Origin of the sequence: Pseudomonas sp. P42 (assembly GCF_017973755.1) — a bacterium.
Lineage (GTDB): Bacteria > Pseudomonadota > Gammaproteobacteria > Pseudomonadales > Pseudomonadaceae > Aquipseudomonas > Aquipseudomonas iridis.
In genome coordinates, this window is sequence record NZ_JACOPU010000002.1 from 795,372 (window position 1) to 848,140 (window position 52,769).

A 52,769-nucleotide genomic window follows, 5' to 3' on the forward strand; every position below is an offset into this window, starting at 1 on the left:
ACAAGCCGTACAAGAAATCTGCCCGTGTTGTCGGTGACGTGATCGGTAAGTATCACCCGCACGGTGATACTGCGGTGTACGACACCATCGTCCGCATGGCTCAGCCTTTCTCCCTGCGCTACCTGCTGGTCGACGGTCAGGGCAACTTCGGTTCTGTGGACGGCGACAACGCCGCGGCCATGCGATACACCGAAGTGCGCATGACCAAGCTGGCGCACGAGCTGCTGGCCGACCTGCACAAGGAAACCGTGGACTGGGTGCCGAACTACGACGGCACCGAGATGATCCCGGCGGTCATGCCGACGCGGATTCCCAACCTGCTGGTCAACGGCTCCAGCGGTATCGCCGTGGGCATGGCGACCAACATTCCGCCGCACAACCTCGGTGAAGTCATCGACGGTTGCCTGGCGCTCATCGACAACCCTGAGCTGACCGTCGATGAACTGATGCAATACATCCCCGGTCCGGACTTCCCGACCGCCGCGATCATCAACGGTCGCGCCGGCATCATCGAAGCCTACCGCACCGGTCGCGGGCGCATTTACATGCGTGCCCGCTCGATCATCGAGGACATCGACAAGGTCGGTGGCCGTCAGCAGATCGTCATCACCGAACTTCCTTACCAGTTGAACAAGGCGCGTCTGATCGAGAAGATCGCCGAGCTGGTTAAAGAGAAGAAACTCGAAGGCATCACCGAACTGCGCGATGAGTCCGACAAGGACGGTATGCGCGTCGTGATCGAGCTGCGTCGCGGTGAAGTGCCTGAGGTGATCCTCAACAACCTCTACGCCCAGACCCAGCTGCAAGCGGTGTTCGGCATCAACATCGTCGCGCTGATCGACGGCCGTCCGCGGATCCTTAACCTCAAGGATCTGCTGGAAGCCTTCGTCCGTCACCGCCGCGAAGTCGTCACCCGCCGTACCGTGTTCGAACTGCGTAAAGCCCGTGAACGTGGCCACATCCTTGAAGGTCAAGCGGTTGCCCTGTCGAACATCGATCCGGTGATCGCCCTGATCAAGGCTTCGCCGACCCCGTCGGAAGCCAAGGAAGCGCTGATCAAGACCGCGTGGGAATCCTCCGCCGTGGTCGCGATGGTTGAGCGCGCTGGTGCTGATTCGTGCCGTCCTGAGACACTCGATCCGCAATACGGTCTGCGTGAAGGCAAATACTTCCTGTCGCCAGAGCAGGCGCAAGCCATTCTGGAACTGCGTCTGCACCGTCTGACCGGTCTGGAACACGAGAAACTGCTGGCCGAGTATCAAGAGATCCTCAACCAGATCGGCGAGCTGATCCGCATCCTCAACAGCGCCGTGCGCTTGATGGAAGTGATTCGCGAAGAGCTGGAAGTGATCCGTGCCGAATACGGCGATGTGCGTCGCACCGAAATTCTCGATGCACGCCTCGATCTGACCTTGGGTGACATGATCCCGGAAGAAGAGCGCGTCGTGACCATTTCCCACGGTGGCTACGCCAAGACCCAGCCATTGGCTGCGTACCAGGCTCAGCGTCGTGGCGGTAAAGGCAAATCGGCGACTGGCGTGAAGGATGAGGACTACATCGCTCACCTGCTGGTTGCCAACAGCCACACCACGCTGCTGCTGTTCTCCAGCAAGGGCAAGGTGTACTGGCTCAAGACCTACGAGATCCCGGAAGCGTCCCGCGCTGCCCGTGGTCGTCCGCTGGTCAACCTCTTGCCATTGAGCGAGGGTGAATACATCACCACCATGCTGCCGGTCGATCTCGAAGCCATGAAGCGTCAGGCTGACGAAGAAGAAGCGGAAGGCGCCGAGGCTGATGTAGAAGAAATCGAAAACAGCAACGAGACCGACGAAGAGCGCCGCGCGCGCATCAAGGCGGCCGATCGCAAGAAGGCGCCGTTCATCTTCATGTCGACCGCCAACGGTACCGTCAAGAAGACCCCGCTGGTGGCCTTCAGCCGTCAGCGTAGCGTTGGTCTGATCGCGCTGGAGCTGGACGAAGGCGACATCCTGATTTCCGCGGCCGTCACCGACGGCGAGCAGGAGATCATGCTGTTCTCCGACGGCGGCAAGGTCACTCGCTTCAAGGAATCCGAAGTTCGCGCCATGGGCCGTACCGCGCGCGGTGTGCGTGGTATGCGTCTGCCGGAAGGTCAGAAGCTGATTTCCATGCTGATCCCGGAAGAAGGCAGCGAGATTCTCACCGCTTCCGAGCGCGGTTATGGCAAGCGTACCGCCATCACCGAGTTCCCTGAGTACAAGCGTGGCGGTCAGGGCGTTATCGCCATGGTCAGCAACGAACGTAACGGCCGTCTGGTCGGTGCGGTTCAGGTGCAGGACGGCGAAGAGATCATGCTGATTTCCGATCAGGGCACGCTGGTGCGTACCCGTGTCGACGAAGTGTCGAGCCTGGGTCGTAACACTCAAGGTGTCACGCTGATCAAACTGGCCAAGGATGAAACCCTGGTCGGCCTGGAGCGGGTTCAGGAGCCTTCGGAAGTCGAAGGTGAAGAGCTCGAAGGTGAAGAGGGCGAGGAGTTCGAAGGCAATGTCGTGATCGACGATGCAGTCGAAGACCAGCAGCTCGACGCCGCAGCAGACGAAGAACCGCAAGAATAAGCGGACAAGCGAGGGGGCGGATGAGAATTCGCCCCCTTGTTATTTGTCCGGTATGAATTTTCGACATCATGGAGATCCCCTGTAGGAGCGAGCCTGCTCGCGAAAGCAGGCGCTGCGGTACCTTCGAAGCCGCGGTGATGCGTTCGCGAGCAGGCTCGCTCCCACAGGGCCGTGTTGATCAATAGTGCGATTTATTGCGTGATACCACCAAATCAGAGCGAGATTGGATGTGAGCAAGCGAGCCTATAACTTCTGCGCCGGTCCTGCGGCGCTTCCTGAAGCTGTCCTGCAGCGCGCCCAGGGTGAACTCCTTGATTGGCATGGCAAGGGCTTGTCGGTCATGGAAATGAGCCATCGCAGCGATGAGTTCGTGTCCATCGCCACCCAGGCCGAGCAGGATCTGCGTGACCTGCTGAATATCCCGTCGAACTATAAAGTGCTGTTTCTGCAAGGTGGCGCCAGCCAGCAATTTGCACAGATTCCACTGAACCTGCTGCCTGAGGGCGGCTCGGCCGACTATATCGACACCGGTATCTGGTCGCAGAAAGCCATCGAAGAAGCCTCGCGTTACGGCCATGTCAACGTTGCCGCCACCGCCAAGCCTTACGACTATTTCGCCATCCCCGGCCAGAACGAGTGGAACCTGTCGAAAGACGCCGCTTACGTTCATTACGCCCCGAACGAAACCATTGGCGGTCTGGAATTCCAGTGGATTCCGGAAGTCGGCGACGTGCCGCTGGTTGCTGACATGTCTTCGGACATTCTGTCGCGTCCAGTCGATGTCTCGCGTTTCGGCATGATCTACGCCGGTGCACAAAAGAACATTGGTCCAAGCGGCATCGTCGTCAACATCATTCGTGAAGACCTGCTGGGCAAGGCTCGTGCGCTGTGCCCGACCATGCTTGACTACAAGGTCGCGGCCGACAACGGCTCGATGTACAACACGCCGCCGACGCTGGCCTGGTATCTGTCCGGTCTGGTGTTCCAGTGGCTCAAAGAGCAGGGTGGTGTCGAAGCCATCGCCAAGCTGAACGATGCCAAGCAGCGCACGCTGTACGACTTCATCGACGCCAGCGGTCTCTACAGCAACCCGATCAACAAGTCGGATCGCTCGTGGATGAACGTGCCGTTCCGTCTGGCCGATGATCGTCTCGACATGCCGTTCCTGGTCGGTGCCGAAGAGCGTGGTCTGCTCAACCTCAAGGGCCACCGCTCTGTGGGCGGCATGCGCGCCTCCATCTATAACGCCGTCGACATCACCGCCGTTAACGCGCTGGTGGCGTACATGGCTGAATTCGAGAAGGAACACGGCTGATGTCCGAGCAAGAACTCAAGGCACTGCGCGTTCGCATTGACGCTCTGGACACCAAAGTCATGGAGCTGATCAGTGAGCGTGCGCGTTGCGCCCAAGAAGTTGCGCGAGTAAAGATGGCCTCGCTGGCCGAAGGCGAAGTGCCGGTGTTCTATCGTCCTGAGCGCGAAGCCCAGGTGCTCAAGCGAGTGATGGAGCGCAATCAGGGGCCGTTGGGCAACGAAGAAATGGCGCGGTTGTTCCGCGAAATCATGTCTTCGTGCCTCGCGCTGGAGCAGCCGCTGAAAGTGGCTTACCTCGGCCCTGAAGGCACCTTCACTCAGGCTGCGGCCATGAAGCACTTCGGTCACGCGGTGATCAGCAAGCCGATGGCGGCGATCGACGAAGTGTTCCGTGAAGTGGCGGCCGGTGCGGTGAATTTTGGCGTGGTGCCGGTGGAAAACTCCACCGAAGGCGCGGTCAATCACACCCTCGACAGCTTCCTCGAGCACGACATGGTGATCTGTGGCGAAGTCGAGTTGCGCATTCACCATCACCTGTTGGTCGGTGAAAACACCAAGACCGACAGCATCAGCCGCATCTATTCCCATGCTCAGTCGCTGGCCCAGTGCCGCAAGTGGCTGGATGCGCATTACCCGAATGTCGAGCGCGTGGCGGTGTCCAGCAACGCCGAGGCGGCCAAGCGGGTCAAGGGTGAGTGGAATTCGGCGGCGATTGCCGGCGACATGGCCGCCGGTCTGTATGGCCTGACGCGTCTGGCCGAGAAGATCGAAGATCGTCCGGACAACTCCACGCGCTTCCTGATGATCGGTAACCAGGAAGTACCACCAACCGGCGACGACAAGACCTCGATCATCGTGTCCATGAGCAACAAGCCCGGCGCGCTCCACGAGCTGCTGGTGCCGTTCCATGACAACGGGATCGACCTGACCCGCATCGAAACCCGGCCGTCGCGCAGCGGCAAATGGACCTACGTATTCTTCATCGACTTCGTCGGTCACCACCGTGATCCGTTGATCAAAGGTGTGCTGGAAAAGATCAGTCAGGAAGCCGTAGCACTCAAAGTGCTGGGTTCCTACCCGAAAGCAGTTCTGTAAGGGGCGGTAGTAATGAGTGGCAATTTCCTCGCTCTGGCACAGCCGGGCGTGCAACAACTTTCGCCTTACGTTCCGGGTAAGCCTGTGGATGAGCTGGCGCGCGAGCTGGGTCTGGACCCGGCAAAAATCGTCAAGCTGGCGAGCAACGAAAACCCGCTGGGTGCCAGTCCCAAAGCCTTGGCGGCGATCCGCGAAGAGCTGGCAGAGCTGACTCGTTATCCCGATGGCAACGGCTTTGCGCTGAAGTCCTTGCTGGCCGAGCAGTGCCGCGTCGAGCTGAACCAGGTCACCCTGGGCAACGGCTCCAACGACATTCTTGAGCTGGTGGCGCGTGCCTATCTGGCGCCAGGCCTCAACGCCGTGTTCAGCGAGCATGCGTTCGCGGTGTATCCGATCGCGACTCAAGCGGTCGGCGCTCAAGCCAAAGTGGTGCCGGCCAAGGATTGGGGGCATGACCTGCCTGCGATGCTGGCGGCCATCGATGCCAACACTCGAGTGGTGTTTATCGCCAATCCGAACAACCCGACCGGCACCTGGTTCGGCGCTGAAGCGCTGGACGAGTTCCTGCAGGATGTTCCGGAGCATGTGCTGGTGGTCCTGGATGAGGCCTACATCGAGTACGCCGAAAGCAGCGACTTGCCGGATGGTCTGGATTTCCTCGCGGCGTATCCGAACCTGCTGGTTTCGCGCACCTTCTCCAAGGCTTATGGCCTGGCTGCATTGCGCGTTGGTTATGGTTTGTCGACTCCGGTAGTGGCGGACGTGCTGAACCGTGTTCGCCAGCCATTCAACGTCAACAGCCTGGCCCTTGCGGCTGCCTGTGCGGCGTTGAAAGACGAGGAGTATCTGGCACAAAGCCGTCAGCTCAACGCGTCCGGCATGCAGCAGTTGCAAGCGGGTTTCCGTGAGCTGGGTCTGGGCTGGATCGAGTCCAAAGGCAACTTTATCTGCGTCGATCTCGCTCAGGTGGCGGCTCCGGTGTTCCAGGGGTTGCTGGCTGAAGGTGTGATCGTGCGTCCGGTGGCCAATTACGGCATGCCGAATCACCTGCGGATCACCATTGGTCTGCCGGCCGAAAACAGCCGTTTCCTTGAAGCGCTGCGCAAGGTTCTGGCTCGTGGGTGATGTCACTGCGCTGCAATCTGCTGCACCTATGATCGGTCGCCTTGTGGTGGTTGGTCTGGGGTTGATCGGTGGTTCGTTTGCCAAAGGCTTGCGTGAAAGTGGCGTTTGCCGTGAAGTGGTCGGGGTCGATCTCGATCCGCAATCGCGCAAGTTGGCGGTCGAGTTGGGTGTGGTGGATCGCTGTGAAGACGATCTGATGGCCGCGTGTCAGGGCGCTGACGTGATTCAGTTGGCAGTGCCTATTCTGGCCATGGAAAAAGTCCTCGCGCGTTTGGCGAGCATGGACCTGGGTCGGGCGATTCTGACTGATGTCGGCAGCGCCAAGGGCAATGTGGTGCGCGCGGCGACCGAGGCGTTTGGCGGCATGCCTGCGCGGTTCGTGCCGGGCCATCCGATAGCCGGCTCCGAGCAGAGCGGGGTGGAAGCCTCCAATGCCGAACTGTTCCGTCGTCATAAAGTGATCCTGACGCCGCTTGAGCAAACCGATCCGGCTGCGCTGGCGATCGTTGATCGGTTGTGGCGCGAATTGGGGGCTGACGTCGAGCACATGCAGGTCGAGCGTCACGATGAGGTGCTGGCCGCAACCAGTCATTTGCCGCATCTGCTGGCCTTCGGTCTGGTCGACTCGTTGGCCAAGCGCAATGAAAACCTTGAGATCTTCCGTTACGCTGCCGGTGGTTTTCGCGATTTCACAAGAATCGCCGGAAGCGACCCGGTGATGTGGCACGACATCTTTCTCGCCAACCGCGAGGCTGTTCTGCGCACACTCGATACATTTCGCAGCGACCTCGACGCCTTGCGCGACGCGGTCGATACAGGGGATGGGCACCAATTGTTGGGCGTTTTCACTCGCGCCCGGGTTGCCCGTGAGCATTTCAGTAAAATCCTGGCCCGCAGGGCCTATGTGGACGCTATGAATTCCAACGATCTGATCTTCCTGGCTCAACCTGGTGGCCGCCTGTCCGGTCGGATTCGCGTACCGGGCGATAAATCCATTTCCCACCGCTCGATCATGCTCGGTTCGCTGGCCGAAGGCGTCACCGAAGTCGAAGGTTTCCTTGAGGGCGAAGACGCCCTGGCAACCTTGCAGGCGTTCCGCGACATGGGCGTGGTCATCGAAGGCCCGCATCATGGTCGCGTGACCATTCACGGTGTCGGCCTGCATGGCCTGAAGCCTGCGCCGGGCCCCATCTATCTGGGCAACTCCGGTACATCGATGCGTCTGCTGTCCGGCCTGTTGGCGGCGCAGAATTTCGACAGCACCCTGACGGGCGATGCTTCGCTGTCCAAGCGTCCGATGAATCGCGTGGCTAATCCGCTGCGTGAAATGGGCGCCGTGATCGAAACCGCTGCTGAAGGTCGTCCACCGATGACCATTCGTGGCGGTCACAAACTCAAAGGCCTGACCTACACCATGCCGATGGCCAGCGCTCAGGTGAAATCCTGCCTGCTGCTGGCGGGTCTGTACGCTGAAGGCAAGACCACTGTCACCGAGCCTGCGCCAACCCGCGACCATACCGAGCGCATGCTGCGTGGCTTCGGGTACCCGGTGAGCGTTGAAGGCGCGACGGCTTCGGTCGAGTCCGGCGGCAAGTTGACCGCAACTCATATCGAAGTGCCGGGCGACATCTCGTCATCAGCGTTTTTCCTGGTGGCCGCTTCGATCGCCGAAGGCTCCGAGCTGGTGCTTGAGCACGTCGGTATCAATCCGACCCGTACCGGTGTCATCGACATCCTGCGCCTGATGGGCGCGGACATCACGCTGGAAAACCAGCGTGAAGTCGGCGGCGAGCCAGTGGCTGACTTGCGCGTTCGAGCAGCTAAGCTCAAGGGTATCGAGATTCCGGAGGAGCTGGTTCCGCTGGCTATCGACGAGTTCCCGGTGCTGTTCGTGGCCGCTGCCTGTGCCGAAGGGCGTACCGTGCTGACCGGCGCCGAAGAACTGCGGGTCAAGGAGTCGGATCGTATCCAGGTCATGGCGGACGGTTTGCTGGCACTGGGCGTCAAGTGCGAACCGACCCCGGATGGCATCATCATCGACGGCGGCCAGATCGGCGGCGGCGAAGTGCATGGCCACGGCGATCACCGCATTGCCATGGCTTTCAGTGTTGCGTCATTGCGCGCTACCGCGCCGATTCGCATCCATGATTGCGCCAACGTCGCGACATCGTTCCCGAACTTCCTCGCGCTGTGCGCTCAGGTCGGCATTCGTGTGGCACAAGAGGCTCAGTCGTGAAAAACATTGCACCGGTCATCACCATTGATGGGCCAAGCGGCTCGGGCAAAGGCACTGTAGCCGGGATCCTGGCCAAGCGTCTGGGCTGGAATCTGCTGGATTCCGGTGCGCTTTACCGCTTGCTGGCGTTTGCTGCGCACAATCACGGTGTCGACCTGACCAATGAAGAGCTGCTGAAGAAACTTGCCGCTCATCTGGATGTGCAGTTCATTGCGGCGACCGACGGTCAGCTGCAGCGCATCATTCTGGAAGGTGACGAAGTCAGCGATGTCATTCGCACTGAAAGCGTCGGTTCCGGCGCCTCTCAAGTGGCTGCATTGCCCGCCGTACGCGAGGCGCTGCTGCAGCGTCAACGCGCGTTTCAGGAGGCGCCGGGTCTGGTGGCCGATGGTCGCGACATGGGTACGGTGGTTTTTCCGACCGCACCGCTGAAGATTTTCCTGACCGCCAGTGCCGAGGAGAGGGCGCGCCGTCGATATTTGCAGTTGAAGGGCAAAGTCGAGGGTGTTAGTCTGTCGAGTCTGCTAGATGAGATCCGTGCACGCGATGAGCGTGACACCCAGCGCGCAGTAGCCCCGCTCAAACCGGCGGCTGATGCCATACAGCTGGATTCCACGGAGTTGTCCATCGATCAGGTGCTTGAACGCATCATGAGCGAGATCGCCATTCGCGATATCGCCGGGTGACCAAGAAGGTCGCAGGGGACCAGTCATAGTCCTGCGGCGCTTCTTCTATATGAAACTAACCCACACCGTCTGGGGTGTGGAGATGGGCGTATCCTTCGCCCTCATTTACAGGAATTAAAATGAGCGAAAGCTTTGCGGAACTCTTTGAAGAAAGCCTAAAAACCCTGAACCTTCAGGCAGGCTCCATCATCACCGGTGTTATCGTTGATATCGATTACCAAGCTCGCTGGGTAACCGTTCACGCTGGCCTGAAGTCTGAAGCACTCATCCCGCTTGAGCAGTTCTACAACGACGCTGGCGATCTGACTATCAATGTCGGTGACGAAGTTCACGTTGCTCTGGACTCGGTTGAAGACGGTTTCGGTGAAACCAAGCTGTCCCGTGAAAAAGCCAAGCGCGCTGAATGCTGGATCGTTCTGGAAGCTGCCTTCGCAGCCGAGGAAGTGGTCAAGGGCGTTATCAACGGTAAGGTTAAAGGCGGCTTCACTGTCGACGTTAACGGCATCCGTGCGTTCCTGCCAGGTTCCCTGGTTGACGTCCGTCCAGTGCGCGACACCACGCACCTGGAAGGCAAAGAGCTGGAATTCAAGGTCATCAAGCTGGACCAGAAGCGCAACAACGTTGTCGTTTCCCGTCGCAGCGTCCTGGAAGCCGAGAACTCCGCCGAGCGTGAAGCTCTGCTGGAATCCCTGCAGGAAGGCCAGCAAGTCAAAGGTATCGTCAAAAACCTCACCGATTACGGCGCATTCGTCGATCTGGGTGGCGTGGACGGCCTGCTGCACATCACCGACATGGCCTGGAAGCGCATCAAGCATCCTTCCGAGATCGTCAACGTTGGTGACGAAATCGACGTTAAGGTTCTGAAGTACGATCGCGAACGCAATCGTGTTTCCCTGGGCTTGAAGCAGCTGGGCGAAGATCCATGGGTTGCTATCAAAGCCCGTTACCCAGAAAGCACTCGCGTTACCGCTCGTGTAACCAACCTGACCGACTACGGCTGCTTCGCTGAGCTGGAAGAAGGCGTTGAAGGTCTGGTACACGTTTCCGAAATGGACTGGACCAACAAGAACATCCACCCTTCGAAAGTCGTACAAGTCGGCGACGAAGTGGAAGTTATGGTTCTGGACATCGACGAAGAGCGTCGTCGTATCTCCCTGGGCATCAAACAGTGCAAATCTAACCCATGGGAAGATTTCTCTGGCCAGTTCAACAAGGGCGATAAAATCTCCGGCACCATCAAGTCGATCACCGATTTCGGTATCTTCATTGGTCTGGACGGCGGCATCGACGGCCTGGTTCACCTGTCCGACATCTCCTGGAACGAAGTTGGCGAAGAAGCTGTTCGTCGTTTCAAGAAGGGCGACGAGCTGGACACCGTTATCCTGTCGGTTGACCCAGAGCGCGAGCGTATCTCCCTGGGTATCAAGCAACTGGAAAGCGACCCGTTCTCTGAGTACGTTCAAGAGAACGACAAAGGCGCCATCGTTAAAGGCACTGTGAAAGAAGTTGACGCCAAAGGCGCCATCATCGTTCTGGCCGACGATATCGAAGCGACTCTGAAAGCCTCCGAAATCAGCCGTGACCGCGTTGAAGACGCGCGCAACGTTCTGAAAGAAGGCCAGGAAGTAGAAGCCAAGATCATCAGCGTTGATCGCAAGAGCCGCGTAATCCAGCTCTCCATCAAGTCGAAAGACGATGCTGAAGAGAAAGAAGCTATCCAAAGCCTGAAGGCTGAAGAAGCTCCTGCTGGCGACACCACCATGGCGGCACTGCTGCGCCAGGCAATGGCCAAACAGAACTAAGTTCTGTTTGATCATTAAAAAGGGCGACTTCGGTCGCCCTTTTTTGTGCCTGCAATTTGATGCGACGCTTCAGCGCGTGAAACCATTTCCTTTGCTTATGGGTCTGTTTCTTTAATCGGATCAATCGTCTATTCACGACTAAGCTGGTCTTAAGCGTGTAGTCGTCAGGCATGGCCTGGCATAAGGAAGTGGATGAACAAGTTTATTGTCGTTGCAGCGGTGTTGGCGCTGGCGGGTTGCACCACAAGTGCGAAGACCCATGCTGTGCGCGGCGTCAGTGGTATCGAGGTCGACTGCTCCGGGCTGGGCTCTGGCTGGGAGAAGTGCCAAAAGCGTGCGGCGAAGGAATGCAAGGGAGCAGGTTACAAAGTGATTACGCGATCTGATGATGCCAAGGATGAGGATGATTACCCGTTCGGCTTCAACCCTGCGGGTCTCGTTACTCGAACCATGCTGGTGATCTGTCGCTAATCTCGCATGATCCGGTCGGGTGTTGATCTCCTGAAAATGCGCGTATCGACGCGTAGGGAGATATGTCAATCCCTGGGCTGTTCAAAATCTTCCGGGCGTGCTAAAACCTTTCAAGCGCTGATCTAGCTGCTTGAAAAAGAAGGGAAAAATATGACGAAGTCGGAGTTGATCGAACGAATTGTCACCCATCAAGGGCTACTCTCATCCAAGGATGTGGAGCTGGCCATCAAGACCATGCTTGAACAAATGTCCCAATGCCTGGCCACCGGTGATCGCATCGAGATCCGTGGGTTCGGCAGCTTCTCCCTGCACTATCGCGCGCCGCGCGTTGGTCGCAATCCTAAAACCGGCCAGTCCGTCAGCCTGGATGGCAAATTCGTTCCGCACTTCAAGCCGGGCAAAGAACTGCGCGATCGGGTGAACGAGGAAGAGGAGGAGGGGGTTTGACAGTCGCTATCTCTCAGGGAGCTATTCATGCGTAACCTCAAGCGCATACTTCTTGGCGTTTTTATTCTTTTGCTGGTGTTGGCGATTCTGGCGTTTGTGCTTGAAAATCAGCAGACAGTGTCCTTGTTGTTTCTTGGTTTGTCCGGGCCGCGCATGCCAGTTTCGCTGGCGGTGGTTTTGGCGTTGCTTGTAGGAATGCTGATTGGTCCGATGTTGAGCTGGTTTCTGGGGCGATCGTCCAGAGCGGCACGAAAACGTCTTGTCTGAAAGCGTCATGAGCAGAGCGTCTGTCGAAATTGCGCTTCAACCTGTTTATATCCATTAGTAAAACGTTCATTAAGCTGTAAAATGCTCCGCTTGTTCGATATCGGCACATTCCACATCGATTCAGACTGACTCTGACAAAAGCCGCCTGGATGAGGGTTTTTGCATTTATGGATTAGACCGCGCACGTTGGTGGCGCCGTCCGCAGCTCAAGGGTATGTTTTCGCGTGAAAATTTTAGTAACCGGCGGCGCCGGGTTTATCGGCTCGGCAGTCATCCGTCACATCATTTCCAACACTACCGACGCAGTAGTTAACGTCGATAAGCTGACTTATGCCGGTAACCTCGAATCGTTGGCTGATGTCAGCCTGAATTCGCGTTATGCATTTGAGCGCGTTGATATCTGTGATCGTGATCAAATCGACCGCGTCCTTCGTGACCATCAGCCGGATGCGATCATGCACCTGGCTGCGGAATCCCACGTTGATCGCTCGATTACTGGTCCGTCCGAGTTCATCCAGACCAACATCATCGGCACCTACACGTTGCTTGAGGCTGCGCGCCACTATTGGGCTGCGCTGGATGATGCACGGAAGGCGAGCTTCCGTTTTCACCATATTTCGACTGATGAAGTTTATGGTGATCTCGAAGGCCCGGAGGATCTCTTCACCGAAACCACTCCGTATCAGCCAAGCTCGCCTTACTCGGCCAGCAAGGCCAGTTCCGACCATCTGGTTCGCGCCTGGGCCCGTACTTATGGCCTGCCGACCTTGGTCACCAATTGCTCGAATAACTATGGCCCGTGCCATTTCCCCGAGAAACTGATTCCGCTGATCATTCTCAATGCGCTGGAAGGCAAGCCGCTGCCTGTGTATGGCAAAGGCAATCAGGTTCGTGATTGGCTTTATGTCGAGGATCATGCTCGAGCGCTGTACAAAGTCGTCACCGAAGGTGTCATCGGTGAGACTTACAACATCGGTGGTCATAACGAAAAGCAGAATATCGAAGTCGTGAATACCCTTTGCGCACTTCTCGACGAGCTTCGTCCGGACTCTGCGCATCGCCCACACGCAAACCTGATCACTTATGTTCAGGATCGTCCTGGCCATGACCAGCGTTATGCCATTGATGCGAGCAAAATCCAGCGCGAGCTGGGCTGGACCCCGGAAGAAACCTTTGAATCCGGTATCCGCAAGACTGTTGAATGGTATCTGAACAATTCTGAGTGGGTCGAACACGTCAAGAGTGGCGCCTATCAGCAGTGGATCGATCAGAACTACGCGGATCGTGCTAACAAGGCATGAAAATCCTGCTGCTGGGTAAGAACGGGCAGGTGGGTTGGGAGCTTCAGCGCTCCCTTGCTCCGCTTGGCGAGTTGATTGCGTTAGATCGGCAGACGGTTGACGGCTTATGCGGCGACTTGGCTGATCTGTCGGCTTTGCGTGACGCGATAGCCCGGCTCAAGCCGGACGTTATTGTCAACGCAGCCGCCTATAACGCTGTGGACAAAGCCGAGTCGGAACCCGAGCTCGCCATGCAGGTCAATGCACTGGCGGTAAAGATGATGGCCGAGCAGGCGTTGCAAATGGACGCCTGGCTAATTCATTACTCGACTGATTACGTTTTTGACGGTCAAGGCAATATGCCTTGGCGGGAAACCGACATCGCCGCGCCGTTGAATCACTATGGCGAAAGCAAACTGGCGGGAGAGCAGGCTATCCAGGCGTCAGGTTGCAAGCATCTGATCTTTCGCACTAGTTGGGTGTTCGCGGAGCGCGGGCAAAATTTTGCCAAGACCATGTTGCGTCTGGCCAAGGACCGTGAGGAACTGAGCGTCATTGCTGATCAGATTGGGGCGCCCACAGGGGCTGACCTGATCGCGGATATCACTGCGCTCGCGTTGCAGAAGTCTCTGTCTCGACCTGAGTTGGCTGGCTTGTATCACTTGGCCGCCAGTGGTGAGGTATCTTGGTACGGTTATGCCTGCCATGTGCTCGGTTTCGCAAAGGCCAATGGCGAAGAGCTTGCCGTGCAGACTATCAGTCCGATCAAGGCGGTTGCTTACCCGTCACCCGCTCGTCGCCCGCTTAATTCGCGATTGAATACTCAGAAGCTGCGCGACAATTTTTCTCTACACTTGCCGGATTGGCAAAGTGGTGTAACTCGAATGCTTAGGGAAGTTCTTAACAAATGACCACCATAAATCGTAAAGGCATCATTCTCGCCGGCGGCTCGGGCACTCGTCTGCATCCGCTTACCCTCGGTGTGTCCAAGCAGATGCTGCCGATTTACGACAAGCCGATGATCTTTTATCCGCTGTCGGTACTGATGCTCGCCGGGATGCGCGAAATCCTGATCATCTCTACACCGGAAGATCTGCCATGCTTCAAAAAGTTGTTGGGTGATGGCAGTGTTTATGGCATCAAGCTGACTTATGCTGAACAGCCTAGCCCGGACGGTCTTGCTCAAGCCTTCATCATCGGTGAAGAATTCATCGGTAAAGACCCTTGCTGCCTCATCCTAGGTGACAACATTTTCTACGGTCAGCACTTCTCGGATAACCTGCGCTCCGCCAGTTCGCAGCAGCATGGTGCCACTGTGTTTGGCTATCACGTCTCCGATCCCGAGCGTTTCGGCGTGGTCGAGTTCGACGCTACCGGCCGTGCCCTGAGCATCGAAGAAAAACCGCTGAAGCCAAAATCCAACTATGCGGTAACCGGTCTGTACTTCTACGACAACAATGTTGTGGAAATTGCCAAGAACATCAAGCCGTCCGAGCGGGGTGAGCTTGAAATTACCGATGTGAACAGCGCCTACCTTGATCAGAAGTCTCTCAGTGTCGAGATGCTCGGTCGAGGCTTCGCTTGGCTGGACACCGGCACGCACGACTCGCTATTGGAAGCTAGTCATTTTGTGCACACAATTGAGCAGCGTCAGGGCTTGAAGGTCGCGTGCCTCGAAGAAATTGCCTACAACAATGGCTGGATCACTACCGAGCAACTCGCGTCTCAGGCGCAAGCCTTGAAGAAAACCGGTTACGGTCAGTATCTGCAAAAGTTGCTGGACACGCCTTCTCGCTGATTCGAAAGTACAGCGTCCCAATCGGTGCGTTCAACCGCTGTTAGCAGGAATGGCATGCCAGTAAAACATCCCAAGATTGCAGTTTTGCTGGCTGCCTATAACGGCATGCAGTGGATCGAAGAGCAAGTAGCTTCGATCCTTGGACAGCAAGCCGTCGATGTCACCATTCATATCAGCGTTGACTTGTCTGACGACGGTACTGAGGAGTGGTGCGAGGAGCTTGCCGCCGCCAATGGTCGCGTGATTCTCTTGGCACGCGCAGGTCGTTTTGGCGGTGCGGCTCGCAATTTTTTCAGGTTGATCCGAGACGTTGATCTGCATGGCTATGATGCTGTGGCGTTTGCAGATCAGGATGATATCTGGCATTGCGATAAATTGGCGCGCGCTATGGATGTGATCGCCGTGCGCGGTGTTGATGCCTATTCGAGTAATGTCACAGCGTTTTGGCCCGACGGTAGAACCATTCTGCTCGACAAGAGTCAAGCACAAGTCGACTGGGACTTCCTGTTCGAAGCGGCGGGCCCAGGTTGCACTTATGTGTTGAGTGCTGTGCTTGCCAAATCGCTGCGTCAAGAAGTTATCCGGGTTTGGGAGCAGTTACAGCACGTCACTTTGCATGACTGGTATTGCTATGCGTTTGCCCGCTCCCATGGGTTCAAGTGGTTCATTGATTCACGGTCCAGCATGCTTTATCGGCAGCATGAGAATAATCAGGTGGGAGCCAATATCGGGCTTTCATCGTTGTTGCAGCGTTACGCGTCCATCCGGGAAGGCTGGTGGTTCAGGCAGGTAAGGATCATTGCATTGCTTGTTGGTGTGGATAACCTGCCTTTTGTCAGAAGCTGGCTGATGTTGAGGCGGCGGGATTTTCTGCTGCTTTCCCTGCGATGCTCACAGTGCCGCCGTCGATTGCGAGACAAATTTTTATTTTTCTTCGTTTGTTGTATGACGGCTATCGTTGGAACGAAAACCTGATCGGGTGTTGAAATGAGTTGTGTTTTTTATGGCCGCTCGAAGCCTAACTATCGGCAATAAAATTTCTCTATAATCGCTCGCTTCGTAAAGGAAGCGAAAGGGGCTCGAGTAGCGCGAGTGCTGGAGACTATTCTTTAGGCTCGCCGACCGGCGTTTAATTGCAGTGGAGCATACAGTGGCAAGCCCCCAGTCCGCGGATTCCTCCAGCTCTAACCTGGATTTCGAAGCTGTCGAAGTGCCAGAAGTGGGTGAGTCCGTCGCGATATTGATGTGCTCCTACAACGGCGAACGGTTTCTTTCCGAGCAGTTGGCGTCAATTGAACGTCAGGACCATACAAATTGGCGCCTGTTCGTTTCCGATGATGGGTCTACCGACTCGACGCTGAGTCTTTTGAAGGATTTCCAGGCGCGTATGGGGGGCGAGAAGGTAACATTGCTTTCTGGCCCCCAAACCGGTTTCGCCAGTAACTTCATGTCACTCACCTGCCGCGAAGATATAGGTGCTGATTTCTTTGCCTGGTCGGATCAGGACGATATCTGGGGGACCGATAAACTGAGCGCCGCATTGACGTGGCTGCATGAAGTGCCGGCGGACGTTCCTGCACTGTATGCCTCTCGTACCACCCTGGTAAACGAGGAGGGCGTGATGGTAGGGATCACGCCTCTTTATTCTCGCGCATTTGGATTTCCCAACGCCTTGGTTCAGAACATTGCTGCCGGCAACACGATGGTATTCAATCGTGCTGCGCATGAACTGTTGAGATCCAATGCGCATCTGAGCATCGTCGCTCACGACTGGTGGGCCTACCTGCTGGTGACTGCAGCCGGTGGAACATTCTATTTCGACGAATTTCCCCATCTTTTTTATCGCCAGCATGAGGCGAATTCGATCGGTGCCAATACCGGGCTCAAGTCGACTATCGTACGAATCCAGAAGCTGTTTCAAGGTCGGCTGGGTCGCTGGATTGATCAAAACATCAGTAATCTGGAGGCGGTAGAGTTTCTCCTTACAGAGCAAAATCGTGAAGTGTTGCAGCGATTCAAAATAGCCCGCACCCGAAAACTCCCCGGCCGACTATTCGGTATTTGGCGCTCAGGTGTCTACCGTCAGACTCTAATGGGAAATGTGGGTTTGCTGGTCGCTGTAATTTTTAAAGGGGTCTGATCAATTATGTATCAATGGAGTTTATTTATGAGTGTCATTGAGGTTGCTGGCTGATGCAGATATTTTCAGCTTCGCCCGGTGTTATGTTTACCAGCGTTTGGCGCAACCGTGCGCTAATCGCCGCGTTGATCAAACGAGAGGTTATTGGCCGTTATCGCGGCTCTTTCATGGGAATCCTCTGGTCTTTCTTCAACCCTATCGTGATGCTCTCGATCTACACGTTTGTATTCAGTTTTATTTTCAAATCTCGTTGGGTAGGTGCCGGTGATTCCAAATCGGAATTCGCGTTGATACTCTTCGCGGGATTGATGGTCTTCAACCTGTTTTCCGAGTGCGTCACTCGCGCGCCGAATTTGATAATTTCAAATGCCAATTACGTTAAAAAGGTCGTGTTTCCTCTAGAGATATTACCGTGCGTGATAGCTGGCGCGTCGTTGTTTCATGCGTTGGTGAGCTTGATTGTCTGGACAGTGGCCTACTGGATTGTATTTGGAATGCCACCGGTCACAATGTTCTATCTCCCTGTGGTTATTGCCCCGTTGTTGTTGATCATTCTGGGTCTGTCCTGGGGGTTGGCTGCCCTTGGGGTGTATATGCGAGACGTCGCCCACTTCATTGGCTTAGTCACAAGCGGCCTGATGTTCCTGGCGCCTATTTTCTATCCTGCCACCGCTGTGGACGAGGAATACCGGTGGATGCTGCAACTTAACCCGCTGACCGCTGCGGTCGAAAACGTCAGAAGCGTTCTGTTTTTCGGGCAGCAACCAGATTGGCAAGTGCTTGGAATTTATTCATGCGTCGGAGTACTGGTCGCTTGCCTTGGCTTTGCCTTTTTCCAGAAAACCAGAAAGGGGTTTGCCGATGTCCTCTGAAATTGCAATCACGCTGCAGGATGTCAGTAAGTGTTATCACATCTATGACAAACCGCGGGATCGACTGGCGCAAATGCTTGCCGGTCAACGCAAGCAGTACTTCCATGAGTTCTGGGCGCTACGGAACGTTTCGTTCGACATCAAGCGAGGCGAGACTGTCGGTATTGTCGGCCGCAACGGCAGTGGCAAGTCCACGTTGCTTCAGGTCATCTGCGGCACATTGAACCAGAGTTCCGGCCAAGTGCAGACTGTGGGCCGTATAGGCGCTCTGCTTGAGTTGGGATCTGGTTTCAACCCAGAGTTCACCGGGCACGAAAACGTTTACATGAATGCCGCAATCCTGGGCTTGAGTCGGTCGGAAGTCGATGAGCGTTACGACGACATCACGGCTTTTGCCGACATTGGCGAATTCATTCATCAGCCGGTCAAGACTTATTCGAGTGGCATGATCGTTCGTCTGGCCTTTGCGGTTCAGGCGATGGTGGATCCCGATATTCTGATCGTCGACGAAGCGTTGGCGGTCGGGGATGAGCGTTTTCAACGAAAGTGTTTCGCTCGCCTTGACGAGTTGAAAGCCAAAGGCACTTCCATTCTGTTCGTATCCCATTCAGGGCCGCAGGTCGTTGAACTCTGTGATAGAGCGATCCTGATGGAGCGCGGCGAACTGATCTGTACTGGTTCGCCAATGAGCGTCGTGCGGGCGTATCAAAAATTGATCTATGCCCCTGTAGATGAGCAGCCGAGATTGATTGAAGAGTTTCGGCAGATCGGAAGCGAGAGGGTTGCGATCGAAGCTGACGAAATCAAATCCTTGGATGCTGAGGAAAAGGCCTCGGACGATCTGTATTTCGATCCGGGAATGGTTCCCGAGTCCACGACAATCTACCCGGAGCAGGGTGCGCGTATCGACTCCTTCGAGATCTTCGACAAGCTAGGACGGCGCTGCAATGTTCTGCAGGCTGGTGGTGACTACGACATCGTTATGACTGGCGAGTTGAAGGCCTCCGTCTCTCGAGTTTTTTTTGCAACGCATGTACGGACGGTGTCAGGCGTTGTGATTACCGGACAGCGCTTTCCTGACGAAGGCCATTACTTCGAATGCGATGGAACAGACCGGGCATTCAAAGTCACCTTCAGCTTCAATATGGTCATGATGCCGGGCGTATACTTTGTCGGGGGAGGCGTATGGTCGGAAAGCGAGCCGGCCTTGTGTCACCGCATTCTGGATGCACTCATGTTCCGTCTTGTGTCGGATCAGGGTACAAGATCTTTTGGTTATATGGACGTCTCTAATAATGAGCCAGCAATTGAACTACTCTGAAATCATTCCCGCGGAACAACTCAGGGAGATTCACACTTTCCATAAACTCACTGATGGCATGATCAGCCTGGAAGAGGGGCTGGCTCTCTATGTGTTGGCCGGTCAGGTCCGGTCTGGCTGCATTGTGGAAGTAGGTTCTTACCGTGGTCGCTCCACCGTTTTCCTGGGCCGAGGTTCTTTAGCCGGGCATCAAGCGCCAGTGTACGCGGTGGATCCACATAAACCCTTTATCGGTGTGCTCGGCGGCGTCTTTGGTCCCAAGGACCGTACCGAATTTTACAAAACCATGTTGATCACAGAGTGCAGCGAGATTGTGTCGTTGATCAATATGAGCAGTGAGATGATCGTTCCTAAGTGGAGCGAGCCGGTTGGTCTGTTGTGGATTGATGGCGACCACAGTTATGAAGGTGTAAAACGTGATTTCGAATGCTGGTTGCCACACGTAGCTGAAGGTGCCTGTATCGCTTTTGATGATGCTTCTGACCCTGTGCTGGGGCCGCGTCTTCTGATCAATGAGCTACTCGCAACGCAGGCGTACGAAGAGTGCATCAGCGTCGGCAAGGTATCCGTTCTTAAGAAAAAACAATAAGCCAGAGAGGACGGTAATGACGAGCACTGACGACCAGCTTTTGCCGGATTTTCTGACATGGAACAGCTGTGTTTCACAGGAGCGAAAATTATTCTACGTAGCGACCCCGAAAGTGGCTTGTACATCACTGAAATGGTGGTTCGCCGAGTTAGAAGGCGTTGCCGAAGCAGTTCGACAACTCAAAACCAGCTCCGAGACTGATCCTGAGCTTGTCATTCATGACTCGTTGAACATTGTTGCGCCGCAACTGAGCCTGCATTCGCAGGAGCAATTGCAGGAAATCAAGACAGGTGGTTTTTTCAGCTTCGCTCTGGTGAGAAATCCATATAAGAGGCTTTTTTCCGCTTGGCAGTCAAAAATATTGCTGCGCGAACCGTTACAGATTGAGGCCTATCTTGATCAGGCATTTGTTACATGCCCGGTTAAAACCATGCTTGATGTTGCTGCGGCGTTCGAGTGCTTTCTGGAGTACTTGAATACCTATGAGGCCGGTGACTTCCAGGACTGGCATTGGGCGCCGCAATACGAATTGCTCAAACCTCAACTATTTCCATATAGCGCTGTGTCGAAGATTGAGGATACTGGCGGGTTGAATGAGGCCCTACGTGCTCATTTAGGCGACGCTTACGTCAATCCATTCACTTCTTCAAAAGCCAATGAGAGCCTGATTCCTTATCTTCCGGAATTTATCAGCCCACGATCGAAAGCGCTGATCGAGCTGCTTTATGCAGATGACTTTGAATTCTTTGACTACTCAACCGAGTTGCCGCCGGCCAAAGAACAGTTTTCGCAAGAAAATCTGACGTTGGCGCTGAAGGGGATCGAGCTATTGCGCGGTCGGCATTTGCGGATTGCCGAAATGCGGCAGCATTGCAGTGCCGAGTTTTCTGCACTGTTGAAGGACAAGGATTGGCTGGTGGGGCAGCGCGATACCTGGATGGCTGTTTGCAAAGAAAAGGAAACTGAGCTAGTTGAGCTGCAAGGTTACTGTGCTGGAGAGGCGCAGAGGCTGGAGATGACGCATGCGGAGTTGGAGCGGTTGAAAGTCGAGATTGCGCAAACCAATGTTGCACTCGCGCATTCGAATAACGAACTCCAACACGCGAATCAGGAACTGGCCAAGAGCGTCGTCGAAAGTAAACAGATTGAAGCGGAGCTGGCAAAGAGCGTCGTCGAAAATAGACAGATTGAAGCAGAGCTGGCAAAGAGCGTCGTCGAAAATAGACAGATTGAAGCGGAGCTGGCAAAGAGCGTCGTCGAAAATAGACAGATTGAAGCGGAGCTGGCAAAGAGCGTCGTCGAAAATAGACAGATTGAAGCGGAGCTGGCCAAACGAAATGCCGAAGCGGCCATTCTGCAGACGGAATTAGCCGAGATAAAATCAGACGTGTCTCGCTTAATGTTCGAGCTGGAGCAAGCGAATGCCGATTGCGTTCAATCGAAATATGAGTTGGCGCAGACAAACTCGATGTTGGCACAATCGAATTCCGATTTGGCACAATCAAATTCCGAGTTGGCACGATTGAAGTCAGACCTGGCTCGATCCACCATCGAGCTGGCTCAATCCGGCAGTGAGCTGGCACAGTCCAATTCTGAACTGGTTAATTCGAATTCGGAGCTTGCGCGTTCTAACTCAGAACTGGCGCAATCCAATGCTCAACTCGACTGGTCAAAAAACGAGCTCATAAGGTTGCAGCAAACGATCTCATCGATGATATTTGAGCAAGAGGCATTTGCACTTAGGCATAAGCGATACCTGTCGTTTCACCGTTTCGTAGAGTCTGGTTTGGTTAATCGGTTGCGCAAGGCAGGGCGGCTCTTGAAAGGGCGCAAAGGAGAATAAAGAGTGGCAAAGGTTTCTGTTGTACTTACTTCTTATAATCATGAGAAGTTTATCGGGCAGGCGATCGATTCTGTTCTCCGTCAGACGTTTACTGATTGGGAGCTGATTATCGTTGATGACGTTTCACCCGATGGTTCCTGGGCCGTTATCGAAAGTTACAATGATCCCAGAATAAAAAAAATTCAGAATGACAGAACGCGACGTTATATCTACAACATAAACCGTGCCGTCGAATCACAAAGTACTGGTGAATACATTGCGATTCATCACTCGGACGACGCCTGGGAATCGGACAAGCTGGAAAAGCAAGTGGCCGTGCTGGAGGAAAATCCCGGCGTAGGCGCAGTGTTTTCGCACGTTCAATGCATTGACGAGAACAACCGTCCTCTTGTTGTCGAATGGTTCAATCAGCCGAACAAGCCGCGCACAGCGTGGTTGCGTTCCCTGTTCTTTAACGAGAACCAGTTGTGCCACCCAAGTGCGCTGGTCAGACGAAGTGCTTATGAACAAGCCGGTCTGTACAGAAGCGCAAACGCGCAGACAGACGATGCTGAAATGTGGACACGGTTGTTGATGATAGCCGACATCCATGTGGTTCAGGAAAAGCTGACTTTGCATCGGATTTTCTCGGATCAGTCCAATGAAAGCGGTGAGCGGCCGGATAGGCGCGCTCGGATGTGGCTGGAATGGTACTTGCAGAAGAAGCACTACATTGGCATGTCCCTGGCTGACATTCTTGCGGCGTTTCCTGAGAGTGAAAGGTGGGTGACACCGAAGGGCGCCAATAGTGGATACCTGCTGGCCATGTTCGCAATCCAGATTGGTGGTTGCCCAGGTACCCGGCTTTTCGGTGTCGAGCTTCTTTATCAATTGATGAATAATTCTGAAGAACGAGCAGACATCGAAGCGCTGCATGGCTTCACTTATCTCGATTTCATCGCGCTCACTGGCCAAGAAGATTTTTTCAACCCGGCTGCTATAGCGCCGGTGGCACCAAGGCAAATCCCCAGCAATCCGTTGCGGCGTTTTGCAGGTAAGGTCCTGCGTAAACTCCACGTATTGTAAACACACGGTTCGCAGAATAACCGATCAAGCCTGCACTTCGGTCGGGGGGTAGAGTTTCGCTTTCAGGTATTTGAATGCGGCGCTGGCGCTTATCGCATAAAGGCATCTGTGATGATAGGGCAGTAAATGAAGGTAGATCTGAAAATAGTGACTGCTGCCCTCTTTTTCGCCCTGATTGCGGTAGGCGTATTGGCTTTCGTGCGCTGGACAGGCGTTGGCAAGGTGATGGAGTCGCCAGTGCTGGCGCAAGCCGAGCCTGTGCTTCCGCGTGGGTTGGACGTGAAATTGACGACTAGCGAAGTCACGCTTGAAGTACAAGCATGTGATATCAGCGCTTTGCACGATGAGTTTTTCCTGCACCTTTATCCTGCCGATCCTTCGCTCGCGGAGCCTGAAGGGTTCATAAGTCAGCAATTCAATCTCAAGAAGCTGAAACCAGTTGAGAACCAGAATCGAGCGGGCGTTGCTTCCTGCCATTACCGTGTGGAGTTTTCGCCGACTGTACTCACACGTGTTTCACTGGGTCAGTTCAGGATGCCGAATGGGCATTGCTGCGAAGTGCTGTGGATTAAAGACGTGAAACTCGATGAATAATCTTCAAGCAGTAGGCACGCCTCCTGATGCTCATCGTTCCTTTGGTCTGGATGCCTGTCGAACCATTGCCTGCCTGCTCGTTGTTTTCGGGCATATGCTTGGGCATTCGGATCCTCATCCTTTGTTGGCGGGTTTAGCGTTTCTCGCGACGTTTGGCGTGGATTTATTCTTCTGTCTGAGTGGCTTTCTGATCGGCAGAATTCTTCTGAAAGAAGCGGCGCATTGGCGCGAACAGAAGATGGGCGGGCTTACAGGATTCTGGTATCGACGGTGGATGAGAACATTGCCGCTTTATATCTTTTTCTTTTTCGTGTCACTGCGTTTTGACTGGGCTGGTGCGACCACGTTCGCCGAGCAATTTCACTATTTAGTGTTCGCGCAGAATTTCGCGTGGAACATGACCGATTTTTATCGATTGTCATGGAGTTTGGCGGTTGAGGAATGGTTTTATTATACCTTTCCGCTAGTCATGTTGTTAATGATTGGCCTGGGTGCAGGCGTCCAGCGAGCGGCAATGATCGTTATCATGGCATTCATGATTGCTCCCTTCATCGCCCGTATTGGCTTGCCAATTCAATCGGTGCGTTATGATGATGCACGATATGTTGTCCTATACCGGCTGGATGCCATCGGTTTTGGAGTAGTGATCGCCTACATATATACTTGGCACCGTCCGATTTTTGAACGTCTTGCGAGATGTTGGTATGTCCCCTTCGTGTTTGCTGTAGTTATGATGGTCATGACACGACAGGGCCTGCCTTGGACAGCCGGTAGCCAGTTTGTGCAATCGATTTTCTTTACGTGCTCCGCGATAATTTTTGCGGCATTAATTCCCGCATTTTTCAGTTTGAATGCTTCGCGTTCGGACATGCTTAATCGTTTTGTAAAATATACCAGTCTGATTTCATACTCTATATATCTTGGTCATACTTTTGCATTTATATTTGTGATGAGTATGTTGAGTAGATATGGGGTGTATGAGCGTGTTTATACAAATCCATGGCTTGTTTATCCAGTTTTAATTGCGTGCGTTTATGCGTTCGCTCATCTGACCTATACCTTTGTCGAGAAACCATTCTTAAAACTTCGCGATGTAAGCGGTATGTCAGTGCTTAAATTTTTTAAAGATTTTCAGCGTTTCGGCGCAGGGAAGTAAGTTTTTACTATGTCAAACTCCGCGCACTACAATTTTCCACCTGTCATGGGTCCGGGCGAAATGAGCAAAAGATATAAAGCCGCAGAGCACTCTGACGGTCTTCAGTCATGTAAAGTTCTTGTGGTCAGTCGTTCCAGCGATGCCCTTCAGGATTTTGCCGATCTATATCGGTCGTTACTAGGTCAGACATTCCAAGCGTGGAAGTGGCTGATTTGCTGTAGTGGAGTTGAAGAGCAGCCATTGAACCCTGCGTTTCTTCAGGCGGTGGCCGAGGACAAGCGTGTCCTGATAAAGCGGGGCGCAGATTGCACGGTGGCGAATGAGATTTGGGCGAGCCCTGAATATATTGTTCTGGCTGATGCAGCGATTGAGTTCGATCCGACGTTTATTGAAAAGGGAATATGGTGCCTTGAGTCGAACCCGGAGTTTGCTTTCTGCAATTCCTTCGGCGTAGTGCCCGGAGTGGGGGGGGGCGCAATACAGCAGAGCTTGAGTGAGGGGAAATATTATCTTGAAAACCCTCATGCAAAGGTCAGAGGTATCCTCGTACGCAAATCAGCCATTTTGCAAGTATTTGACCAAGTAGGGCTCTTGCCTGATGGTCGCGAACCTAATTCGTTGCTTAGTCGGTTGGCGGATGCTGGATTTTGGGGTTTCACCATTGCCGAATTCCTTCAAACCTGCAAGAGCTTGCCGCTGCAGGAAGGCGTTGATGCTGCACTTTCCATGTCTCTAAAACCTGTACCGAGTCCTCAACGACGCTATCCATCCGCTTACGAGACGCTGCCTGAAGGCGTTCCCTTCGACAATCCATTGGAATTCAATGCGCACGGTAGAAGGGTGATGTTTCTACTGCCGTGGATGGTTGAGGGTGGGGCCGATCGAGTCAATATTGATCTTATTCATGGGCTGGTTTCTGGTGGGGCCGACGTGACAGTCTGCGCTACGCTCGAGGCTGATCATCGTTGGCTGGACAGGTTTAAGGAGCTGACACCGGATATCTTCATCCTGCCCAATATTCTGTCGCTGTCCGATTTTCCACGTTTCCTGTTGTACCTCATTGCCTCCAGGAACATTGATACAGTGTTGGTTGCCGGGAGTACTTTGGGTTACCAGCTCCTTCCTTACTTGCGTACCGAGGCACCGAAGACGACATTTGTGGACTTAAGCCACACTGAGGAAATGCACTGGCTCAATGGAGGCCATCCGCGATTCGGTGTGGGTTACCAAGATGCACTGGACATGAATGTGGTCAGTACCGGCCATTTGGCTAAATGGATGGCTGAGCGTAACGCTGACTCTACGAAGATTCGGGTTATGTATACGGGAATCAAATCTCATCCAGTTTCTCTCTCTCAAGCCCAGCGTACTGAAACTCAACGTGCCTTAGGTCTGGACGAGCATGCGTTGACCATTATTTTTGCCGGGCGCATGTGTAACCAGAAGCGCCCGCTGAAATTGGCAGAGATTCTTGCGGCACTGAAACAGACAGGTATTCGCTTCAATGCATTGATCATCGGTGATGGTGAGTTGCGTCCGGCGTTTGAAGCATTGATTGGACAGCATGAGCTGGCTGCAAACGTTCATGTGCTGGGGGCGAAGTCCCATGCTGAGTGGCTTTCGTTGCTTGCGATTTCCGATGTGCTGTTGATGCCTTCGGAGTATGAGGGGATTTCGGTCGCGCTTCTTGAGTCCATGGCAGCGGGTGTTGTACCTGTTGTTGCGGATGTCGGGGGGCAGGATGAGTTGGTTGGGCAGGACACCGGGTATCTTATTCCTCATGGCGAGGATGAAGTGAACCACTATGTCGGCGTACTGCTAACCCTCTCGAATGATGCGGTGATGCGTGAGCAAAAGGCGCAAGCGTGCCGGCAACTGATCGACACCCATTACACGGCGGCGGCTACTAATCGTCAGTGGCTTCAAATACTGGATGAGGCCCAGGCTAACCGAGAACGATCAACCCAGCCGTTTTTGCCAGCAGGTTTGGCAAGGGAGCTGGCAACGACAGCTGTGGAGAACCGGCGTGTCACGACTTACCTGGATTATCTTTATAGCACTCACTGCCTGACAAACGAGGCGCAAACAGTGGTGTCGATCGAGGACGGGATTTCGCGTTTGCTATTGGCGAAACTTCGCCAATACCGATTGTTTAAATACTTGCTTGAACGGCCTGTTATAAAAAGGATAATGCAAAAGCTGAAAGCGCTGATTTCTTGACGCTTTTTGGCTTTTGTGTTACTTTTTTTGTCATTTTTGTTGACGATTAATGTCAATCTATTTGCCACGGCTTCGATGTCGGTCGAGAGTTTTTATGAAAATTACAGTATTTGGTGGCGGCGGTTTTATTGGATCGACTATTGTTGATCGCTTGTTGTTAGATGGCCATTCAATTCGAGTTTTTGAGCGACCGCGTGTAGTTGAATATCGTACATTTTTACCTCATGAATGCGTCGAATGGATGACAGGTGATTTGTCTTCCGTCAGCGATGTAAATAAAGCAGTAGAAGGGGCAGACGCTGTTTTTCATCTTGTCTCCACCACGCTGCCGAAAAGCTCGAACGAAGACCCGGTTTACGATGTGCAGAGTAATGTGGTTGCGAGTTTGCAGTTGCTCAACGCGATGGTTGCGCACAAGGTTGGCAGGATCGTTTTTATTTCCTCCGGCGGCACAGTTTATGGCGCTCCGAAGTACCTGCCTATCGATGAAAAACATCCCACAGATCCCGAAGTTTCTTATGGTATTACGAAGCTGACCATCGAGAAATATCTGCAGATGTACAACCATCTCTATGGCATAAAGCCTATTGTTCTCCGGGTTGCCAATCCTTACGGTGAGCGCCAGCGTGTCGAAACCGCACAGGGCGCTGTGGGTGTATTCATCCATAACGTTTTGAAGGGATCGCCGATAGAGGTCTGGGGTGACGGCAGTGTCGAGCGCGACTTCCTTCATGTCAGTGATGTGGCTGAAGCATTTGCCAAGGCTGCTACATATTCGGGTAGCGCCAGTGTCTTTAATATCAGCTCAGGTGTAGGCACCAGCCTCAACAGCCTCATGTCGATGATCGAAGAGGTCAGCGGTGAGCCGGTTGCGAGAAACTACAAACCTGGACGATCTTTCGATGTGCCAGTCAGCGTGCTTAGCAATGATTTGGCGCGAGACGAGATGGGATGGGAGCCTAAGGTGTCGATGAAGGAAGGGATCGTTAGAACCTTTGAATGGGCAAAAAACGAAATGCAGAAGTGAGGATGGCTGGGTGAGTTATTGTCTGCTCGCTGATAGCGTTTGTTCCAGATGAGGGTGCTACTCACGGTTCATCAGTTTTTCCCGGATTATTCTGCGGGCACTGAAGTTTTGACCCTCTCCGTTGCGCGCGAATTGAAATCACGTGGGCATGAGGTCAGGGTCCTTACTGGCTATCCGGAAAGCGAGGCGCTCGCGGATCAGAAGCGATTTGATCAATATCAGTACGATTCAATTCTGATTGATCGCTTTCGGCACGCTTATATGCCCATGGGCGATCAGACATCAAAAATCGAAATCGGCTATGACAATCATCTGGCGGCTGACTACTTTGAGCGTTTGCTCAATGAGTTCAAGCCGGATGTCGTTCATTTTTTTCACCTGAATCGTCTCGGTACAGGCCTGATCGAGAAAGCGGTTAATGCCGGTGTTCCCGCTTATTACACGCCCACCGACTTCTGGAGTATTTGCCCCACTGGGCAACTGCTTCGTTGTGGGGGGCGGACATGTATCGGGCCGAGTTCGGATGTGGGTAATTGTGTTGTGCATTTTGCCGCCAGTCAGCTTCCTGATCGGATTGGAAAGCTGGTGACAGCAGTGCCGGACAGCGTCAGCGATATGCTGGCAAGAGTTGTTCGCTCGCCTCTGATGCCTGCCGGATCGCTAGTCGATGAGGTGCGGGCGCTGAGTGGTCGCCTTGAACGCAATGTTCGACGACTGAATCTCCTGCAGGGAATCATCGCTCCGAACCGAATGATCGAGGCATTGTTGGTGCGCAATGGTGTGCGGTCTGACATCGTGGTCAGATCGTCCTATGGCATCAATCTGGACCAGCCGGTGGTGAAGCGGGATCGTACGCTGGGCGAGCGTCCATTGGTGTTGGGGTTCATTGGCACCCTTGCGTCACACAAGGGCTGTCATGTCCTTCTGGAGGCCGTCCAGCGTTTTTCTTCCCGCGAAATACAACTTGAAATTTACGGTAAGCAAAGTGACTTTCCTGACTATGTGGCACGGTTGCACCAATTGGCGGATGGCAACGAAGCAGTAAAGTTTTGTGGCACATTTTCCAACGAAGAAATATTCGCCGTGTTGGGTGGATTGGATGCGCTGGTAGTGCCATCTGTCTGGAATGAAAATACGCCGCTGGTTGTCTATTCGGCCAAAGCTGCCGGCTGTCCTGTTGTGGCGTCCGACGTGCCTGGAATCGCTGAAGCTGTTACGCATGATTTCGACGGATTGCTGTTTGATCCGGGTAGTGTCGATGGGCTGGAAAGCGCCTTGAAGCGATTGCTCGCCGAGAGAGGTTTGTTGCAGCGCCTGTCGTTAAATTCCATTCCTCCAAAATCTGTTTCTACTTATGTGGATGAGTTGTTGCAGATATGGATATCACCCCTGTAAACCAGTCGGATATTTGTCCTGTCCATGTTTTCCTTGGCGAGGAGAGGCTGTGGGTCTATTCTTCACGCTTAATTCTGAGTTTGGATTCTAAGCCTGCCTGTGTATGTTTTCTGCTCGCATTGGGAATCCGATTTAAGTCAATGTTTATAGCTGCGGTATAGTTTAGATGACGGAAAATCTTGTCGCTCATCAAATGGTCGTCGACCGGGGGCAGCGTAGTGCTCTCAAGCAGCAACGACCTGTGGTTCTTTGGTTTACGGGGCTTAGCGGTGCCGGCAAGTCGACGATAGCAAACGCTCTGGAGCAGGTACTGCTCGAGCATGGTCGTCACACCTATTTGCTGGATGGAGACAATATGCGTCTCGGTCTGTGCAACGATCTGGGGTTCAATGATGGTGATCGTGCGGAAAATATTCGCCGAATCGCCGAAGTTGCCAAATTATTGGTCGACGCGGGCCTTATCGTTGTCAGTGCGTTCATTTCGCCTTTTCGGCTTGATCGGACTTTGGCCCGGAAGGTGATCGGTGATGAGTTCTTCGTCGAGGTTTACATCAGCACGCCATTGCCTGAGTGTGAGCGCAGGGATCCGAAGGGTCTCTACGGCAAGGCTCGTTCGGGCATGATAAAAAACTTCACCGGCATCGATTCCTTGTATGAGCCACCACTGAATCCGGACATCTCGATCAATACACTTGAGGAAGATGTGTCTACGTCGGTGGCGAAAATCATGCAATACCTGGTTGGGCGAATCGAACCTTGAATACCCTTGTCATCATTGGTGCAGGTTTCAGTGGTGCGGTTACAGCCGTTCAGTTTTTGCAGGTATGCAATCCGGGCACTCGAGTAGTTTTACTCAATCGTTCTGGTGAAATGGCTCGTGGATTAGCCTACGGAACCAGTAGTTCCAGGCATTTGCTGAATGTACCTGCCGGGAACATGTCGGCGTTGGTGGATCAGCCAGATCATTTTCTGCGTTTTTGCGAAACTCGCTTACCGGGAACTACGCCCGCATCTTTTGTGCCGCGCAAGCTCTATGGCGAGTACCTATGCGGGTTGCTCGCAGACGCCGAGCGCAACTGTCGTGATGGCGTGAGTTTCGAGCGGATCACCACCGAAGCGCACAGTATTGAAGAACAGAACGGCAAGGCGCGGGTCCGTATCGCTGATGGTCGGGAATTTATTGCCGATCATGTGATTCTGGCGTTCGGAAATTTCTCGCCATTCAACCCCACGATTACCTCCATTCCCCGTGACGCAGGCCGCTATGTCGCAGACCCGTGGTCAGGTGAAATCGAAGTGCCGATCGAGCCGCAGGCTCCCGTGCTGTTGCTTGGCGCAGGCCTGACTGCTCTGGACGTTGCGTTGACGCTTGATCAGCAAGGGCACAGCGGGCCGGTTTACATGCTCTCCCGGCGAGGTGTTCAGCCGTTGCCGCATCGTAGCTCGCGGCATGTGGATAACGTTGCCGGGGATGTGGTCCAGGCTCTGCTGTCTTCCGCTCCGACGGTGTTGAGCTATTTGCGCCAAATGCGTTCGTTGGTGCGCACTGCAGCCAGGGATGATGTTGACTGGCGCGATATCGTCGCCGCTGTGCGCCCGATCACCGCGCAATTATGGCAGCGCTTGAGTGAAGCAGAACGGCGGCGATTCCTGCGCCATATGCAGGTGTACTGGGATGCCCATCGCCATCGTGTCGCACCTGCTTCATATGCAGCGTTCTCGGCGCAGATCGAACAGGGCAGGCTCAAGCCAATGGCGGGGCGAATCCACGACATTGATGTATTACCTGGCGGTCTGAGTGTTCACATTGGGGTGCGGGGTAGCGCATTGGTCGAGTCTCTAGAAGTCTCGCATATCATCAACTGCACGGGGCCGAATTCAAATCTTGCTCGGGTTGATGATCGTTTGATCGTTCAGTTGCGCAAAGTGGGGCTGATTCGGTTGGATAGCCTCGGCCTGGGTATTTGCGTAGATGAGTCGCTTTCTGTTTTGGACCAGCACGCAGTGCCGGTCAAATGGTTGAGTTACGTCGGGCCAATGCTCAAGGCTCAATTTTGGGAAGCGACCGCTGTTCCAGAGCTCAGAAGATATGCGCGCGATCTTGCCGTTCGCATTGCTGCAGAAATCGGTTAAGGCTGCAGGCGGTCGGAGGCTTTCTTTGCATTCGTGCTTTCAGGCATTGTTGGTTCTGTCTTCTTGTGCGTGAAGCCGTTGTTTAGAAAGAGGTCACGCATAGCCGGGATTGATGGGAGTCAACCGTTGTGATGCTACATCCGCAGTCAATTTTCGTTTGCCGAGCCTGATCAATGAAAGTTCAAGCCGTACTTGTCACCGGTGGCTCAGGTTTCCTGGGAGGGGCTTTGCTGCGCTATCTTGCCGCTTGCGAGCAGTACTCCTTGATTGCCGCGTTGCGCAATGAATGTCGTGAGCTCCCACAATCAATTCGCCGCTTTGCGTTTGCAGACCTGGCAATTGATATCGATTGGCAAGACGCACTTGAGCAAGTTGATGTGGTGGTGCATTCAGCTGCGCGGGTTCATGTCATGAATGAATCCGCCGTCGATCCGCTGGCCGAATTTCGAAGGGTGAATGTTGAAGCCACACTAAACCTCGCTCGGCAGGCTGCGCGTGCAGGGGTAAAGCGTTTCATCTTCATCAGTTCGATCAAGGTCAATGGTGAATACACCCGCGCTGGATGTGCATTTAGCGCGGATGACACTCCGGCTCCCGTCGACCCTTATGGTATTTCCAAGCTTGAGGCAGAGCTGGGGTTGAAAGCGCTCGCAACAACTACCGGGATGGAGGTCGTGATCATCCGGCCTGTCCTGGTTTATGGGCCTGGAGTGAAAGCCAATTTCCTGAGCATGATCCGTTGGCTGGAGCGCGGTATTCCTTTACCTTTCGGTGCTGTGCATAACAAACGAAGTCTGGTCAGTCTGGATAACCTGATTGATTTTATAGTCACCTGTATTGAGCACCCTGGCGCTGCAAATCAGACATTTCTGGTCAGCGACGGGCGTGCGGTTTCAACCACAGAGTTGTTACAGTGCATCGCTGTGGCTTTGAACCGTTCAGCCACTTTATTACCGCTGCCGGTAGGCCTGATGAGTGCAGCGGCAAAGCTTATCGGCAAGGATGCGGTCGCACAGCGTATCTTTGGTTCGCTTGAAGTTGATATTAGTAAGAATCTACAACTGCTGGGCTGGGTGCCCCCGGTAGATTTTCAATGTGCTCTTGACGCTACAGTGAAACCATTTCTGGAATCTCGCAAAAAATGAATGTCTGGTGGCTTATCCCGGTTGTTGCGGTATTTTCTTTCGCTCTGACCGCATTCCTGCGCCGCTATGCGTTATCGCGGAGTTTGATCGATGTACCCAATCAACGAAGTTCTCACACGACTCCGACACCTCGCGGTGGAGGCGTCGCTATTGTTCTGACGTTTACCTGTGCGTTGTTCTTTTTGTTCCATTTGAGCTTAACGACAGAACATGCGTTGATAGCACTGACGGGGGCTGGCGGCATTACCGCCGTTATCGGTTTTTTGGATGACCATGGTCACATCGCTGCGCGCTGGCGTCTTTTAGCCCATTTTTTTGCGGCGGCCTGGGGTGTTTACTGGGCTGGGGGGCTGCCTCCATTAGTCATCGGAGGTATCGCCGTTGAGCTGAGTTGGTTTGGGCACCTATTGGCGGTGGTCTATCTGGTCTGGATGCTTAATCTTTATAATTTCATGGATGGTATTGACGGTATTGCGGGCGTCGAAGCCGTGACGACTTGTACGGGTGCCTGTTTGATCTACTTGTTTGGTGGATTCGCTGAAATGGCGTGGGCCCCGGGTTTGCTGGCGATATGTTCCGCAGGTTTTCTATGTTGGAATTTTCCACCGGCGAAGATTTTCATGGGGGATGCAGGTAGCGGGTTTCTCGGCATCGTCCTTGGAGTGCTAGCGCTTCAGGCTGCCTGGGTTGATCCCGGGTTACTGTGGGCCTGGCTGATACTGATGGGTATATTCATCGTTGATGCAACCTTCACATTGATGCGCCGATTGTTGCGCGGAGATAAGATTTACGAAGCGCATCGTAGTCACGCTTATCAGTTTGCCTCGCGGCAGTTTGGCAAACACTTACCCGTCACTATTGCGGTCGGCCTGATCAACGTGTTGTGGCTACTGCCGATTGCGCTTGGGGTGAGCTATTTCAAGATCGATGGCGCGTTAGCGCTGGTAGTGGCGTATCTGCCGCTCATTTGGCTGGCGGTTAAATTTCGAGCGGGAGAGGTTGAGTGCATCAGCCCCTGAGAGGCATCGGGGTAGCTCAAGGCTCTCGTTACGGCTGTTTGCCCACCGCGGATGTGTTCCCAAAAATCTCGGAATCCTATGCAAAATGTGTATCATGTGCAACAGCATGGAGCATCGCCCCAGCCCGTTGACGACGTAAAGCGAAGTTGACGTACTACAGTACGCTTCAGCCGTCTGTAGATTTTTTCATGGTGACTGTGATGTTGGGAAACGTCGAATCTGTCATCAATAAAAATCTTCGGACGCGCACGTTATATTTGCCCAATTAGAAGGATTAGATTTTGGCTCGCAGTGGCTTTTTTTCCAAGCTGTTCAGAACGTTTACTGACCGCTCAGAAAACCTGAAGAATACCGAACTACCCCTGAAGCAGGCTGGCGAGCCAGAAATTCCTACAAAACTGGTTGTCATTGAGACAGACTTAGTTCAATCCAGCCACACCCGTACTGAAGAAGCTGAAGTTGAGGTAGTCAAAGAAACGTTGGCCAGTCCAGCTGAGTACGACTTGAGTCTATTGCCCGAAAATTTTGATCCGGAAATTTATCTGAAACTCAATCCTGATCTCGGCACATCAATAGATCCGATTGCGCATTACTTGAATCATGGTCACAAGGAAAGCTGGCGCATTATAATCCAGCCCGAAGAAGTGTCGGTCATTCCAGTTGAATACGACTTGAGTTTGTTGCCCGAAAATTTTGATCCGGAAATTTATCTGAAACTCAATCCTGATCTCGGCACATCAATAGATCCGATTGCGCATTACTTGAATCATGGTCACAAGGAAAGCTGGCGCATCATAACCCTGCCCGAAGAAGTGTCAACCAGTCCAGTTGAATACGACTTGAGTTTGTTGCCCGAAAATTTTGATCCGGAAGTTTATCTGAAACTCAATCCTGATCTCGATGCATCAATAGATCCAATTGCCCATTACTTGAATCATGGTCACAAGGAAAGCTGGCGCATTATAACCATGCCCGAAAAAGCGTCAGCCAGTCCAGTTGAATACGACTTGAGTTTATTGCCTGAAAATTTTGATCCGGAAGTTTATCTGGAACTCAATCCTGATCTCGATACATCAATAGATCCGATTGCGCATTACTTGAATCATGGTCACAAGGAAAGCTGGCGCATCATAACCCTGCCCGAAGAATTGTCAACCAGTCCAGTTGAATACGACTTGAGTTTGTTGCCCGAAAATTTTGATCCGGAAGTTTATCTGAAACTTAATCCTGATCTCGATGCATCAATAGATCCAATTGCCCATTATTTGACCCATGGTCACAAGGAAAGCTGGCGCATTATAACCATGCCCGAAGAAGCGTCAGCCAGTCCAGTTGAATACGACTTGAGTTTATTGCCTGAAAATTTTGATCCGGAACTTTATCTAAAACTCAATCCGGATCTTTGCTCATCTATTGACCCGATCGCGCATTACTTGAATTACGGTCACCAGGAAAGCTGGCGCATTGTAACTCTGCCAGAAATCAGATATTCCAAAAACCGCGCCTTTGATTCCACGCGTGACACGGTCATGGTCGTCAGCCATGAAGCGTCTCGATCGGGGGCGCCGATACTCGCACTCAACCTCGTAGAGCGCTTATCCAGTCGTTACAACGTAGTTGCCCTTTTGTTAGGGGATGGCGCGCTGCTTGGCGCCTTCGAGGAGGCAGCCGTAGCAACAATGGCGAGCTCGCGACTAAAAAATAACGTGCCTTACGCGCATCCTGCTATCAAGCATTTGTGCAGCAAATTCGAGTTTAAATTTGCGCTGGTCAATAGCATGGAGTGCCGTGTGGTTTTAGAACCGCTGGCTAGACACTTTGTGCCTGCTATTCCGCTGATTCATGAGTTCGCGTCTGCATATCCAAATTCCAGTGCAGTGTTCTCCGATGCCAGGCTGTGGTCTAGCGACCAGGTGTTTTCCGCAGACGTGACTTGGGAAAGCGCCAAGGATTCATGCCCTGCTCTGAAGTCCCTGACGGCGCATATTATTCCCCAAGGGCGTTGCGTACTGCCTGCACAACTGATCGTTGAGAAGGACACGAAGCGCGAATCCGAATACCTGCGTGGACGGATGCGGCCTGCGGCGGATACTGAGCGCAAGTTCGTGGTCCTGGGTGCGGGTTACGTCAACTTTCGCAAGGGTGCTGATCTCTTCATACAGTGCGCTATCAAAACCATGCTTACACCGGGTGGCGACAGATTTCGATTTGTCTGGATTGGCAAGGGTTATAACCCTGATGTCGAAGACGGTTATTCGGTTTACCTTGCCGATCAGATCAAGCGGTCCGGGTTGCAGGAGCGGTTCGTGATGCTTGACGAGACGTCCGCCATCGAAACGGCTTATGAAGAAGCCGATCTGCTGTTCATTTCGTCTCGACTTGATCCATTGCCCAATGTCGCTATCGACGCCTTTGACGCGCGGTTGCCGGTGCTCTGCTTTGATAAGGCTACAGGTATATCCGACTTCCTTTCCTCTTGTGGATTGCGCGATTCCTGCATTGCAGATTATCTCGATGTCGACAGTGCTGTTCAAAAAATATTCGCACTGGCCAACTCCAATGATTTGTATGAGCAGGCAGTCAATAATAGTCATGAAGCGTCTAAAGCTTACTTCGACATGGATAAATATGTTGCGGAGCTGGAGCTTGTCGGACTAGATGCCGCAAGACGCGCCGAACAGGAAAAGCGGGATGTTGAAACCATTCTTGAATCGGATTTATTCGATGCTTCTGCACAGGACGTAAGACTTCATGTTCGATCTTGGGCGAGCGGCATAACGTCTCAGCCACTGCATGAGGACTTTAAGCCGGATGTATACGTCGAAGAGCATGGCCTCGAAATACCGGGTTGTAATCCACTTGCCGATTACATTCGGATGGGGTGCCCACGAGGGAGCTGGAACACGAGCGCATAAGCATTACTTCCCGGTCTCACCATGTTTTCGAGAACGTGAAGGCGAAGGTGAAATTCTGTAGCGTCTGGAAGAATGCTCCGAGGGCGAATTCACTTTTTGGGTGGCCATTTATTCAGCTGAAAGCCCGTGCATTGAGGTTACAATGTGGGCCATCGACTGGTTGAGGAGGGAGCCAAGTGCTCGGACGGCTGAATGGATAAGGTGCGGACTGTCTTGCTTGGGTTGCCTCGCAAACAAAAGCGTTTGCTGCAGGTGGCGACTGACGTCGTTCTGGTCTGGGTCGCCCTCTGGTTGTCGTTCATCGTGCGATTGGGCATTGATGACATGTACAACCCCTTCAAGGCCCACATCTGGCTTTTCGTTTGCGCTCCAGTCATCGCCATCCCGCTGTTTATCCGTTTCGGCATGTATCGGGCGGTCATGCGTTACTTCGGTAACGATGCCCTGATTGCAATCGTCAAGGCGGTCAGCCTCTCCTCGCTCATTTTGGCTGTGGCCGTTTACTGGTACAGCAATCACCAGGCAGTGGTTCCGCGATCCATCATCTTCAACTATTGGTGGTTGAGCATGATAATCATTGGAGGGCTGCGCCTGTGCATGCGTCAGTTCTTCATGGGGGACTGGTTCACGGCCGCTCAGCATGTGCCCTTTACCAATCGTGACGACGGTATGACCAAAGTTGCGATATACGGAGCCGGGGTTGCCGGCAACCAACTGGTCGCCGCACTGCGTATGGGACGCGTCATGCGCCCTGTGGCATTTGTGGACGATGATCCTGGTATTTCCGACCGGTCTATCTCCGGGCTCCAAGTATTCAAACCCAAGCATATTCAACAGATGATAGAGGTGACGGGGGCCCAGGAGATTTTACTCGCGCTGCCGTCATCGACCCGTGCCCGACGCCGAGAAATTCTCAACCTGCTGGAAGGCTTTCCGCTACACGTGCGCAGTGTCCCCAACTTTACGGATCTGGCCAGCGGGCGCGTCAAGGTTGAAGATATTCAAGAAGTGGATATTGCCGATCTCCTGGGTCGTGACGCAGTGCCGGCTCAGCCAGATCTGTTGGCGCACTGCATCAGCGGTAAGGTTGTCATGGTTACCGGAGCCGGCGGTTCGATAGGTTCAGAGCTTTGTCGACAGATTTTCAGCCTTGGCCCGACCACGCTGTTGTTGTATGAGCACAGCGAGTTCAACCTTTACAGCATTTTGTCGGAACTGGAGCATCGTGTCTGTCGGGAGTCGGTTCCCGTTCGCCTGCTGCCAATTCTCGGTTCGATCCGGCACCAGGACAAATTGCTCGATGTAATGAGAACCTGGAAAGTCGATACGGTTTATCACGCTGCGGCCTACAAGCATGTGCCAATGGTCGAGCACAACATTGCCGAGGGCGTGCTCAACAATGTGATTGGAACACTCAACACGGCACAAGCAGCCGTGCAGTCGGGGGTGTCGAATTTTGTGCTGATATCCACTGACAAGGCCGTTCGCCCGACGAATATCATGGGCAGTACCAAGCGTCTGGCCGAGTTGACTCTCCAAGCGCTGAGTCGGGAGATTGCACCGGTGTTGTTCGGTGACAGTTCTAACGTGTCTCGAGTCAACAAAACCCGCTTCACCATGGTTCGTTTCGGCAATGTCCTGGGCTCTTCCGGTTCGGTGATCCCGCTGTTTCACAGCCAGATCAAAACCGGTGGTCCGCTAACGGTCACCCATCCGAAGATCACTCGCTATTTCATGACCATCCCTGAAGCGGCGCAGTTGGTCATTCAGGCAGGATCGATGGGGCAGGGCGGCGATGTGTTCGTTTTGGATATGGGCGAGCCGGTGCGGATTGTAGAATTGGCAGAGAAGATGATCCATCTGTCAGGTTTGAGTATTCGTTCCGAACGTAATCCTCAAGGCGACATATCCATCGAGTTCACCGGATTGCGGCCGGGTGAAAAGCTCTACGAAGAACTGTTGATCGGTGACAACGTGGCGGCGACCTCTCATCCGATGATCATGTCTGCCAATGAAGATCACCTGCCTTGGGAAGTATTAAAGGACAGGTTGAGCAATCTCCTGAGCGCGGTTGAAGCGGATGATTATTCCCGAGTCCGCCAACTCCTGCGCGAAACCGTCTCCGGTTATACCCCCGACGGCGAGATCGTCGACTGGATTTACCAGCAACGCCGCCTCGAGCCCTGATTGTTTCACATTCTGTAACGCACGCGTTTTTGACTTGAGACCGTCATGACCTACATTTGAAGAGCAGCTTCGGAAAGCTGCTTTCTCAAATGATGATGGAGCGTCACTAATGCGTACTGGTTATTTCTATTCCTTGATGTTTGCTTTGCTCACTAGCGCCTCTATTGCGGTGGTTGCGGCGCCTGTCTCACCGCCGGTGCCGCCAGAATTGCCGGTCGTGATCGACGCTGCGGCGTCTTCGAAAAGTGCAAAAATCAATCTCAACGATGCCGACTCGGCAACGCTGCAAAGGGAACTGTCGGGTGTAGGCGAGGCCAAAGCCAAAGCGATTGTTGCGTATCGTGAAACAAACGGGCCGTTCGCATCCGTGGACGAGTTGCTGGAAGTCAAGGGTATCGGCAAGGCGATCCTGGATCGCAATCGCGACAAGCTGGAAGTGAACTAAGCTTATTGTTCAACGCCAAGGGGCCGGTCATTGACCGGCCTTTTTGTTTTTCTGGTAAGGCGTTTGACTGAGGAAACCAAAGAGCACACCCGTCGGATAGCCAAAAATTACGGCTATCATATTGTATTGAGATTATGCCTATAATAATTTCCACGCGCTCTGCATCAACCCGATCCAGAGGGCTATCTCTCAAGCATTCCAGGAGTCCTGTCATGAATTCTGTTGCGTCCCAAGGTACCGCTCTCGTCACTGGCGCATCGTCTGGTATCGGAGCGGTTTACGCAGAGCGGTTGGCATCGCGCGGTTTTGACTTGTTGTTAGTGGCCCGCGACCAAGAGCGTCTGGACAGTGCCGCAAGCAAGTTGCGTGATTCCCATGGTGTTCAGGTCGAAGTGCTCAAGGCGGACCTGACGCAAAAGGATGACGTGCTCAAACTCGAGCAGCGTCTGCGCAGCGACTCAAGCATCACCCTGTTGGTCAACAACGCCGGCGTTGCGGCTGACGGTCTGTTGGCTAATGCAGATTTAGAGAATCTTGAGCGGCTGATCCAGCTCAACGTCACCACGGTCACTCGTCTGGCATCGGCCGCTGCAGCGAGTTTTGCCAAGGCGGGTCGCGGCACGATCATCAACATTGCCTCGGTCGTGGCGCTGTTTCCAGAGCGTTTCAACGCCACTTACAGTGCCAGTAAAGCCTATGTGCTGAGCCTGACCCAATCGCTGAACGCTGAACTCGACGGCACCGGTGTAAAAGTCCAGGCGGTGCTGCCCGGCGTTACCCGCACTGAAATCTGGGAGCGTTCCGGAGTCGATGCCAGCGGCATCCCGGCCGAAATGGTCATGGAGGCTGGCGAGATGGTCGATGCCGCGCTGGCAGGTCTGGATCAGGGCGAGCTCATTACCATCCCGTCCCTTCCGGATGCGGGTGAGTGGCAAGCCTTTGTGGCTGCGCGGCTGGTGATGGCGCCGAACCTGTCCCGCAGTTCGGCTGCCAGTCGCTACAAGTAAGTTCTTCTGAATCAGTTAGAGGTCACGCGGTATGGATCAGCGTCGAATAGTCGTCACGGGCATGGGCCTGGTTTCACCCTTGGGCAGCGGTGTTGAGGTTGTTTGGCAACGTTTGCTGCAGGGGCGTTCGGGGTTGCGCAATTTGCCTGAAGCAGTGGTCGCTGACTTGCCCACGAGTGTTGGCGGCCGAGTGCCGACCTTGGAAGAAGACACCGAGGCCGGTTTTGACCCGGACCGCGCCACCGCGCCGAAAGAACAGAAGAAGATGGACCGCTTCATCATGTTTGCCATGGAGGCCGCGCGGCAGGCGCTAGAGCAGGCTGATTGGCATCCGGAAAATGCAGCTGATCAGGAGCGCACCGCGACAATCATCGGTTCCGGTGTCGGTGGGTTCGGTGCGATTGCTGATGCCGTGCGTACGACTGATAGTCGTGGCCCGCGTCGTTTGTCGCCGTTCACCATTCCGTCGTTTCTGGTCAATCTGGCAGCCGGGCACGTATCGATTCAGCACCACCTCAAAGGACCGTTGGGGGCGCCAGTGACTGCTTGCGCTGCCGGCGTTCAGGCGATTGGTGATGCGGCGCGATTGATTCGATCCGGTGAAGCCGATATCGCCGTGTGCGGCGGGGCGGAAGCCTCGATCGATCGAGTCAGCCTTGCCGGTTTCGCGGCTGCGCGGGCCCTGTCCAGTGGCTACAACGACACTCCACAGCGAGCATCACGTCCATTCGACAGTGGACGTGATGGTTTTGTCATGGGCGAGGGCGCGGGCCTTTTGGTGATTGAGTCTCTTGAACATGCCTTGGCTCGTGGCGCGCAGCCCTTGGCGGAACTGGTCGGTTACGGCACCACGGCCGATGCCTATCACCTGACCGCTGGGCCGGAAGATGGCAGTGGTGCACGGCGGGCAATGGAGCTGGCTTTGGCTCAGGGCGGTATTACGCCGGATCAGGTCGAGCATCTGAATGCTCACGCGACGTCCACGCCGGTTGGCGACCTCGGCGAGTTGGCGGCGATCAAGGCGTTGTTCGGTGCAGAGAACAAAATCGCCGTGACCTCGACCAAATCCGCCACCGGCCACTTGCTGGGTGCTGCGGGTGGACTTGAGGCGATCTTTACGTTGTTGGCAATTCGCGACCAAGTGGTGCCGCCGACGCTCAACTTTGAAAATCCGGATCCTGCCAGCGAAGGCGTGGACATCGTCCATGGCCAGGCCCGGCCGATGCCGATCGAATATGCGTTATCCAACGGATTCGGCTTTGGCGGTGTAAATGCCAGCGTGTTGTTCAAGCGTTGGCAGGCCTAGTCTTTGGATTGTTTGAGGTGCTCGCGGGTGACATCGAGGATGCGTTGAGCGAACTCGTTATCCGCGACACTGCGTGACAGCAGTAAGGCGCCAACCAGGGTCGACATGATGACGATGGCCCGGTCGGCGCCATTGTCACCTTCGAGGGTGTCTTCGATCTGATTCAGTCGTGCGTTGAGCACGGCGTCACTGGTTGGACTGGGTTGTCCACGCAATCCCAGTTCCGCAGAGATGGTCAGGAGGGGGCAACCTTCATGTGGCGACGTCTGATGCCATTCGGACAGGTAAGTGTCGATAAACACTTGCAGCGGATGTTCCTGGGCAAAGATTTCAGCGCATAACCCATCAACCTGGTCGCCTGCCTCTTGCAGTGCCTTTTCGACCAACTCGTCCTTCGATCTGAAGTGCGAGTAAAAACCGCCGTGTGTCAGCCCCAGCGCTTTCATCAACGGCTGAAGGCCGGTCGCACCGATTCCATCCTTGCGGAATCGCGCAGAGGCTTCCTTGATTATCCGTTGATGAGTCTGGGCTTTATGGTCCTGCGAGTAACGCATCTGGATCTCTCCGCAACAATACCCGCATATTAACCATGGAAAATTAAATGGTGACTGTACTTCTACTTCTAAAAAACACGCAGAAGGGCAGATACGGATCTGAAAAACAAACCCCGCCAGTTAGGCGGGGTTTTTTCTTTAGCGGTCTTGCGCTTCTTTCGCGTCCGCTTCGGCATTGCGTTGCGCGACACGCTTGCGTTCTTCATCGGTCAGTTCGACCTTGTTGGCGGTGTCTCGCAACATCATCAACCCGCCCACGATCGAGCCGATTGCAACGACAAGAATCAACCAGGCATACCAAGGCATAACGGCTCTCCTTAAAGGCAGATCGGTGGGCGAGGATTTCGCCGTTAACCGCTGCATACAACTTTTGAGCGAAGTGAACTCGCAGTGGTTCCATTCTAGGCCCGTTATGCCCGGTGCACCCGATCAATCCCTCAATGTCCCGTGAGCATCGCGTCGGCCGGTGCGTTGGCACGCAGTTGGCCAGTCAGCATGAAATAACCAAACCCCACCGCCATGAAACCGAGGAATATCAGCCCGATCAGTGTGTTGAACCACGCCATCGCCACCAGACACACCACCGCCAGTACCAATGCAATCATCGGAATCAATGGATAGCACGGCGCACGGAAGGTGCGCTCAAGGTTAGGCTCGGATTTACGCAGTTTGAACAGGCTGAGCATGCTCATGATGTACATCACGATCGCGCCGAACACCGCCATGGTGATCATCGCCGCCGTGAGGGTCATGCCGCCGAGGTTGATCAGGCCGTCGCTATAAATAGCCGCGATGCCGATCACGCCGCCGGCGATGATCGCCCGGTGCGGCGTCTGGAAGCGCGACAGTTTCGCCAGCGAGGCGGGCAGATAGCCGGCGCGGGCGAGGGCAAAGAACTGGCGTGAATAGCCAAGAATGATCCCGTGAAAGCTCGCCACCAGACCGAACAGGCCAATCCACACCAGCATGTGCAGCCAGCCGGAGTTTTCGCCGACCACGGTTTTCATCGCTTGCGGCAGTGGGTCGTTGATGTTGGCCAAGGTGCGCCAGTCGCCGACGCCGCCGGCAAAAAACATCACGCCCATCGCCAGCAGCACCAGAGTCAGGATGCCGCTGATGTAAGCCTTTGGAATTGTGCGCTTCGGGTCCTTGGCTTCTTCGGCGGCCATGGCTGCGCCTTCGATGGCGAGGAAGAACCAGATGGCGAACGGAATCGCGGCGAACATCCCGGCAATCGCTGGCGCACCGAAAACGTCCGAACCGGCCCAGCCATTCAGCGCGAAGTTACTGAAGCTGAAGGCCGGAGCGACGACGCCCATGAACACCAGCAGTTCGGCGACGGCGAGCACGCAGACGATCAACTCGAAGGTCGCCGCCAGTTTCACCCCAAGGATGTTCAATCCCATAAATACGATGTACGCACCGACTGCCGCGTGTTTCGGATCAAGCGCCGGAAATTGCACATTCAGATAGGCACCGATGGCCAGCGCAATCGCCGGTGGAGCGAAGACGAACTCGATCAGCGTCGCCAGCCCGGCGATCAATCCGCCTTTTTCACCAAACGCTCGACGGCTGTAGGCAAACGGCCCGCCAGCGTGAGGAATTGCGGTGGTGAGTTCGGTGAAGCTGAAGATAAAGCAGGTGTACATGGTCGCGACCATGAACGAGGTCACCAGAAAACCCAGCGTCCCGGCCACGCCCCAGCCGTAACTCCAGCCAAAGTATTCCCCGGAAATCACCAGCCCCACGGCGATACCCCACAAGTGCAGCGTGCCCAGCGTGGGTTTGAGTTGTGTGTTCATGCGTTTGCTCCCTGAACGGTTGGAAAGCCCGGGGGAGGGTGTGTGCAGTGGGCGTGCCATTTTGTATTGGCGGGTCGTAAAGGGCTGAAAGCTGTCGTATCGGGGATGTTCGGCGGTGGATGTTGGCATTTTTGTGCGCCAGTCGGGTGCGATGGAGTCTGTAATGCCGCCATCGCGGGCAAGCCCGCTCCCACAGGGTTTTGTGTAGACCGCAGAATCTGCTTTCACCGCGAAACCTGTGGGAGCCGGGCTTGCCCGCGATGAGGCCGGCCCAGCCAGCGCAAAACCTGGCTGTAACGAACGCATAAACCCACTCTTTACGCTTTCTTTATGCCCCGCGCGCACCCTCGCTCTCGTTCCTTTACAGCCTCCTTCCCGACAATCACTCCACACGCGGCAATACGCCGTAACACGGAGATCTTCCATGAGCGTTCTGGACGGGGTGTCACTGCTATTGGCAGTGGGGCTGTTCATTTATCTGTTGGTTGCGCTGTTGCGCGCGGATCGGAACTAGGAGCGGCTATGCAAAGTTATGACTATTGGCTGATCCTCGCATTCTTTGCGTTGGTCTTGCTGCCGGCGCCGTTCCTCGGGCGCTTTTACTACAAGGTGATGGAAGGCCAGCGTACCTGGTTGACGCCGATTCTCGGTCCGGTCGAGCGCGGCTGTTTTCGCGTGGCCGGGGTCAATCCGCAGGATGAACAGAGCTGGCAGAAGTACACGCTGGCGCTGCTGGCCTTCAACCTTGCCGGTTTCCTGCTGCTGTTCACGATTCTGCTGTTTCAGGATCACCTGCCGCTGAACCCACAGAACCTGCCGGGCCAGGAATGGACTCAGGCGTTCAACACCGCGGTCAGTTTCATGACCAACACCAACTGGCAGTCCTACAGTGGTGAAGCGACGCTCAGCTACCTGAGCCAGATGGTCGGCCTCACCGTGCAGAACTTCGTCAGCGCCGCCACCGGCCTCGCCGTGTTGGTCGCTTTGTGCCGTGGCATCGGCCGCAAGTCGAGCAAGACACTGGGCAACTTCTGGGTCGACATGACCCGCGCCACCCTCTACGGCTTGCTGCCACTGTGCCTGCTGCTGGCGCTGTATCTGGTCTGGCAGGGCGTGCCGCAAACCTTCGCGCAGTATGTGAATGCGGTGACCCTGCAGGGCGTTGATCAAGTGATCCCGCTCGGCCCGGCTGCCAGTCAGATTGCGATCAAGCAACTGGGCACCAACGGTGGTGGCTTCTTCGGCGTCAACTCGGCGCATCCGTTCGAGAACCCGACCGCGTGGAGCAACCTGTTCGAAGTTGCCTCGATCATCCTGATCCCGGCGGCGCTGGTGTTTACTTTCGGCCATTACGTGAAGGACCTGCGTCAGAGCCGCGCGATCATTGCCTGCATGTTGGCGCTGTTCCTGATCGGCGGCGCGACTTCGCTGTGGGCTGAGTACCAGCCGAATCCGACCCTGAACAACGCTGCCGTCGAACAGACCGCACCGCTGGAAGGCAAGGAAGCACGCTTCGGCACCACCGCTACTGTGCTGTGGTCGGTGACCACCACGGCGGCGTCGAACGGCTCGGTCAACGGCATGCACGACAGCCTCAATCCGCTGAGCGGCATGGTTGCGCTGGTCAACATGATGGTCGGCGAAGTGATCTTCGGCGGCGTCGGTGCCGGGCTTTACGGCATGTTGCTCAACGTGTTGATCGCGGTGTTCCTCGCCGGTCTGATGATTGGCCGTACGCCGGAATACCTGGGTAAAAAACTCCAGGCGCGAGAAGTGCAATTGCTCGTGGTCACGCTGTTGGTGATGCCGGTCGGCGTGCTGGTACTTGGCGCGATCGCCGCCACCCTGCCAGGCCCTGCGGCAACCATCAGCAACCCCGGCCCGCACGGTTTCAGCCAGTTGCTCTACGCCTACACCTCGGCCAGTGCGAACAACGGTTCGGCGTTTGGCGGCTTGAGCGCGAACACGCCGTTCCACAACCTGATGCTCGGCCTGGGCATGTTGATCGGTCGCTTCGGCTACATCCTTCCGGTTCTGGCCCTGGCCGGCAGCCTGGCGATGAAGAAAACCGCACCGATCGGCCAGAACAGTTTCCCGACCCACGGCCCGCTGTTCGTGACCCTGTTGACCGTGACCATTTTGCTGGTGGGCGGCCTGACCTTTTTGCCGACTCTGGCGTTGGGTCCGATCGCTGAACACCTGAGCCTGGGCTTCTAAGGAGTCAATGATGAATATGCCCGCAATCAAACCCGCTGCCGCCAAAGCACCGGAACAAGCGAAAACCGCGATCTCGGCCCTGTGGCGTCCGGCGCTGGTGCAAGCCTTCGTCAAACTCGACCCTCGGCAACTGAAGCGTTCGCCAGTGATGCTGGTGGTCGAGCTGACCGCGATTTTCACCACGGTGCTGTGCTTCATTCCCGACGCTGATGTGCCGACGTTCGTCGCCGCGCAAATTGCCCTGTGGCTATGGTTCACCGTGTTGTTTGCCAACTTCGCCGAAGCCTTGGCCGAAGGCCGCGGCAAGGCCCGCGCCGACAGCCTCAAGGCTGGCAGCGAAGGCTTAAGCGCTCGACGCAGACAGGCTGACGGCAGCTTCCAGGTTGTGCCGGCGACAAGTCTGCGCAAGGGCGATGTGGTGCGCGTCGAAGCGGGGGAGATGATCCCCGGTGACGGCGAAGTCATCGAAGGCATTGCTGCGGTCAACGAAGCGGCGATTACCGGTGAATCGGCGCCGGTCATTCGCGAGTCCGGCGGCGACCGCTCGGCGGTCACCGGCAACACCCGACTGGTGTCTGACTGGCTGCTGGTGAAGATCACCGCCAACCCCGGTGAATCAACTCTCGACCGCATGATCGCTTTGGTCGAAGGCGCCAAACGCCAGAAGACCCCGAACGAAGTCGCGCTGGATATCCTGCTGATCGGTCTGACGCTGATCTTTCTGCTGGTGGTGGTGACCCTGCAACCCTTCGCCCACTTTGCCAACGGCAGCCTGCCGCTGGTGTTTTTGGTGGCGCTGTTGGTGACGCTGATTCCGACCACCATCGGCGGCCTGCTGTCGGCGATCGGTATCGCCGGGATGGATCGTCTGGTGCGCCTGAACGTGATTGCCAAGTCCGGTCGCGCGGTGGAAGCCGCGGGCGATGTGCATGTGCTGCTGCTCGACAAGACCGGCACCATCACCTTCGGCAACCGTCGTTGCAGTGCTGTGTATGCTGCGCCTGGCGTGACGGGCCGTGACTTGGCCGAAGGTGCGTTGCTCGCGTCGCTGGGTGACGAAACCGCCGAAGGCAAATCCATCGTCGAGTACCTGCGCGGTCTGCATCCGCAACCTGAGCCTTCGCCGCAAACCCTGACGGTTGTGCCGTTCAGCGCTGAAACCCGCTTGTCCGGTGTCGACTATCAGGGCCGCATTTATCGCAAGGGTGCGGTGGATTCGCTGCTGAGTTTCATCGGCCAACCACGCGCCGATCTGGCGCCGGCCCTGTCGCGGGAAATCGACAAAATCGCCCAGAGCGGCGGCACGCCGTTGCTGGTCTGTGTCGACGGTAAATTGCTCGGCGCGATCCACCTCAAGGACGTGGTCAAACCGGGTATCCGCGAGCGTTTTGCCGAGCTGCGCAAACTGGGGATTCGCACGGTGATGGTCACCGGTGACAACCCGCTGACCGCTGCTGCGATTGCGGCTGAAGCGGGCGTCGATGACGTCCTCGCCGAAGCCACTCCGGAAAAGAAACTGGCGCGTATTCGCCTCGAGCAGAACGACGGTCGTCTGGTCGCGATGTGCGGTGACGGCGCCAACGACGCCCCGGCGCTGGCGCAGGCCGACGTCGGCATGGCGATGAACGACGGCACGCAAGCCGCACGCGAAGCGGCGAACATGGTCGACCTCGACAGCGATCCGACCAAGCTGCTGGACGTGGTGCAGATCGGCAAGGAATTGCTGGTGACCCGTGGTGCGCTGACGACCTTTTCCATCGCCAACGACATCGCCAAGTATTTCGCGATTCTGCCGGCGTTGTTCGCCTCGATCTACCCGCAACTGGGCGTGCTGAACATCATGCACCTGAGCAGTCCGCAGAGCGCGATTCTGTCGGCCATTGTGTTCAACGCTTTGATCATCGTAGTGCTGATTCCGCTGGCTCTGCGCGGTGTGCGCGTGCAAGCGGCGAGTGCGGCGGCGTTGCTGCGACGCAATCTGCTGATCTATGGCGTGGGCGGGATTCTGGTGCCGTTTGTGGGGATCAAGGCGATCGACATGCTGCTCACGGCGTTGCATCTGGTGTGAGGCTGAGGAGCCCCTCACCCTAACCCTCTCCGGGGGGAGAGGGAACTGATTGAGGTGTTTTGGCGAGTTACGCCTACCTGAGATACCGAGCCGAACTCAGGTCTTGAAAAACACATGGATCGGCTCCCTTTCCCCTCGCCCCCTTGGGGGAGAGGGCTGGGGTGAGGGGGAAGAAATTTCCCTGACACGCCACCAAAAGTTTGCCCAACGAATTCGAGGATTATGAAATGTCCACAATGATACGTCCGGCCCTGAGCCTGCTGGTGCTGATGACCCTGGTCACCGGCGTTGCCTATCCGCTGGTCGTCACGGGCGTCGCGCAGGTCGCGTTTCCCGAGCAGGCCAACGGTAGCCTGGTGCACGACGCCGCCGGCAAGGTCCGCGGTTCATCGCAGATCGCCCAGGATTTTGTCGGCGATGCATGGTTCCATCCGCGTCCATCGGCCGGCGCCTTTGCCACTGTTTCCAGTAGCGCAAGCAACCTGGCGCCGAGCAATCCGGCACTGGCCACCCGCGTGATCGACGACGCCACCAAGTTGCAGGTTCCAGGTCAAGGCCCGGTGCCGCTGGCGCTGCTGACTACTTCTGGCAGCGGCCTCGATCCGCACTTGCCTCCGGCGGCAATTGCCTATCAACTGGCGCGTGTCGCGCAAGCGCGTAACCTGCCGGTGTCGACCGTGCAGCAACTGCTTGATGCGCACATCGAGCGGCCGCTGGTGGGACCGCCGGTGGTGAATGTGCTTGAGTTGAACATGGCACTGGAAAAACTCTGAATCGGCGGCGCGGCCATTCGCGAGCAGGCTCGCTCCCACAGGAGACTGCATACTCCTCGTGGGAGCGAGCCTGCTCGCGAAGAGGGCCACTAGAACACTGCATAACCATCAGTAAGAGAGAACTTCAAGCATGAGCGACTCCGGCCGCGCCGACGCACTGTTAGCAGACCTGCCCCGCGACGGCCGAGGCCGGCTCAAGGTTTTCCTTGGCGCCGCGCCCGGTGTCGGCAAGACCTACGCCATGCTCCAGGCCGCCCACACCCAACTGCGCCAAGGTGTGAAAGTCATCGCCGGCGTCGTTGAAACCCACGGCCGTGCCGAAACCGAAGCGTTGCTCGGCGGCTTGCCGCAGCAGCCTCTGGTGCGTTCGGAATACCGTGGCGTGATGCTCGAAGAAATGGACCTCGACGGCCTCCTCGCCGCCAAACCGAAGCTGGTGCTGGTCGATGAACTGGCCCACAGCAACGCCCCCGGCAGTCGCCATGCGAAACGCTGGCAAGACATTCAGGAACTGCTCTCGGCCGGCATCGACGTTTACACCACGGTCAACGTCCAGCACCTCGAAAGCCTCAACGATCAGGTGCGCGGCATCACCGGCGTGCAGGTGCGCGAAACCCTGCCGGACTGGGTGCTGCAAGAAGCCTTTGAGTTGTTGCTGATCGACCTGCCGCCGCGCGAATTGCTCGAGCGACTGCGCGAAGGCAAGGTCTATGTGCCGGAGCAGGCGCGGGCGGCGATCGATGCATTTTTCACCCAGACCAACCTCACCGCATTGCGCGAACTGGCGATGCAAACGGCAGCGGCACAAGTCGATAACGACCTCGCCCAAGGCTATCGCCAAATGGGTCAGGCCGCACCGGCGGTGCGCGGACGTTTGCTGGTCGGCATTGATGGCGATGCCCAGGCCGAGCGTCTCGTGCGTCACGCCAGCCGCGTTGCACAGCGTCGACATTTGCCGTGGAGTCTGGTGCACGTCGACAACGGCAGCGTGCGCGACGAGCAATCACGTCTGCGTTTGCAAAGTGCTCAGCAACTCGCCGAACGCCTCGGTGGCGAAGTGGTGTTGCTGCGCGCCGGCGAGGTGGCGAAAACCCTGATCCAGCATGCTACCGAACGCCGCGCGAGTCTGGTGCTGGTGGGCCAGTCCCGGCCACGATTGCGCCGTCGTCTGTTCGGTGGAGGGCTGGCCGCGCGGTTGTTGCGTCAGGCTCATGGGCTGGAAATCAACGTCCTCGACAGCGATCAACAACAGGATCAACCGCGTACTCGAAATCCACTGACACTGGTTTGGTTCGACTACATGCTGGCGCTGGTCGCCACGGTGCTGGCCACTGCACTGGCGTGGGCAGTGTCGAGTGTGTTGCCGCTGCCGAACATCTCGCTGGTGTTCCTGGCGGCCGTGTTGCTGGTGGCGGTGCGCAGCAGTCTCGGCCCGGCGCTGGCCTGTGCGGCGTTATCGTTTCTGACCTACGACTTTTTGTTCATACCGCCAAATTTTTCGTTCAGCATCCAGCGCGAAGAAGACGTGCTGACCTTGCTGTTCTTTCTGTTGATGGCGGCGCTCACTGGCAATCTGGCTGCGCGTCAGCGTCGGCAATTGCAGGCGTTGCGCGACACCCAGGAAGAAACCTCCGAGCTGCTCGACCTGTCGCGCAAACTCACCGCCGCCACCGACCGTCAGGCCGTGGTCAATGCCGCCGCGCAGCACCTCAATGGCTGGAGCGATCTGCAAATCTGCTTGCTCAATCGCGACGGGCAGGCTGGCTGGAAAGTTGAAACCGGTGGGCCGCTGCAATTCACCGAGTCCGAACGCGCTGCCGCCGATTGGGCCTGGCAGCACGATCAACCGGCCGGGGTGGGCACCGGCACGCTGCCGTTCGGTCGCTGGTGGTGGTGGCCGCTGTCGGTCGAGGACGGTCCGCTGGCGCTGCTCGGGGTGTGCGCCCAAGAGGGCCAGACCTTGAGCGGCCAGCGTCGTCGTTTGCTCACCGCGCTCAGTCAGCCACTGGCACAGGCGTTGGCTCGCGCGCAGTTGGCGGATGATCTGGAAGCGGCGCGCTTGCACGGCGAAACCGAGCAATTGCGCAGCGCGCTGCTGGCCTCGGTTTCCCATGATTTGCGCACGCCGCTGACGTCCATGCGAGGCAGCATCGACAGCCTGTTGGCCCTCGGCGAAGCGATCCCGCTGGAGGATCGACGCGAGCTGCTCGAAGGCACCCGTGATGAAGCCGAACGCCTCGACCGCTACATCCAGAACCTGCTCGACATGACGCGCCTGGGCCATGGCGCGCTGAAACTCGCGCGTGACTGGGTGTCGCCGGCCGATATCGTCGGCAGTTCGCTCAATCGTCTGCGCGCAGTGCTCGCGCCGTTGCAGGTCAGCACTGAGGTGCCGGCCGAGTTGCCGTTGCTGTACGTGCACGCGGCGTTGATCGAGCAGGCGCTGGTCAATGTGCTGGAAAACGCCGCGCGTTTCTCGCCACCCAACGGCCGATTGCAATTGAATGCTGGCGCGAACGACACCGAAATTTACTTCTCGGTCAGCGACGAAGGACCTGGGATTCCCGAAGACGAGCGGGCGAAGATTTTCGATATGTTCTACACCGCCGCACGCGGTGATCGCGGCGGCCAGGGCACCGGCCTCGGCCTGGCGATTTGTCAGGGCATGGTCGGTGCGCATGGCGGGCGAATCAGCGTTGCCGATGGCATTGACGGGCGCGGCACCTGCATCACCTTGCACCTGCCATTGCAGGCGCAACCGGGGATGGACGATGAAGCCTGAATCTGACTGCGCTACTCTCTTGCCAATCTTTTGTGTTGATGTGAATTCATGAGCCAGACCGCGACCATTTTGGTCATCGACGACGAACCGCAGATCCGCAAGTTCCTGCGCATCAGCCTCGTTTCACAAGGCTACAAAGTGCTCGAGGCCGGCACCGGCGCCGAGGGCCTGGCGCAAGCCGCGCTGAATAAACCGGACCTGCTGGTGCTCGACCTCGGCCTGCCGGACATGGACGGCCAGCAAGTGCTGCGCGAATTTCGCGAGTGGGCCACGGCGCCGGTGCTGGTGCTGTCGGTGCGCGCCAGCGAAGGGCAGAAGGTCGAGGCATTGGACGGTGGCGCCAACGACTACGTGACCAAACCGTTCGGCATTCAGGAGTTTCTGGCGCGAGTGCGCGCGTTGTTGCGTCAGGCGCCAGTGGGAGAAGCGCAGCAGGCAGCGCTGAATTTCGGCCCGCTGACGGTGGACCTGGCCTATCGACGGGTGTTGCTTGATGGCGTCGAAGTGGCCCTGACCCGCAAGGAATACGCGGTGCTGGCGCAACTGGCGCGGCATCCGGGACGGGTGATCACCCAGCAGCAATTGCTCAAGGATATCTGGGGGCCGACGCACACCGAGGACAGTCATTACCTGCGGATCGTGGTTGGGCATTTGCGCCAGAAACTGGCGGATGATCCGATGCGGCCACGGTTTATCGTGACAGAGGCGGGGGTAGGGTATCGGCTGATTAGCGACAACACCCTTTGAATTTTGGGTTGTCCTTTCTGGCCTAATCGCTGGCAAGCCAGCTCCCACAGGTATCTCGGGTGTGTTTGCGCTTGTCTTTCACACTAAACACTGTGGGAGCTGGCTTGCCAGCGATGAGGGCCTGACATTCAGCAGAGAACTTCAGGACTCTCCCACAGGTATCTCGGGTGTGGATGAGAACTGTGTTTCACACAGACCACAGTGGGAGCTGGCTTGCCAGCGATGAGGGCCTGACATTCAGCAGAGAACTTCAGGACTCTCCCACAGGTATCTCGGGTGTGGATGAGAACTGTGTTTCACACAGACCACAGTGGGAGCTGGCTTGCCAG

General features: G+C 55.5%; 43 protein-coding genes (1 of these 43 only partly in view). 40 read left to right on the forward strand and 3 right to left on the reverse strand.

Annotation, left to right across the window (positions count from 1 at the left end; translation table 11 throughout):
• The 34 genes from gyrA to fabF form a co-directional block, all read left to right on the forward strand.
• A protein-coding gene (gene gyrA, locus H8B20_RS08600) for a DNA gyrase subunit A (RefSeq protein ID WP_042560364.1) crosses the window boundary here: on the forward strand, positions 1-2,597 show its 3' portion. It extends 178 nt beyond the left edge of the window; 2,597 of the gene's 2,775 nt are visible here — the last part of the coding sequence; its start codon lies beyond the left edge, outside the window; the stop codon is at positions 2,595-2,597.
• 229 nt (positions 2,598-2,826) lie between these two features.
• Positions 2,827-3,912, forward strand: a complete 1,086-nt coding sequence (serC, locus tag H8B20_RS08605) for a 3-phosphoserine/phosphohydroxythreonine transaminase (RefSeq protein WP_210622848.1) — start codon at positions 2,827-2,829, stop codon at positions 3,910-3,912.
• Positions 3,912-5,006 (forward strand): prephenate dehydratase, encoded by a 1,095-nt coding sequence (gene pheA, locus H8B20_RS08610; RefSeq protein WP_007908404.1) that lies wholly within the window; start codon positions 3,912-3,914, stop codon positions 5,004-5,006. The genes serC and pheA overlap by 1 nt, the downstream gene beginning before the upstream one ends.
• 12 nt (positions 5,007-5,018) lie before the next feature.
• On the forward strand, positions 5,019-6,131 hold the full coding sequence (gene hisC / locus H8B20_RS08615) for a histidinol-phosphate transaminase (protein ID WP_210622849.1): 1,113 nt from the start codon (positions 5,019-5,021) through the stop codon (positions 6,129-6,131).
• A 28-nt stretch (positions 6,132-6,159) separates the two neighbouring features.
• Positions 6,160-8,367 carry a bifunctional prephenate dehydrogenase/3-phosphoshikimate 1-carboxyvinyltransferase gene (locus H8B20_RS08620; protein WP_241866057.1) on the forward strand — a complete coding sequence of 736 codons (2,208 nt, stop codon included), beginning with the start codon at positions 6,160-6,162 and terminating at the stop codon, positions 8,365-8,367.
• A complete protein-coding gene (gene cmk / locus H8B20_RS08625; protein WP_047302446.1) occupies positions 8,364-9,053 on the forward strand; it encodes a (d)CMP kinase in 690 nt (229 codons plus the stop codon). The genes H8B20_RS08620 and cmk overlap by 4 nt, the downstream gene beginning before the upstream one ends.
• A 119-nt stretch (positions 9,054-9,172) precedes the next feature.
• On the forward strand, positions 9,173-10,855 hold the full coding sequence (gene rpsA, locus H8B20_RS08630) for a 30S ribosomal protein S1 (RefSeq protein WP_007908431.1): 1,683 nt from the start codon (positions 9,173-9,175) through the stop codon (positions 10,853-10,855).
• Positions 10,856-11,047: 192 nt separating this feature from the next.
• Entirely contained in the window at positions 11,048-11,326 is a 279-nt protein-coding gene (locus H8B20_RS08635; RefSeq protein ID WP_210622851.1) for a hypothetical protein, read from the forward strand.
• Positions 11,327-11,476: 150 nt separating this feature from the next.
• Positions 11,477-11,773 carry an integration host factor subunit beta gene (gene ihfB, locus H8B20_RS08640; RefSeq protein WP_003189779.1) on the forward strand — a complete coding sequence of 99 codons (297 nt, stop codon included), beginning with the start codon at positions 11,477-11,479 and terminating at the stop codon, positions 11,771-11,773.
• Between the two features lie 27 nt (positions 11,774-11,800).
• Positions 11,801-12,040, forward strand: coding sequence for a lipopolysaccharide assembly protein LapA domain-containing protein (locus H8B20_RS08645; RefSeq protein WP_210622852.1), 240 nt, complete (start codon positions 11,801-11,803; stop codon positions 12,038-12,040).
• Between the two features lie 224 nt (positions 12,041-12,264).
• On the forward strand, positions 12,265-13,341 hold the full coding sequence (gene rfbB, locus H8B20_RS08650; RefSeq protein WP_210622853.1) for a dTDP-glucose 4,6-dehydratase: 1,077 nt from the start codon (positions 12,265-12,267) through the stop codon (positions 13,339-13,341).
• Positions 13,338-14,231: a dTDP-4-dehydrorhamnose reductase gene (gene rfbD / locus H8B20_RS08655; RefSeq protein WP_210622854.1), complete on the forward strand. Its 894-nt coding sequence runs from the start codon at positions 13,338-13,340 to the stop codon at positions 14,229-14,231. Before rfbB ends, rfbD begins: the two co-directional genes overlap by 4 nt.
• Positions 14,228-15,118 carry a glucose-1-phosphate thymidylyltransferase RfbA gene (gene rfbA / locus H8B20_RS08660; protein ID WP_150593101.1) on the forward strand — a complete coding sequence of 297 codons (891 nt, stop codon included), beginning with the start codon at positions 14,228-14,230 and terminating at the stop codon, positions 15,116-15,118. Before rfbD ends, rfbA begins: the two co-directional genes overlap by 4 nt.
• A 54-nt stretch (positions 15,119-15,172) precedes the next feature.
• Positions 15,173-16,093: a glycosyltransferase gene (locus tag H8B20_RS08665; protein WP_210622855.1), complete on the forward strand. Its 921-nt coding sequence runs from the start codon at positions 15,173-15,175 to the stop codon at positions 16,091-16,093.
• A gap of 175 nt (positions 16,094-16,268) precedes the next feature.
• Positions 16,269-17,258, forward strand: coding sequence for a glycosyltransferase family 2 protein (locus H8B20_RS08670; RefSeq protein WP_210622856.1), 990 nt, complete (start codon positions 16,269-16,271; stop codon positions 17,256-17,258).
• A gap of 53 nt (positions 17,259-17,311) precedes the next feature.
• Positions 17,312-18,130 carry an ABC transporter permease gene (locus tag H8B20_RS08675; RefSeq protein ID WP_210622857.1) on the forward strand — a complete coding sequence of 273 codons (819 nt, stop codon included), beginning with the start codon at positions 17,312-17,314 and terminating at the stop codon, positions 18,128-18,130.
• Positions 18,120-19,451: an ABC transporter ATP-binding protein gene (locus H8B20_RS08680; protein WP_210622858.1), complete on the forward strand. Its 1,332-nt coding sequence runs from the start codon at positions 18,120-18,122 to the stop codon at positions 19,449-19,451. The genes H8B20_RS08675 and H8B20_RS08680 overlap by 11 nt, the downstream gene beginning before the upstream one ends.
• A complete protein-coding gene (locus H8B20_RS08685) occupies positions 19,426-20,040 on the forward strand; it encodes a class I SAM-dependent methyltransferase (protein WP_210622859.1) in 615 nt (204 codons plus the stop codon). The genes H8B20_RS08680 and H8B20_RS08685 overlap by 26 nt, the downstream gene beginning before the upstream one ends.
• A 16-nt stretch (positions 20,041-20,056) precedes the next feature.
• On the forward strand, positions 20,057-21,883 hold the full coding sequence (locus H8B20_RS08690) for a sulfotransferase family protein (protein ID WP_210622860.1): 1,827 nt from the start codon (positions 20,057-20,059) through the stop codon (positions 21,881-21,883).
• Positions 21,884-21,886: 3 nt separating this feature from the next.
• Positions 21,887-22,948 (forward strand): glycosyltransferase family 2 protein, encoded by a 1,062-nt coding sequence (locus tag H8B20_RS08695; protein WP_210622861.1) that lies wholly within the window; start codon positions 21,887-21,889, stop codon positions 22,946-22,948.
• Positions 22,949-23,074: 126 nt separating this feature from the next.
• Positions 23,075-23,542, forward strand: coding sequence for a hypothetical protein (locus H8B20_RS08700; RefSeq protein ID WP_228732662.1), 468 nt, complete (start codon positions 23,075-23,077; stop codon positions 23,540-23,542).
• On the forward strand, positions 23,535-24,698 hold the full coding sequence (locus H8B20_RS08705) for an acyltransferase family protein (protein WP_210622862.1): 1,164 nt from the start codon (positions 23,535-23,537) through the stop codon (positions 24,696-24,698). The genes H8B20_RS08700 and H8B20_RS08705 overlap by 8 nt, the downstream gene beginning before the upstream one ends.
• 60 nt (positions 24,699-24,758) lie before the next feature.
• Entirely contained in the window at positions 24,759-26,918 is a 2,160-nt protein-coding gene (locus H8B20_RS08710; RefSeq protein ID WP_210622863.1) for a glycosyltransferase family 4 protein, read from the forward strand.
• Positions 26,919-27,012: 94 nt separating this feature from the next.
• Complete coding sequence (locus H8B20_RS08715) at positions 27,013-27,945, forward strand: NAD-dependent epimerase/dehydratase family protein (protein WP_210622864.1); 933 nt, start codon at positions 27,013-27,015, stop codon at positions 27,943-27,945.
• A 48-nt stretch (positions 27,946-27,993) separates the two neighbouring features.
• Positions 27,994-29,340, forward strand: a complete 1,347-nt coding sequence (locus tag H8B20_RS08720; RefSeq protein WP_210622865.1) for a glycosyltransferase — start codon at positions 27,994-27,996, stop codon at positions 29,338-29,340.
• Between the two features lie 166 nt (positions 29,341-29,506).
• The gene (gene cysC / locus H8B20_RS08725; protein WP_210622866.1) at positions 29,507-30,100 is read left to right on the forward strand and encodes an adenylyl-sulfate kinase; all 594 of its coding nucleotides are present in this window, start codon (positions 29,507-29,509) and stop codon (positions 30,098-30,100) included.
• The gene (locus H8B20_RS08730; RefSeq protein WP_210622867.1) at positions 30,097-31,473 is read left to right on the forward strand and encodes an FAD/NAD(P)-binding protein; all 1,377 of its coding nucleotides are present in this window, start codon (positions 30,097-30,099) and stop codon (positions 31,471-31,473) included. The genes cysC and H8B20_RS08730 overlap by 4 nt, the downstream gene beginning before the upstream one ends.
• Before the next feature lie 173 nt (positions 31,474-31,646).
• On the forward strand, positions 31,647-32,618 hold the full coding sequence (locus H8B20_RS08735; protein ID WP_210622868.1) for a UDP-glucose 4-epimerase family protein: 972 nt from the start codon (positions 31,647-31,649) through the stop codon (positions 32,616-32,618).
• Positions 32,615-33,637, forward strand: coding sequence for an MraY family glycosyltransferase (locus H8B20_RS08740; RefSeq protein ID WP_210622869.1), 1,023 nt, complete (start codon positions 32,615-32,617; stop codon positions 33,635-33,637). Before H8B20_RS08735 ends, H8B20_RS08740 begins: the two co-directional genes overlap by 4 nt.
• Before the next feature lie 281 nt (positions 33,638-33,918).
• Positions 33,919-36,552 carry a glycosyltransferase gene (locus H8B20_RS27820; RefSeq protein ID WP_228732663.1) on the forward strand — a complete coding sequence of 878 codons (2,634 nt, stop codon included), beginning with the start codon at positions 33,919-33,921 and terminating at the stop codon, positions 36,550-36,552.
• A gap of 192 nt (positions 36,553-36,744) precedes the next feature.
• Positions 36,745-38,739 carry a polysaccharide biosynthesis protein gene (locus H8B20_RS08755; protein WP_210622870.1) on the forward strand — a complete coding sequence of 665 codons (1,995 nt, stop codon included), beginning with the start codon at positions 36,745-36,747 and terminating at the stop codon, positions 38,737-38,739.
• Positions 38,740-38,848: 109 nt separating this feature from the next.
• Positions 38,849-39,184, forward strand: coding sequence for a ComEA family DNA-binding protein (locus tag H8B20_RS08760; RefSeq protein ID WP_210622871.1), 336 nt, complete (start codon positions 38,849-38,851; stop codon positions 39,182-39,184).
• Between the two features lie 212 nt (positions 39,185-39,396).
• A complete protein-coding gene (locus H8B20_RS08765) occupies positions 39,397-40,191 on the forward strand; it encodes an SDR family NAD(P)-dependent oxidoreductase (RefSeq protein WP_210622872.1) in 795 nt (264 codons plus the stop codon).
• 31 nt (positions 40,192-40,222) lie between these two features.
• Entirely contained in the window at positions 40,223-41,497 is a 1,275-nt protein-coding gene (fabF, locus tag H8B20_RS08770; protein WP_210622873.1) for a beta-ketoacyl-ACP synthase II, read from the forward strand.
• Here the strand turns inward: fabF and H8B20_RS08775 are convergent.
• The 3 genes from H8B20_RS08775 to eat form a co-directional block, all read right to left on the reverse strand.
• A complete protein-coding gene (locus H8B20_RS08775; protein ID WP_042560333.1) occupies positions 41,494-42,051 on the reverse strand; it encodes a TetR/AcrR family transcriptional regulator in 558 nt (185 codons plus the stop codon). The two genes, fabF and H8B20_RS08775, sit on opposite strands and share 4 nt — an antisense overlap.
• A 138-nt stretch (positions 42,052-42,189) precedes the next feature.
• Positions 42,190-42,357, reverse strand: a complete 168-nt coding sequence (locus H8B20_RS08780) for a DUF2897 family protein (protein ID WP_100847753.1) — start codon at positions 42,355-42,357, stop codon at positions 42,190-42,192.
• 131 nt (positions 42,358-42,488) lie between these two features.
• Positions 42,489-43,853 (reverse strand): ethanolamine permease, encoded by a 1,365-nt coding sequence (gene eat, locus H8B20_RS08785; protein WP_210622874.1) that lies wholly within the window; start codon positions 43,851-43,853, stop codon positions 42,489-42,491.
• Positions 43,854-44,277: 424 nt separating this feature from the next.
• Here eat and kdpF point away from each other — a divergent pair, with 424 nt between their 5' ends.
• From kdpF to H8B20_RS08815, 6 genes are all read left to right on the forward strand, one after another.
• Positions 44,278-44,367 carry a K(+)-transporting ATPase subunit F gene (kdpF, locus tag H8B20_RS08790; RefSeq protein WP_007899818.1) on the forward strand — a complete coding sequence of 30 codons (90 nt, stop codon included), beginning with the start codon at positions 44,278-44,280 and terminating at the stop codon, positions 44,365-44,367.
• Positions 44,368-44,375: 8 nt separating this feature from the next.
• A complete protein-coding gene (gene kdpA, locus H8B20_RS08795; RefSeq protein ID WP_210622875.1) occupies positions 44,376-46,070 on the forward strand; it encodes a potassium-transporting ATPase subunit KdpA in 1,695 nt (564 codons plus the stop codon).
• Between the two features lie 10 nt (positions 46,071-46,080).
• On the forward strand, positions 46,081-48,138 hold the full coding sequence (gene kdpB, locus H8B20_RS08800) for a potassium-transporting ATPase subunit KdpB (protein ID WP_210622876.1): 2,058 nt from the start codon (positions 46,081-46,083) through the stop codon (positions 48,136-48,138).
• A 227-nt stretch (positions 48,139-48,365) separates the two neighbouring features.
• The gene (gene kdpC, locus H8B20_RS08805; RefSeq protein ID WP_210622877.1) at positions 48,366-48,911 is read left to right on the forward strand and encodes a potassium-transporting ATPase subunit KdpC; all 546 of its coding nucleotides are present in this window, start codon (positions 48,366-48,368) and stop codon (positions 48,909-48,911) included.
• Between the two features lie 130 nt (positions 48,912-49,041).
• Positions 49,042-51,693, forward strand: coding sequence for a sensor histidine kinase (locus H8B20_RS08810; RefSeq protein ID WP_210622878.1), 2,652 nt, complete (start codon positions 49,042-49,044; stop codon positions 51,691-51,693).
• A 48-nt stretch (positions 51,694-51,741) separates the two neighbouring features.
• Positions 51,742-52,440, forward strand: a complete 699-nt coding sequence (locus tag H8B20_RS08815; RefSeq protein ID WP_210622879.1) for a response regulator — start codon at positions 51,742-51,744, stop codon at positions 52,438-52,440.
• The last annotated feature ends 329 nt before the right edge of the window (positions 52,441-52,769 follow it).

Coding starts and splice junctions, on each gene's coding strand:
- H8B20_RS08775 (WP_042560333.1), bottom strand. CDS start 42,051: ATGCGTTACTCGCAGGACCATAAAGCCCAGACTCATCAACGGATAATC.
- H8B20_RS08720 (WP_210622865.1), top strand. CDS start 27,994: ATGAGGGTGCTACTCACGGTTCATCAGTTTTTCCCGGATTATTCTGCG.
- H8B20_RS08810 (WP_210622878.1), top strand. CDS start 49,042: ATGAGCGACTCCGGCCGCGCCGACGCACTGTTAGCAGACCTGCCCCGC.
- cysC (WP_210622866.1), top strand. CDS start 29,507: ATGACGGAAAATCTTGTCGCTCATCAAATGGTCGTCGACCGGGGGCAG.
- kdpC (WP_210622877.1), top strand. CDS start 48,366: ATGTCCACAATGATACGTCCGGCCCTGAGCCTGCTGGTGCTGATGACC.
- hisC (WP_210622849.1), top strand. CDS start 5,019: ATGAGTGGCAATTTCCTCGCTCTGGCACAGCCGGGCGTGCAACAACTT.
- rfbD (WP_210622854.1), top strand. CDS start 13,338: ATGAAAATCCTGCTGCTGGGTAAGAACGGGCAGGTGGGTTGGGAGCTT.
- H8B20_RS08620 (WP_241866057.1), top strand. CDS start 6,160: ATGATCGGTCGCCTTGTGGTGGTTGGTCTGGGGTTGATCGGTGGTTCG.
- H8B20_RS08815 (WP_210622879.1), top strand. CDS start 51,742: ATGAGCCAGACCGCGACCATTTTGGTCATCGACGACGAACCGCAGATC.
- kdpF (WP_007899818.1), top strand. CDS start 44,278: ATGAGCGTTCTGGACGGGGTGTCACTGCTATTGGCAGTGGGGCTGTTC.
- H8B20_RS08675 (WP_210622857.1), top strand. CDS start 17,312: ATGCAGATATTTTCAGCTTCGCCCGGTGTTATGTTTACCAGCGTTTGG.
- H8B20_RS08665 (WP_210622855.1), top strand. CDS start 15,173: ATGCCAGTAAAACATCCCAAGATTGCAGTTTTGCTGGCTGCCTATAAC.
- H8B20_RS08715 (WP_210622864.1), top strand. CDS start 27,013: ATGAAAATTACAGTATTTGGTGGCGGCGGTTTTATTGGATCGACTATT.
- H8B20_RS08680 (WP_210622858.1), top strand. CDS start 18,120: ATGTCCTCTGAAATTGCAATCACGCTGCAGGATGTCAGTAAGTGTTAT.
- H8B20_RS08685 (WP_210622859.1), top strand. CDS start 19,426: ATGAGCCAGCAATTGAACTACTCTGAAATCATTCCCGCGGAACAACTC.
- H8B20_RS08780 (WP_100847753.1), bottom strand. CDS start 42,357: ATGCCTTGGTATGCCTGGTTGATTCTTGTCGTTGCAATCGGCTCGATC.
- rpsA (WP_007908431.1), top strand. CDS start 9,173: ATGAGCGAAAGCTTTGCGGAACTCTTTGAAGAAAGCCTAAAAACCCTG.
- eat (WP_210622874.1), bottom strand. CDS start 43,853: ATGAACACACAACTCAAACCCACGCTGGGCACGCTGCACTTGTGGGGT.
- ihfB (WP_003189779.1), top strand. CDS start 11,477: ATGACGAAGTCGGAGTTGATCGAACGAATTGTCACCCATCAAGGGCTA.
- H8B20_RS08690 (WP_210622860.1), top strand. CDS start 20,057: ATGACGAGCACTGACGACCAGCTTTTGCCGGATTTTCTGACATGGAAC.
- H8B20_RS08740 (WP_210622869.1), top strand. CDS start 32,615: ATGAATGTCTGGTGGCTTATCCCGGTTGTTGCGGTATTTTCTTTCGCT.
- kdpB (WP_210622876.1), top strand. CDS start 46,081: ATGAATATGCCCGCAATCAAACCCGCTGCCGCCAAAGCACCGGAACAA.
- H8B20_RS08645 (WP_210622852.1), top strand. CDS start 11,801: ATGCGTAACCTCAAGCGCATACTTCTTGGCGTTTTTATTCTTTTGCTG.
- rfbA (WP_150593101.1), top strand. CDS start 14,228: ATGACCACCATAAATCGTAAAGGCATCATTCTCGCCGGCGGCTCGGGC.
- pheA (WP_007908404.1), top strand. CDS start 3,912: ATGTCCGAGCAAGAACTCAAGGCACTGCGCGTTCGCATTGACGCTCTG.
- fabF (WP_210622873.1), top strand. CDS start 40,223: ATGGATCAGCGTCGAATAGTCGTCACGGGCATGGGCCTGGTTTCACCC.
- kdpA (WP_210622875.1), top strand. CDS start 44,376: ATGCAAAGTTATGACTATTGGCTGATCCTCGCATTCTTTGCGTTGGTC.
- H8B20_RS08635 (WP_210622851.1), top strand. CDS start 11,048: ATGAACAAGTTTATTGTCGTTGCAGCGGTGTTGGCGCTGGCGGGTTGC.
- H8B20_RS08760 (WP_210622871.1), top strand. CDS start 38,849: ATGCGTACTGGTTATTTCTATTCCTTGATGTTTGCTTTGCTCACTAGC.
- H8B20_RS08735 (WP_210622868.1), top strand. CDS start 31,647: ATGAAAGTTCAAGCCGTACTTGTCACCGGTGGCTCAGGTTTCCTGGGA.
- H8B20_RS08710 (WP_210622863.1), top strand. CDS start 24,759: ATGAGCAAAAGATATAAAGCCGCAGAGCACTCTGACGGTCTTCAGTCA.
- H8B20_RS08705 (WP_210622862.1), top strand. CDS start 23,535: ATGAATAATCTTCAAGCAGTAGGCACGCCTCCTGATGCTCATCGTTCC.
- H8B20_RS08765 (WP_210622872.1), top strand. CDS start 39,397: ATGAATTCTGTTGCGTCCCAAGGTACCGCTCTCGTCACTGGCGCATCG.
- H8B20_RS08700 (WP_228732662.1), top strand. CDS start 23,075: ATGAAGGTAGATCTGAAAATAGTGACTGCTGCCCTCTTTTTCGCCCTG.
- H8B20_RS08755 (WP_210622870.1), top strand. CDS start 36,745: ATGGATAAGGTGCGGACTGTCTTGCTTGGGTTGCCTCGCAAACAAAAG.